General features: G+C 45.6%; 44 protein-coding genes and 1 pseudogene (1 of these 45 running past the window's edge). 22 read left to right on the forward strand and 23 right to left on the reverse strand.

Annotated features, from left to right (window positions below):
- The 9 genes and pseudogenes from J3492_RS05845 to J3492_RS05885 all read right to left on the reverse strand — a co-directional run.
- A pseudogene (locus tag J3492_RS05845) lies at positions 1-329 on the reverse strand (transposase family protein); the annotation flags it as partial.
- Positions 330-337: 8 nt separating this feature from the next.
- Positions 338-778, reverse strand: a complete 441-nt coding sequence (locus J3492_RS05850; protein ID WP_207990864.1) for a transposase family protein — start codon at positions 776-778, stop codon at positions 338-340.
- Positions 779-881: 103 nt separating this feature from the next.
- The gene (locus tag J3492_RS05855) at positions 882-2,510 is read right to left on the reverse strand and encodes a BCCT family transporter (RefSeq protein ID WP_207990866.1); all 1,629 of its coding nucleotides are present in this window, start codon (positions 2,508-2,510) and stop codon (positions 882-884) included.
- Positions 2,511-2,869: 359 nt separating this feature from the next.
- Complete coding sequence (locus J3492_RS05860) at positions 2,870-4,111, reverse strand: PQQ-dependent sugar dehydrogenase (protein WP_207990868.1); 1,242 nt, start codon at positions 4,109-4,111, stop codon at positions 2,870-2,872.
- A 136-nt stretch (positions 4,112-4,247) separates the two neighbouring features.
- Positions 4,248-6,845 carry an ATP-dependent chaperone ClpB gene (clpB, locus tag J3492_RS05865; RefSeq protein WP_207990870.1) on the reverse strand — a complete coding sequence of 866 codons (2,598 nt, stop codon included), beginning with the start codon at positions 6,843-6,845 and terminating at the stop codon, positions 4,248-4,250.
- 250 nt (positions 6,846-7,095) lie between these two features.
- A complete protein-coding gene (locus J3492_RS05870) occupies positions 7,096-9,069 on the reverse strand; it encodes an acyltransferase family protein (protein WP_207990872.1) in 1,974 nt (657 codons plus the stop codon).
- A 647-nt stretch (positions 9,070-9,716) separates the two neighbouring features.
- Complete coding sequence (locus tag J3492_RS05875) at positions 9,717-10,490, reverse strand: SDR family NAD(P)-dependent oxidoreductase (protein WP_207990874.1); 774 nt, start codon at positions 10,488-10,490, stop codon at positions 9,717-9,719.
- 96 nt (positions 10,491-10,586) lie between these two features.
- The gene (locus J3492_RS05880) at positions 10,587-12,278 is read right to left on the reverse strand and encodes an AMP-binding protein (protein WP_207990876.1); all 1,692 of its coding nucleotides are present in this window, start codon (positions 12,276-12,278) and stop codon (positions 10,587-10,589) included.
- A gap of 190 nt (positions 12,279-12,468) precedes the next feature.
- Positions 12,469-13,584, reverse strand: a complete 1,116-nt coding sequence (locus tag J3492_RS05885; RefSeq protein WP_207990878.1) for a DNA topoisomerase IB — start codon at positions 13,582-13,584, stop codon at positions 12,469-12,471.
- Between the two features lie 178 nt (positions 13,585-13,762).
- Between J3492_RS05885 and J3492_RS05890 the strand changes: the two genes are divergently transcribed.
- Positions 13,763-14,218 carry a GNAT family N-acetyltransferase gene (locus tag J3492_RS05890; RefSeq protein ID WP_207990880.1) on the forward strand — a complete coding sequence of 152 codons (456 nt, stop codon included), beginning with the start codon at positions 13,763-13,765 and terminating at the stop codon, positions 14,216-14,218.
- Between the two features lie 146 nt (positions 14,219-14,364).
- Here the strand turns inward: J3492_RS05890 and prfB are convergent.
- A protein-coding gene (prfB, locus tag J3492_RS05895) for a peptide chain release factor 2 (RefSeq protein ID WP_207990882.1) occupies positions 14,365-15,460 on the reverse strand; the annotation gives its coding sequence in 2 pieces (ribosomal slippage) (positions 14,365-15,387 and positions 15,389-15,460; 1,095 coding nt in all).
- A 255-nt stretch (positions 15,461-15,715) separates the two neighbouring features.
- Entirely contained in the window at positions 15,716-16,417 is a 702-nt protein-coding gene (locus J3492_RS05900; protein WP_207990884.1) for an HAD family hydrolase, read from the reverse strand.
- Between the two features lie 184 nt (positions 16,418-16,601).
- Here J3492_RS05900 and J3492_RS05905 point away from each other — a divergent pair, with 184 nt between their 5' ends.
- Entirely contained in the window at positions 16,602-17,039 is a 438-nt protein-coding gene (locus J3492_RS05905; protein WP_207990885.1) for a hypothetical protein, read from the forward strand.
- A gap of 24 nt (positions 17,040-17,063) precedes the next feature.
- Here the strand turns inward: J3492_RS05905 and J3492_RS05910 are convergent, their stop codons facing one another.
- Positions 17,064-17,600 (reverse strand): gamma carbonic anhydrase family protein, encoded by a 537-nt coding sequence (locus J3492_RS05910; RefSeq protein ID WP_207990886.1) that lies wholly within the window; start codon positions 17,598-17,600, stop codon positions 17,064-17,066.
- A gap of 419 nt (positions 17,601-18,019) precedes the next feature.
- On the opposite strand from J3492_RS05910, the gene carA reads away from it, so the two are divergent.
- From carA to J3492_RS05940, 6 genes are all read left to right on the forward strand, one after another.
- On the forward strand, positions 18,020-19,267 hold the full coding sequence (gene carA / locus J3492_RS05915) for a glutamine-hydrolyzing carbamoyl-phosphate synthase small subunit (RefSeq protein ID WP_207990887.1): 1,248 nt from the start codon (positions 18,020-18,022) through the stop codon (positions 19,265-19,267).
- Between the two features lie 117 nt (positions 19,268-19,384).
- Positions 19,385-22,663: a carbamoyl-phosphate synthase large subunit gene (gene carB, locus J3492_RS05920; protein ID WP_207990888.1), complete on the forward strand. Its 3,279-nt coding sequence runs from the start codon at positions 19,385-19,387 to the stop codon at positions 22,661-22,663.
- 323 nt (positions 22,664-22,986) lie between these two features.
- Entirely contained in the window at positions 22,987-23,463 is a 477-nt protein-coding gene (greA, locus tag J3492_RS05925) for a transcription elongation factor GreA (protein ID WP_207990889.1), read from the forward strand.
- 222 nt (positions 23,464-23,685) lie between these two features.
- Positions 23,686-24,954, forward strand: a complete 1,269-nt coding sequence (locus tag J3492_RS05930; protein ID WP_207990890.1) for a putative DNA modification/repair radical SAM protein — start codon at positions 23,686-23,688, stop codon at positions 24,952-24,954.
- A gap of 19 nt (positions 24,955-24,973) precedes the next feature.
- Positions 24,974-25,846 carry a TIGR03915 family putative DNA repair protein gene (locus J3492_RS05935; RefSeq protein WP_207990891.1) on the forward strand — a complete coding sequence of 291 codons (873 nt, stop codon included), beginning with the start codon at positions 24,974-24,976 and terminating at the stop codon, positions 25,844-25,846.
- Positions 25,847-25,957: 111 nt separating this feature from the next.
- Entirely contained in the window at positions 25,958-27,232 is a 1,275-nt protein-coding gene (locus tag J3492_RS05940; protein WP_207990892.1) for a glycosyltransferase, read from the forward strand.
- A 14-nt stretch (positions 27,233-27,246) separates the two neighbouring features.
- Here J3492_RS05940 and puuR read toward each other — a convergent pair whose 3' ends face one another.
- Together puuR and J3492_RS05950 are read right to left on the reverse strand one after the other, a co-directional pair.
- A complete protein-coding gene (gene puuR / locus J3492_RS05945; RefSeq protein WP_243453131.1) occupies positions 27,247-27,975 on the reverse strand; it encodes an HTH-type transcriptional regulator PuuR in 729 nt (242 codons plus the stop codon).
- Positions 27,950-28,690, reverse strand: coding sequence for a gamma-glutamyl-gamma-aminobutyrate hydrolase family protein (locus J3492_RS05950; protein WP_207990893.1), 741 nt, complete (start codon positions 28,688-28,690; stop codon positions 27,950-27,952). The genes puuR and J3492_RS05950 overlap by 26 nt, the downstream gene beginning before the upstream one ends.
- 514 nt (positions 28,691-29,204) lie before the next feature.
- On the opposite strand from J3492_RS05950, the gene J3492_RS05955 reads away from it, so the two are divergent.
- The 6 genes from J3492_RS05955 (at position 29,205) to J3492_RS05980 (ending at position 37,493) form a co-directional block, all read left to right on the forward strand.
- Complete coding sequence (locus J3492_RS05955; protein WP_207990894.1) at positions 29,205-30,548, forward strand: glutamine synthetase family protein; 1,344 nt, start codon at positions 29,205-29,207, stop codon at positions 30,546-30,548.
- 1 nt (position 30,549) lies between these two features.
- A complete protein-coding gene (locus J3492_RS05960; RefSeq protein ID WP_243453132.1) occupies positions 30,550-31,908 on the forward strand; it encodes an NAD(P)/FAD-dependent oxidoreductase in 1,359 nt (452 codons plus the stop codon).
- A gap of 217 nt (positions 31,909-32,125) precedes the next feature.
- Positions 32,126-33,619: a Na+/H+ antiporter NhaC family protein gene (locus J3492_RS05965; protein ID WP_207990895.1), complete on the forward strand. Its 1,494-nt coding sequence runs from the start codon at positions 32,126-32,128 to the stop codon at positions 33,617-33,619.
- Positions 33,620-33,766: 147 nt separating this feature from the next.
- The gene (gene aguB, locus J3492_RS05970) at positions 33,767-34,636 is read left to right on the forward strand and encodes an N-carbamoylputrescine amidase (protein WP_243453133.1); all 870 of its coding nucleotides are present in this window, start codon (positions 33,767-33,769) and stop codon (positions 34,634-34,636) included.
- Between the two features lie 275 nt (positions 34,637-34,911).
- A complete protein-coding gene (gene aguA / locus J3492_RS05975) occupies positions 34,912-36,063 on the forward strand; it encodes an agmatine deiminase (protein WP_243453134.1) in 1,152 nt (383 codons plus the stop codon).
- 56 nt (positions 36,064-36,119) lie between these two features.
- A complete protein-coding gene (locus J3492_RS05980) occupies positions 36,120-37,493 on the forward strand; it encodes an NAD-dependent succinate-semialdehyde dehydrogenase (protein WP_207990896.1) in 1,374 nt (457 codons plus the stop codon).
- A 156-nt stretch (positions 37,494-37,649) separates the two neighbouring features.
- Here the strand turns inward: J3492_RS05980 and J3492_RS05985 are convergent, their stop codons facing one another.
- From J3492_RS05985 to J3492_RS05995, 3 genes are all read right to left on the reverse strand, one after another.
- Entirely contained in the window at positions 37,650-39,107 is a 1,458-nt protein-coding gene (locus J3492_RS05985) for an APC family permease (protein ID WP_207990897.1), read from the reverse strand.
- A gap of 449 nt (positions 39,108-39,556) precedes the next feature.
- On the reverse strand, positions 39,557-40,819 hold the full coding sequence (gene gabT / locus J3492_RS05990) for a 4-aminobutyrate--2-oxoglutarate transaminase (protein WP_207990898.1): 1,263 nt from the start codon (positions 40,817-40,819) through the stop codon (positions 39,557-39,559).
- Between the two features lie 127 nt (positions 40,820-40,946).
- A complete protein-coding gene (locus tag J3492_RS05995; protein ID WP_207990899.1) occupies positions 40,947-42,401 on the reverse strand; it encodes an NAD-dependent succinate-semialdehyde dehydrogenase in 1,455 nt (484 codons plus the stop codon).
- Between the two features lie 347 nt (positions 42,402-42,748).
- On the opposite strand from J3492_RS05995, the gene J3492_RS06000 reads away from it, so the two are divergent.
- On the forward strand, positions 42,749-43,519 hold the full coding sequence (locus tag J3492_RS06000) for an IclR family transcriptional regulator (protein ID WP_207990900.1): 771 nt from the start codon (positions 42,749-42,751) through the stop codon (positions 43,517-43,519).
- 142 nt (positions 43,520-43,661) lie between these two features.
- Here the strand turns inward: J3492_RS06000 and J3492_RS06005 are convergent, their stop codons facing one another.
- Both J3492_RS06005 and J3492_RS06010 read right to left on the reverse strand, forming a co-directional pair.
- Positions 43,662-44,861 carry a CaiB/BaiF CoA transferase family protein gene (locus J3492_RS06005; protein ID WP_243453135.1) on the reverse strand — a complete coding sequence of 400 codons (1,200 nt, stop codon included), beginning with the start codon at positions 44,859-44,861 and terminating at the stop codon, positions 43,662-43,664.
- A gap of 218 nt (positions 44,862-45,079) precedes the next feature.
- Positions 45,080-46,264, reverse strand: a complete 1,185-nt coding sequence (locus J3492_RS06010) for an acyl-CoA dehydrogenase (RefSeq protein WP_207990902.1) — start codon at positions 46,262-46,264, stop codon at positions 45,080-45,082.
- Positions 46,265-46,484: 220 nt separating this feature from the next.
- Between J3492_RS06010 and J3492_RS06015 the strand changes: the two genes are divergently transcribed.
- From J3492_RS06015 to J3492_RS06045, 7 genes are all read left to right on the forward strand, one after another.
- On the forward strand, positions 46,485-47,312 hold the full coding sequence (locus tag J3492_RS06015; protein WP_207990903.1) for an IclR family transcriptional regulator: 828 nt from the start codon (positions 46,485-46,487) through the stop codon (positions 47,310-47,312).
- A 225-nt stretch (positions 47,313-47,537) separates the two neighbouring features.
- Entirely contained in the window at positions 47,538-48,770 is a 1,233-nt protein-coding gene (locus J3492_RS06020; RefSeq protein WP_207990904.1) for an RtcB family protein, read from the forward strand.
- A gap of 154 nt (positions 48,771-48,924) precedes the next feature.
- Positions 48,925-50,730, forward strand: a complete 1,806-nt coding sequence (locus J3492_RS06025; protein WP_207990905.1) for an FMN-binding glutamate synthase family protein — start codon at positions 48,925-48,927, stop codon at positions 50,728-50,730.
- Positions 50,730-51,602, forward strand: coding sequence for a phosphodiester glycosidase family protein (locus J3492_RS06030; RefSeq protein WP_207990906.1), 873 nt, complete (start codon positions 50,730-50,732; stop codon positions 51,600-51,602). The genes J3492_RS06025 and J3492_RS06030 overlap by 1 nt, the downstream gene beginning before the upstream one ends.
- 87 nt (positions 51,603-51,689) lie before the next feature.
- On the forward strand, positions 51,690-52,781 hold the full coding sequence (ychF, locus tag J3492_RS06035; protein ID WP_207990907.1) for a redox-regulated ATPase YchF: 1,092 nt from the start codon (positions 51,690-51,692) through the stop codon (positions 52,779-52,781).
- Between the two features lie 131 nt (positions 52,782-52,912).
- The gene (locus tag J3492_RS06040; protein WP_207990908.1) at positions 52,913-54,322 is read left to right on the forward strand and encodes a deoxyguanosinetriphosphate triphosphohydrolase; all 1,410 of its coding nucleotides are present in this window, start codon (positions 52,913-52,915) and stop codon (positions 54,320-54,322) included.
- A 102-nt stretch (positions 54,323-54,424) separates the two neighbouring features.
- A complete protein-coding gene (locus J3492_RS06045) occupies positions 54,425-55,105 on the forward strand; it encodes a TetR family transcriptional regulator (protein ID WP_207990909.1) in 681 nt (226 codons plus the stop codon).
- A gap of 23 nt (positions 55,106-55,128) precedes the next feature.
- Here the strand turns inward: J3492_RS06045 and gspK are convergent, their stop codons facing one another.
- The 4 genes from gspK to J3492_RS06065 form a co-directional block, all read right to left on the reverse strand.
- Positions 55,129-56,247 carry a type II secretion system minor pseudopilin GspK gene (gspK, locus tag J3492_RS06050; protein ID WP_207990910.1) on the reverse strand — a complete coding sequence of 373 codons (1,119 nt, stop codon included), beginning with the start codon at positions 56,245-56,247 and terminating at the stop codon, positions 55,129-55,131.
- 77 nt (positions 56,248-56,324) lie between these two features.
- The gene (locus J3492_RS06055) at positions 56,325-57,113 is read right to left on the reverse strand and encodes a prepilin-type N-terminal cleavage/methylation domain-containing protein (protein ID WP_207990911.1); all 789 of its coding nucleotides are present in this window, start codon (positions 57,111-57,113) and stop codon (positions 56,325-56,327) included.
- Entirely contained in the window at positions 57,110-57,595 is a 486-nt protein-coding gene (gene gspI / locus J3492_RS06060; RefSeq protein ID WP_207990912.1) for a type II secretion system minor pseudopilin GspI, read from the reverse strand. The genes J3492_RS06055 and gspI overlap by 4 nt, the downstream gene beginning before the upstream one ends.
- Positions 57,596-57,617: 22 nt before the next feature.
- Positions 57,618-57,671, reverse strand: partial view of a prepilin-type N-terminal cleavage/methylation domain-containing protein gene (locus tag J3492_RS06065; protein WP_207990913.1) — the end only. The gene runs 717 nt beyond the window's last position; only the last 54 of its 771 coding nucleotides appear in the window; its start codon lies beyond the right edge, outside the window; it ends in the stop codon at positions 57,618-57,620.

Raw genomic sequence — 57,671 nt, forward strand, 5'->3', positions numbered from 1 at the left:
TAGCGCTGACGACGGTTGCGATATTTATGAGCCACGATTTTAAACAACTTGATTAAGCCTATTTTGTGTTCAACCACAATACGGAACTTTGCCAGATACTGATTGGCTTGTTTGCATATCTCCAATAACTGACCACCACGAGGTTTCTTAAATGGTGTGAAAGTTTGGTTATGTCGCTTTGCTAACCCTTGATAACCACTGTCTGCTAGATAGTTAGTGTTCTCAGGTAACCAATCAGGACAAGTATCTTTATACAGCTTAAAATCGTGGATGGACCCTTTACAGGTTTGCACATCAAGTATCAAACCGGTTTGCCAATGAACGATAACCTGCGCTTTTAAGGTGTGTTGTTTTTTCTTGCCGCTGTAGTAGTCTCTTTGGTTTTTTTTGGACGCTCAATTGGGGTTTCGGTGGCATCGACAATGACGACTGACCAATTGATGTCCTCATCGACACGACTAGGCAGCTTTTTGGGCAATTCAAACTTGCCAGAGTTAATCAGTGTGTCTTCTACTTTACGAATGATACGGCTAGCAGAAGACTCATGAATACCAAAGTCCATACTGATATGATAAAGCGTGCGGTATTCACGCCAATAAGTCAGGGCTAGTAGTATCTGCTCCTTAAGACTGAGCACACTTGGTCTACCTGATTTGGTCTTAGATGCTTCATGCTTTTGCATGGCCTCAAGCATGTCATAAAAAGTGGCTTTATGAATGCCAGTGTAGCGTTTAAAACCAGCGTCACTTTGTTTGAGTAGCTTATCTATGTTTGGCATATCTATTAAGTAAGTAGAGTTCAATAATATACGTTGTGTCTGACAACTACTTTTGCAAGAGGTCTATTTATTACTTTATTTAAAATCCACTTAAAAAAAGACTTTAATCACCTTGAACGACATCAGGTGGGCCTTCAAGCAGCTCTTCATCCGCAAACTCATTGGCCGTATTATGCTCAACCGATTCATCAGTAATAAATCGTTGTTCGGCACGATACAGTATCAGCTCATCACGATTGAATCCTCGTATCATGGCATACAACATGATAAATACCACCATGGCAAAAGGGAAACCGGCGACGATAGCGGCAGCCTGTAACGCTCCTAAGCCACCAGCTGCCAATAAAATCGCAGCCACAAGACCTTGCATCACCGCCCAAAATAAGCGTTGAATCTTAGGTGGATTGGTCTCACCACCAGAGGTCAACATATCAATAACAAAGCTGGCTGAGTCTGATGAAGTCACAAACCACAGTACAATCATGATAACAATCAGCATCGTCGTGGCTTTGGTCAATGGATAAAACTCCATCAGCTTAAAAATGGCGCTACCATAATCGTTTTGTACCACTTCGATAAATCCAGGATTACCGATCAGCTCCATGTCAACTGCGACACCACCAAAGGTTGTGAACCAGAAAAACAAAATAATCATCGGAATAAATAGCACGCCGAGCAAAAACTCACGAATGGTACGACCACGAGAGATACGGGCAATGAATACCCCGACAAATGGTGACCAGCTGATCCACCATGCCCAGTAAAATATCGTCCACGAAGACTGCCAATCACTTTTACTATAAGCCTCACTCCAAAAGCTCAGCTGCACGATGTTTTGTAGATAGTTACCGGTATTTTCGACCAAACTGTCCATGATATACTGCGTGGGGCCCATAATAAAAGCAAACCCTAACAACACAAAGGTCAATACGATGTTGGTATCACTTAGGCGTTTGATACCTTTATCCAAGCCCATCAACAATGAGCCACAGGCAAGCATGGTAATAAAGGCAATTAAGATCACCTGCATGGTGACAGAGTTAGGTAGGCCAAATAATCCCTCAAGTCCAGAGTTAATCTGCAAGACACCAAAGCCTAATGTGGTGACCACACCAAACATAGTGCCAAAGACTGCTAGAGTATCGACCGTATGCCCCCACTTACCATAGATTTTCTGACCCAATATCGGATAGAGACTCGAGCGAATCGATAGTGGTAAGCCACGGCGAAAGTGGAAGTAGGCCAAGGACAAGGCTACGATAGCGTAAATGGCCCAAGCGTGAATCCCATAATGTAAAAACGAGATGTTCATCGCTTGCTTGGCCGCCTCTACTGTCTCGGCCTCACCCAATGGCGGCGCCATAAAGTGATAGACGGGCTCTGCGGTGCCCCAGTACATGATACCGATACCGATACCTGCCGAAAAAAGCATACCTATCCAAGATGGTAGGCTGTATTGCGGTGTTTCAGTTTGATGACCTAGGCGGATATCACCATACTTACTAAAAATTAAATACAAACACAACACCACGGCCACGTTCATCAGAATGATAAACATCCAGCCAAATCGGTTGGTAATAAAACCTTGTGCACTAGTGAATATAGTATCTGCCAACTCTTGAAACAGAGCACCAAATATAATAAACCCCACGATCAAGATCGCTGAAGCAATAAACACCGGTTTATTGACTCGCGGAAAAGGCCCTAATCGGCCTATTTTTAGTTCACTCATCTTAGTTATCCAATACTTTAGAGTGAATTACCTTAACAAGATGTTACTCAATTATCAAACTCAACACCCATATTCGTTATTTTTGATACAAAAAAATAGCCCTAGAATCTCAGAGCCATTTTTGATTGAACACCATTTATCTAAAACAACCTCCTAACGGTATCCTCTACAGACAGCCGTTGATCTCAGGTTACGACATAAAGTGAAACGGCTACAGACCTCTGTATAATGGATTCAACTTAAAAGTATTATGGCGTTACTGGTATAAATTTTGCGCCGCCTCTGTAGATACAGCACGCAAGAGAAATGCTATATCAGCCACACTTTAAAAGTTGTGACAGCTTTGTTTTTAGCCGTGATTATTTAGGCTGTAATTGTAATAACTGAGCACCCTCCCCATCTTCTACTAACCATACCTGTCCATCGACGGCCAAAACACTGCGTATCCGCTCGCCCATATCATAACGATATCGCTCATGAGTTGCGTCGTCAGCCAAATCTACCACTATCAAGGCTGTTGATGACAAACCACTGATTAGGGCGTTGCCCTGCCAAGCGGGGAAATCATCATAACGACCTGATGAGTAGACGCTCATCGATGATGGCGAGATGACCGGTGTCCAAGTGATATAAGGCGCTGCAAATTCAGGTCGTGTGTCGTGGTCAGGAATATCAGTCCCAGAGTAGTTTCGACCATTTGACACCAGTGGCCACCCATAGTTTTTACCTTTTTCAATTAAGTTAAGCTCATCACCGCCTCTTGGCCCCATCTCATGCGCCCACAACATACCTGACTGATCAAACACCATGCCCAAGACATTACGATGCCCTAGTGTCCAAAACTGAGCTGCCATACTGTCAATGCTGGTATCGCCTACAAACGGATTGTCATTTGGGATTGAACCATCGAGGTTCAGTCGGATGATTTTGCCCAAGTTGACTGTCATGTCTTGAGCAGGGTCTTTTTTTTGTCTGTCACCTGAACTGATATACAGATACTGATCATCGGGGGAGAGCAGCAGTCGATGGCTATAGTGACCTTGGCCACGTACCTTTGGAACTTGCTCCCAGATGGGCATCACCGCTTGCAAGCTTGGTGCATCAGTATCTAGCCCCATTAATGTGGCTCTAATGACTTTTGCCCCCAACTTACCCTTGTCGCTGCCTGTACCTGCTTCAGCATAGCTAAGATATATGTGCTTGGACGTAGCAAAATCTGGTGCAAGAACAATGTCACCCAAACCGCCTTGCCCACCATAAGCGACTTTTGGCACACCTGTCACTGCTGTCTTAGTACCGGTACTCGTATCGACGACAAACAGCTCGCCAGTCTTTTGTGTCACTAAGAGCTTGGGGGGTGCATTATTAGCCGTTGGTAATGCCGTCATTGCCCAAGGCTCATCGAAGGTCGCAATCATCTTGGTACTAAAAGCAGGCTTTTCATTGCTTGCTGCCAAGTCTCTTGCGGCAGCTTGCCCTTCCTTATGTTCTGTGAGATCGGCATCGGTATTGACGGCTGCAGGATTGGAGCACGCAGAGGCACTAAACAATAGCATTAGTACAGTAATAGGTATGTTGATACGTTTGATACACATTATCATGACACGACTCCTTTAGCTTCACTACTTTACAATATAGCAAGCATTTGTCAGGCTCTGGTACTGATTGTGTTTAAAAAAACCCCTGACCTACAATTGTAGGTCAGGGGTTGGTTTATAGTCAGCTGAGTTGGTTTCCTTAGCTCATTCTAAGCTTATCAAAAATCAGCTTATCATCAGCACCGACATCGACCTTGATGATGTCCCCTGCAACAAAGTCGCCAGCCAGCAGCTTGAGAGATAATGGGTTTTCGATCTCTTGCTGAATGGCACGCTTGAGTGGGCGTGCACCATACACAGGATCATAGCCCACAGCGACTAGTTTATTCATCGCATCTGCTGATAGTTCGATATCCATCTCACGTTCTTGTAGACGCTGACGTAAGCGCTGCAACTGAATGTCAGCAATGCCTGCCATCTGCGACATACCCAGTGGATGGAATACCACGATTTCATCAATACGGTTGACGAACTCTGGGCGGAAGTGCTGCCCAACCGATTCCATAACCTCAGTTTTTATATCCTCGTAACTTTCACCGACCATTTCTTGAATCTTGTGTGAGCCTAAGTTACTGGTCATAATGATGACGGTGTTTTTGAAGTCTACCACGCGGCCCTGTGAGTCTGTCAGGCGCCCATCGTCTAACACTTGCAGCAAGATATTAAACACATCAGGATGCGCTTTTTCGACTTCATCAAACAACACTACGCTATATGGCTTACGGCGTACTGCCTCCGTTAAAGTACCACCCTCTTCATAACCGACATAGCCTGGAGGCGCACCGACCAAACGACTGACGCTGTGCTTTTCCATGTATTCACTCATGTCAATACGCACCATGGCATCTTCACTATCAAACAAGAAGTTGGCGAGTGATTTGGTCAGCTCTGTCTTACCGACCCCTGTAGGCCCAAGAAACAAGAAAGAGCCTGAAGGACGATTGGGATCTGAGAGACCTGCACGGCTACGACGCACAGCGTTGGCAACAGACTCAACGGCTTCATCTTGACCGATAACTCGCTCATGGAGCTTGTCTTCCATCGCCAGCATCTTGTCACGCTCGCCTTGCATCATCTTGCTGACAGGAATACCCGTAGCAGCAGCGACCACTTCGGCGATCTCGTTATCAGTGACTTTGGTACGCAGTAGCTTACCACCTATCGCATCATCTGCTTGTTCTTCTTGCTCAGCCAAATCAGACTCAGCAATACGGCGCTCAAGCTGCGGAATGGTTTCGTACTGCAACTTACTCATGGTCTCATAGTCGCCTTCACGGCTGGCTTTGTCATAAGCGATACGGGCTTTGTCCAGCTCATCCTTTAGCTGCTGACTGCCTTTGACCAATGCTTTTTCTGCCTGCCAAATCTCGTTGAGGTCAGCATATTCTTTTTCTAGCGCTTCGATTTGCTCATCAAGCACTTTGCGTTCCGCTTGCGCTCCGGCATCTTCTTCATTTTTAAGCACTTCACGCTGCATCTTTAGCTGAATCAGACGGCTATCAAGCTTACCTAGCGCTTCAGGCTTGCTGTCCATCTCCATCCGTAGACGGCTCGCCGCTTCATCGACAAGATCTATCGCCTTATCTGGCAGCTTGCGATCAGTAATATAACGATGGCTCATACGGGCGGCGGCAATAATGGCACTGTCCTGTATATCGACACCGTGATGCAGCTCATAGCGCTCTTTTAGACCACGCAAGATAGCAATGGTGTCTTCAACGGTTGGCTCATCGACCAATACTTTTTGGAAGCGGCGCTCAAGGGCGGCGTCCTTTTCGATATATTGACGATACTCATCAAGCGTCGTTGCGCCGACACAGTGTAGCTCACCACGAGCTAGGGCTGGCTTGAGCATATTACCAGCGTCCATTGAGCCCTCAGACTTGCCTGCACCGACCATTGTATGTAGCTCATCGATAAACAAGATGACATTACCCTCTTGCTTCGCCAGATCACTCAGGACCCCTTTGAGTCGCTCTTCAAACTCACCACGGAACTTAGCGCCTGCAATCAAAGCCCCTAAATCCAATGACAGTACCTCTTTACGGCGTAGACCTTCTGGCACATCACCGTTGACGATTTTTTGTGCTAGGCCTTCGACGATGGCTGTCTTACCGACACCTGGCTCACCGATAAGTACGGGGTTGTTTTTGGTACGGCGAGACAGTACTTGAATGGTGCGACGAATCTCTTCATCACGGCCAATCACTGGATCCAGCTTACCCATCTCCGCCTGTTCGGTCAGATTGATGGTGTATTTATTTAACGCATCACGCTGATCTTCAGCATTTTGATTGTCCACTGTCTCACTGCCTCTTAGTTGCTCAATCACAGTTTTTAATTTATCAGCAGTCACACCCGCACTTTCAAATATTTTTTTGGTGTCCCCTTGCTCAGCGAGTACTAAAATGACCCACTCAGTAGCGATAAACTCATCACCTGCTTTTTGTGCTTGCCGATCAGCAAGGTTTAAGACTTTTACTGAGTTTGGATTTAGATTGACCTCACCTGTCGGCTCTGCAATCGTCGCTTGGTTGTCTAGTGCTTTTGCCACACCGTTTTTTAAGGCCGGAATAGACGCCCCTGCTTGTTGACAGATAGCCAAGTTAGACTCATCTTGTAGCAGTACAGCCAGCAGATGTACAGGGTCTATACCTGTATGATCACGACCCAATGCCAAGCTTTGCGCTTCTTGAATCGCAGATTGTAGTTTTTGAGTAAACTTCTCAAATCTCATATTTTTTCCTTATATTTCAAGTATCAAGCAGCGCTTTTATTGTAGATATTGCCTCTTAGCGCTTACTCTTTGTTGCTATCTATATAGGGTATGCTCAGTCGCTTTTCAAGATTTATTTTCTTGTTGTCAATGATGGCTACTGACTCACGAGTCTAGAGTAGCGTACGTAATAAATTAATCAGACTAGAGTCTGTTGAACGTGCAAACGTCATACTACTGACAACTACTTATTAACATATGATTTTGATATTTAATCAAGAGCTAACAGCACCGCTTTTAACTTCTCTTCAAAATTATCTTTTATAAAATGTGCATATTCAATACTGATGTGCTCGGCATCACGGTACATGATTTTTCCAGAAAAAGTCGTTGGACACTTTTCGGCTGTACAGAACATATCTGACATATCGATACTGGTAATAATATCTTGATATTCAGTAGCTGGATCAGTGGGTAATAAAATATCGCTACGATCTATAGTACAAGCGCCTGTCTCAGCAGAGTTTCTATTTCTGTGTATGCAGTCCGGCACATCAAAGTCAAAGCGTGGGTTGTCTCTAATGCCGATAACTTTGATGCCATTAGCATCAATCTGCCTCCAGCTATCAATATAAGTCTCAGGGATAAACTCTCCTTTGTCCAAGTCGGTTCTGGTCGAGTTGGTAATGACTGCGTAAGGATTGATGGCAACAATCTCTTTGAGCGCGCTTTCATTCCATTTGTAGCAAGAGTCGTTCGAGTCCTCGACAGGCCCTAGTGGACAAGCCGCTTTAGTCATGTTGATGACTTTAAAGTTATTGTTTTTTCCTATCTCGTCTAGCGCGGTGATCCATTGTACCGCATGCGAGCCGCCTGCTAGGACAATCTGTTTGTCGGCATTCGGATCGCCAAACTCACAAGTAGTCACCTCCTCGCCATCCATAGATTGGTTACAGCCGTCAGCATAGGCAGCAGGTACCCTCTTTTTGATGGTAAGCAGTCTATCACGCTCAGGGATAAAGCGTTGATCTTCTAAATAGAGGCGCTCGCCTGCAAAAGGCTCAGTAGGTGCCGCAGCTAACATCTCCATCGCTTTTGCGGTGGTAGAAACCACCTCATATCTAAAGGCAAAAGCGGCAGCGACCACGGGTAAAAAGAATAAAGCACCTATCGAGAAGTTCAGTATTACCTTTTCTCTAGGGATTTTTCTAAAGGGTGCTTCGATAAGCTTGCTGGTGAAATAAGCCAGAATAGTAGAGACAATCATGATGGCAAAGCCTGGTAGCAAGCCTACCGTATCATGACCAAAGTATTCTTTGTAAAATACCAATATCGGCCAGTGCCACAGATAAATGGTAAAAGAGATACCACCTAAAAACACTAAGAATTTATTCGACAAAAAGTTATTGACGACCCCTTTGCCCCCGATACCCGATACAATGATAGCCACTGCCCCAAGTACAGGTATCAAGGATATTGGCCCTGAAAAGTTTGCGCCTCTGGGTATTAGGATTGCGCCGCCAATAATCAAAGCTATACCAACTATGCCTATTATTTGTCTGTGCCTAATTCTTTTGACATTGGCGATGACCAAATAAGAGAGCGAGCCAAAAAAGAACTCCCAAATTCTCGATAAAGGATTAAAGTAGCTCATCGCCGCATCACTTTGAACCAATACAGTAGCGTAGATAAAAGACGCTAAGATAATAGCGCCAACGCCTAAAAACAGTGGGGCAGAATTTTGCCTTTTTTTGGTCAAATAGGCTAAAGGGATCAAAACCAATGGGAAAACCACATAGAACTGCATCTGAATGGAGAGCGCCCAGAACTGCTGCACAGGGCTCGGTGGGGTGCCCGTCGCCAGATAATCAACCGAAAGCCTAATCAGCTGGATATTTTCAAGATGTAAAGCGCTGGCTATGATCTCATGTAACACACTGTAAATCTGCACAGGAGAAGTAATAAAATAGCTTGCGACCAAGGTGGCTGCCAACACCAAATAAGCAGAAGGCGCTATCCTTTTGATAACGCCGCCCCAAAAAGGAAAAGGGCTGACAGTGCCTTTTGTAAAATAACCTTTCAATACAATAGAGGCCATCAAAAACCCAGAGATGACAAAAAACACATCGACACCACCGGAGACTTTATTGAACCAGATATGAAATACCATAATAATAATGGCACCTATGGCTCTCAACCCTTGGATATCATTCCTGTATTCTTGACGGGTATACTTTTCAAACAAAATTTATCCTTATCGGCTTGGCTTAACCGAACAAATACAACTACAAGCAGCTTCCATATAAAAATAAAGAAACAGCTTGTTATTTGTGGATGCTTATCTAAAGCTTACTGACTACAGAATCATTTCATTACACAGAATAGAATGCAGAACTACTTGAGCAAGCATTATATTCTTAATATAGAATATAATTGTACTATACTTGCTAATAGTAAACTATAGTATAGTTTTTTATATTTTATTTTACGACTGATATAGTCCATGCATTCTAAAAATATTACAGTGCTACTGGGATGAGTTTTGCGCAGTCCCTAGAATGACGAAGTCGCACAGTAAACACGAAAACTTTATACCAGTAGCAGCACGTTATAATAGCTATACCCTTTTTATTTAGGGTTCACCATATATAAGCAGCACTAATAAAGGTACCGATAATCAGTACCAGACACAGTCCTATTACGATAAGTAGCCAATTGCAGTTTTACTCGACTCAATACGCAAAAAAACATAGGCTTCGATCCTTATAACCCACATACGACAGCAGAGAGTTATAAAACATCAAAACACTATGTCTATTTTTCTATTTTGTGCAAGCTTTATGAATTGAGCTTATAATCTTTTCATATCAAACTTATTGAAGCCGTTAAACCCTAGACCATACGAATCGCACCATCTAAGCGTATAACCTCACCGTTTAAATAGGCATTATCGATAATATGAGTGACCAGTTTAGCAAACTCCTTTGGGTCGCCCATACGCTTAGGATAAGGAACACTCGCTTCTAACTGTCCACGAGCTTCTTCAGGAATACTATCCATCATAGGTGTGGCAAAGACACCAGGCGCAATAGTCATCACTCGAATACCATGGCGACTCAGCTCACGTGCTAATGGTAGCGTGAGGCCCACGACCCCAGCTTTAGATGAGCCGTAGCTGCCTTGCCCGACTTGTCCATCAAATGCAGCAATAGATGCGGTATTAATAATGATACCATTATCTACATTTTTCTGGCTTGCATTTGTTATGCGCTTAGCGATGCTAGCCGCCACCAGCCGTGCTACATTAAACGAGCCAACCAGATTGATGTTGACGCCGCGGCTAAAAGTGTCTAGATCTGCAGGGTTATTCTCTCTATCTAGCAGCTTTTGTACGACCACAATCCCTGCACAGTTGATTGACCCTTGCAGACCTCCAAACTCCTTTTCGGCCACATCAATAGCAGCCTGTACCTCATCGCCACTGGTAACATCACAGCGCACAAAGCGTACATTGTCGCCCATTTCTTTTGCCAATGCCTCACCCGCCGCTGCATTAAGGTCAGCGATGACAACGTTGCCACCTTGACCAACAATCGCACGAACGACCGCCTCACCAAGCCCTGAGGCTCCGCCCGTTACCAAAAAACTGTGTCTCTCAATTTGCATAACTTTTCCTTAATGCTTAGATTTTTAATTATTGGGTTTTTAATTATTAAGTTGTTAATTATTGGCTCATTAAAGCCTAAAATCACTTAAGTATCCTTACTCAGCGCTCAAACTCCGTAACAAAAAGCGTTGGATTTTACCGCTTGGTGTTTTTGGTAATGTAGCGACAAACTCAATCTCACGTGGAAAAGCATGTTTTGCGAGACGTTCACGTACCAAGTCTTTAATCTGCTGCGCAATGTCGTCACTGCCTTCGATGCCCTCTTTAAGTACCACAAAGGATTTAATATTATGCCCACGTATCTCATCGGGCACACCAACAGCTGCTGATTCTGCAACTGCTGCATGCTCTAATACCGTGTTTTCAACATCCGTTGGCCCTACCCGATAACCGGCAGTGGTGATGATGTCGTCATCACGCCCTGAGAACCAATAAGTACCATCACTGTGACGCTCGACGACGTCACCGGTCAGGTAATAATCACCGGCAAAAGCATCTTTTTCGTTCCAGCTATAGCCCTGAAAGTAAAACGCTGGCGACTGACTGACCACTACAGCCAGCTGTCCTTGCTCACCATCGGGTAGTACCTGCATGTCATCATCCAACACCACGAGGGTATGCCCTGGCAGCGCCATGCCCATTGAGCCGACTGGGCATTTATGCTCTAGAGCATGGTGCTCACAGCAGGTCATGCCCGTCTCTGTCTGTCCGTACTGATCACAAACACGGCAGCCCAAATGACTCTCAACCCAGCTTACCACTTCAGTATTTAAGGTCTCACCTGCTGAATTGGCACAGCGTAATGACAGCTTTGAAGGGCTGTTGGCAGTGATCTCTTCAAAGACACCACTGGACTTCATCATCCGAAAAGCGGTCGGCGAAGACGCTAAGTTGGTAATCTTATGGCGCACCATAAAATCAAGTGTATTGGCAGCATCAAAGCCGGCTTCATTAAAATAAGTAGTGATACCCATCAGTAGAGGCCCTGTGATTGCATAATATAAACCATAAGCCCAGCCCGGATCGGCCATATTCCAATAGTTATCATCTGTACGCAAATCAATAGCATAGCGCATATACAGATAAAACGTCGGTAATGCGGCGAGTGGCACACTCACACCTTTGGACTTACCGACTGTCCCTGAGGTAAACATTTGCAAAAATGGCGCATTACTGTCTAACAACACTGGGCTATATTCTTGAGATTGCAGTGCTTTTTTGTTGCTGTAATTGTCATCACCCCAGCTTTTAGCGTCTGCTTCACTGCCTATAAACACCATTTTGGTCTGTTGAGCTAAGTCCTCAAACTTATCACGGCTTGCTTGATTGGTAAAAACCACTTTAGTGTTGGCCTTATCCATTCGATACTTAATAGAGTCATAGCCAAAAGCAGTAAATAGTGGCTGATAAACGGCACCAATTCGCCAAGTTGCCAATACGATGGTGAGGAGCTCAGGGGTACGTGGCAGCATGGTCGCCACTTGGTCGCCTGCCTCTACGCCATAAGACTGCAGTAGGTTTGCAACCTGTGCGCTGGATTTATCCAGTTCACGAAAGCTCATACGTGTGATATTACCAGCCGTGTCCTCATGAACCAGAGCAGTATGATCGCCACGACCATCACGTACGTGACGTCCACAGCAAGCCATATAAGCGTTTAATCGATCGTCCATATGGGCACCAAATATTTCTTGCAATAACGCTTTCTTGTCAAAATTATTGTAATAATCAGCGTAGCTTATTGTGGTGCTTTTGGATGAGTTAGGGTTTGAAGATGAGAGAGTCATGAGCTAATCCTTTAGCAATAACGGGTGAATGATAAAGCAGCAAAAACAGCCCTATCCTATAAGCTGTTTGCTCGTATTGTTGGTATTTATCAAATATCCTATGTGCTAGTTGTAACGCATTTTTATATTTATTTCAATACATAGCGTATCATTTATATTATTTAACTGACTCTTATTTATTTAATAATACTTACATTGAAGGCCTTAACAATCGCAGCAGCGCTTTTTCCTCTATGCTTTGGTATGTTTTAGTACGGCCTCGACGGGCATCTTTATAACGCTCAAAAAACCGTCCTGATAAAAACTGTTCGATAATGGTAGGGTGAATATACGAGGCACGGCAAACAGCAGGGGTGTTACCCAACTCTTCTGCGACGTTTTTTACCATAGCTGTGATGAGCTTTTGACGCGCATCGCTCTCATGTTGACTGGCTAATATTTGCTTGCCTGCTGGCGTCTGCAGCTCATCGTACAGATAACTGGCTGCCAACACACTCCCCATCCATGTACGAAAGTCTTTGGCGCTATATGTCTGGCTTTTATCAGCATCGCCGCAAGTATGCATCCGGATATAGTCGTTGATATCTGCGCTATCGACGACTTGCTTATCGCCATCGCCATCTAAATATTTAAAAACCTGATAACCGGGCAACTCGCTACAGGATTGTACGATATCTATTAAACGCTCATCCTGTAGCTCAATATGGTGCTCCTTGGCGCTTTTTCCGATGAAATCAAATGCCAACCCATTATCGGTTTCGCTGACGTGCTTGCTACGTAATGTACTCAGCCCATAGCTTTTATTGAGCTTGGCATAACGACTGTTACCGACTCGAATCAAAGTGGTTTCTAGTAGTTTGACCACTGCCGCTAAAACATTGTCACGTGACAATGGCTCTGACTCCAAGTCTTTTTCAACTTGCCCCCGTAGATTGGGTAATGCCTCAGCAAACCCAATCATGGCTATAAACTTGGCATGATCCCGGACACGATTCCATTCTGGATGGTACAAGTATTGTTTACGGGACTTATCATCCCGCCCCGTCGATTGCAGGTGGCCTTTTTCGTCCTGACATATCCAAACCTCTGTCCATAGTGGCGGAATTACGAGCGCATCAAAACGCTTGCGTAATGCCTTATCTTTTACCGTCTTGCCAGTAGCATCACGGTAAGTAAAGCCGCGCCCCCAACGTCTGCGTGTAAAACCAGGCTCATCATCACTGACGTAGCGCAGATTGGCACGCTGGGCAAGCCGCTCATAGTCATGGCGTAGATCATCTATCGGTTGCTCAGTGGTTTTTGCCATAAACTATTTTGCCTTTATTATTGTTTGTTAAGGTTTTAAAAATTTAGAATTCTTAGCATAGATAAACTTGGCTGACTTTGCTGTTTATTTGGCACATATCATGTGTAAAGGTGTGTAAAATAGAGCCATAGTTCTATTTATATTTGAAATACAAATCACCCTTTAGGGCATCTAACCTATGACTACAAACACCGACATTAAAATCACACCATTAGATAAAGGCAATTACGATACTTGGTTGGCACTATGGCAACATTATCTGCAATTTTATGGAACCACTTTACCTCAAAATACTATAGAGGCAACATGGCAAAATTTGCATAACGATGACGTACCTATCTACGGCTTTGGCGCTTGGCTAGACAATACATTAGTAGGATTCACTCACGTGGTGCTACATCCAAACACTTGGAATACTACTGAATGTTGTTACTTAGAAGATTTGTATGTGAGTGAAAATATACGCAGGCAAGGGGTGGGACGAGCGCTTATTGAAAAGGTTTATGAGTTCGCTGCTAAAAAGCAGTGCAATCGCGTTTATTGGGTGACGCAAGAAGATAATACAGCGGCTCGAAAACTTTATGATACGCTAGCGACCAAGACAGATATGGTGCAATATCGAAAGAGTTTATAATTTAGAGTAACAGCTAATTAAAATAAAACCATTAAAAAAACGCCAAGCGTCAAACGCTTGGCATGGTCTAAGTAGTCTTTTAAAAAAGTTAAATAGCTTAAAATGATATTTTATAACAATGTTTTATAGCGATATTTTATGATGATTTACAGTCCTGCTTTTAGACTGGCCTCAATAAACGGATCTAGGTCACCATCCAGTACGGCACTGGTATTTGAGGTTTCAACGCCAGTACGTAAATCCTTGATACGTGAGTCATCGAGCACATACGAGCGAATTTGGCTGCCCCAACCGATATCAGACTTATTGTCTTCGACCGCTTGCTGTTTCTCCATGCGTTTTTGCATTTCAAGCTCATACAGCTTAGCACGCAGCATCTTCATCGCCGTGGCTTTGTTGCCGTGTTGGCTACGCTCATTTTGGCACGCCACCACCACGCCTGTCGGCTCATGAGTGATACGGACTGCAGAGTCCGTTGTATTGACGTGCTGGCCACCGGCGCCAGAAGAGCGATAGGTATCGATACGCAGATCGGCTGGATTGATATCAATCTCGACATCATCATCAATCTCAGGCGACACAAACACGGCAGCAAACGATGTGTGGCGACCATGGTTGCTATCAAAAGGAGACTTACGCACTAGGCGATGGACACCAATTTCGGTGCGCAACCAACCAAAAGCATAATCACCTTTAATCGCAATCGTTGCTGATTTGATGCCAGCGACGCCACCAGATGACACTTCAATCACTTCGACCTTAAACCCGTGCGACTCTGCCCAGCGTGTATACATACGCAGCAGCATCTCTGCCCAGTCTTGCGCCTCGGTACCACCGCTGCCTGACTGAATGTCCAAAAAGCAATTATTGGCATCCATCTCACCGCTAAACATACGGCGAAACTCCAAGTCCGCCACCCTCTCTTCAGCACTGTCCAGCTCTGCTTGTACATCAGCCAGCAGGGCTTCATCTTCTGCTTCGACGGCCAAGTCTAGCATCGCCGCAGCGTCTTCTAACGTCGTTTCGAGCGAGACAACCACATCGATGACACCATCAAGTTGGCTTTTTTCTTTATTAATCTTGGTCGCCCGCTCAGGATCATTCCACAGCTCAGGATTCTCTAGCTCTAAATTGACTTCTTCTAAGCGTTCTTGCTTACTATCGAAGTCAAAGATACCTCCTGAGGTCCTGTCCACGCTCGGATAAATCTTTGATTTTCTCTTGATACGGATTGATTTCCATAAGTATTCCTAAAGTAATAAATGTCTGGCTAATATAGTTAATCCTAAATAAAACTGGCATGCTTTATGTCACGTGCTGCTAGTATCAATTTCTCTTGCGTGCTGTGCCTACGCCAACAGAGGCTGCGAAAAATTAATCCTAGCAGCACTGTACTTATTTTAGAGTGTGTTAATCCTACTGCGCTATTTTAAAGGAGATTGACGCTAAAGAGTTGGCCAATTATCACTACATTTGCGTCAAATTATTTTAAACCGTTTAAATCGACCAGTCTTCAACCGCCCAGCGATGCGCTAAAGCATGCGCATGCAGTGCATCATCAGGTGAGACACAAACTGCCACATCTGCCCATTCAAGTAACGGAATATCATTTTTTGAATCTGAGTAAGCATAAGTTTTATTAAAGATAACATCTTGGGCCTTCTGTTTCTCGACCCACTTATTCAAATGGTAGATTTTACCTTCTTTAAAGTTTGGCTTATCGGTGAGCTTACCGGTATAGCGGGCGTCTTTTATCTCAAGCGGCGTCGATAAGACGTTGGCTTCCTCGACCCCAAAACGCTTGGCGATAGCGGAGACCACGAAGTCATTGGTTGCTGAGATAATAACCACCTCGTGACCTTGTTCAATATGCTGGCACAGCACCTCCATCGCTTTTGGACGAATATGGGGCTCAATCTCAGATTTGATATAATCCTCACGTAATTGATGCAGTCTATCCATAGGCAAGCTGCTCAAAAATTCGGCCACAAACTCATTATACTCGGTGGCATCCAGCGTCCCTTCGATATAGTCATTATAAAACTTCTGATTGGCGGTACGATATTCGGCCTCATCGACCAGATCATGCTTGACGATATACTCGCCCCACAGATAATCGCTATCGACATCTAGAAGTGTATGATCTAAATCAAATAATGCCAGTTCTTTTTGCTCCATTTGTTGTTGTGTTGCCTGCATAATGAGACCTTAACTTTAATCATTGATGAATATAAATTATGTTGGATTTGGTTTTAAATTTGGCTTTAATATAAAAGCAATCTCATGTTTAAACGATCGCCATACTGCTTAACAACCGAAACTGTGCTAGCTTAACACAGGTACGCCGATCTTTAGAGTGCTGAATAAAAAAGTAAAAAACACCATGAAACCACCCGCTGACAAAACTTTTAAAAAAAACCGTCGCCCTGCGCGCTCAATCAAAGAGATTAGAAGACGCCAGTTGGGAGAGGCTTATCTGTCGCCTCTAGATCGTTTGGTCTACGCCCTACTAAGCGGCTTGATGTACGGCTTTGTCGGTTTAGTGATAGATATAGCAATCGTCATTATTCGATCGATATTAGATATCGGTCATGGCGAGATGCTATGGTTATTTGCGCCTTTTTTGTTGTTGCTAGGCGCATTAATTGGTCTAATCTTTGGTAAAAATGTGGGTGCAGATAGTGTCAATGCGTTAAATAGCGACCCTATGGAACACCCTTATATCGATGCTTACACGGTGCGCCATGATATATTTCGTGGTATCGTCATCGGGGTTATCCTCTTTGGACTGATATGGCTGACGATGTTGCTGGTGATTTGAGGATGTTGGTCACGGGCGATGCTTTTAATCAGGCATAGCGATTTCTTTTAGGCCGCTTTTAAATTTCTGGCAACGGTCGCTATAATGTAGCGCTGATGCTTTTAGCATTGCTGCTTGCTCATCAGTCAAGGTTTTGACCACTTTGGCCGGTGCGCCCATAACCAGTGAGTTGTCAGGTATCTCTTTACCTTCAGTCACCAAAGCCTTAGCACCGATGATACAGTTTTTACCAATTTTGGCGTTATTGAGCACCACAGCGCCAATACCAATCAAGCTGTTGTCACCGATCTCGCAACCGTGCAGCATCGCCAGATGCCCGATCGTCACATAATTACCGATATTGACTTCAATCCCAGCATCGGTATGAATGACGCTGTTTTCTTGTACATTACTATAGTCCCCGATATGGATACGCTCGTTATCCCCTCGAATGACCGCACCAAACCAGACACTGGCTTGATGACCCAAATACACATCGCCTATCACTCGTGCACTGTCAGCCACCCAGCCGTTGAAAGGTACTGCAAACTCAGGTGCTTTATCCAAATATTGATAAATCATAACAACTCCTTGTTCTATTGCTTATTATACGCATATTAGGTTTAATGAACGACACCCATTGTGACAAAGCCAACTGCTAAAATCTAGACGTTTTTAATTGGCTACCTTTAACGTGCAGTTGTGCGGCTATCAAAAAATCGTCTGGCTATCTGCGTTTATATTGTATATAATGCGCAAAATCTGTGCCTAAGCGAGCGGACATGATGCAAGTTACCTATTCACTACCCAGTGGGTTTTGTAGTTTCCATCGATAATGTCTTCTCGCTTTTTTGTGGGCGTTTTTTGCCTTAAGCGCTTGATATAACTGCGTTTGAGGTGACTGAGACTGGGCTGTTTTTATCACGCAATAGTCAGTCTTTATAGGTAAATACCTGTAGCAATCACAGCACAGCACTCACCAATAACAGCGGAGGCAACCCTTGAATTCATCGGCAAATATACAAGCAATTTTGGCACTAGCAGACGGTACGATCTTTCGCGGTGTGAGTATCGGTAGCCTTGGCCATCGTGTTGGTGAGGTGGTGTTTAATACAGCCATGACAGGCTACCAAGAGATTCTAACCGACCCAAGTTATGCCCGTCAGCTGGTCACCCTAACTTACCCTCATATCGGCAATACTGGTACCAATAGCGAAGACACCGAATCTGGCAACAGCCATAAAATCTGGGCTGAGGGTTTAATCATTCGTGATGCGACCATGTGCACGTCCAGTTTCCGTAACGCTGAACCACTCACTGACTATCTAAAACGCCACGATACTGTCGCTATCGCAGAGATTGACACCCGCCAGCTCACTCGTTTGTTACGAGATAAGGGCAATCAAAACGGTTGTATCATGACTGCTTCAAATGGCGAGACCATTAGCAGCGCAGACGAGCAACAAGCCATTACATTGGCACAAGAATTCGCTGGTATCAAAGGTATGGACTTGGCAAAAGAGTGCTGTACACCAACGACATTTGAATGGACTGAGGGCACGTGGGAGCTGTCAGATACCCTACTCAACCGTGAGGTCTCTGGTAGTCATGACAGTGACACGGGTGGCTTCTTTAAGCAGCTCGGTACTCATATCGACAAAAAATTCAATGTTGTGGCTTATGATTTTGGTGTAAAAACCAACCTACTGCGTTTGTTGGTCGATCGTGGCTGCCATGTCACAGTGGTGCCTGCGCAAACGCCGATTGCAGATGTATTGGCCATGAACCCAGACGGTATCTTTTTATCCAATGGCCCTGGCGATCCATCAGCCTGCGACTATGCCATCGATAACGTCCGTCATATCATTGAGCAAACCGACATTCCAGCCTTTGGTATTTGCTTAGGGCATCAAATCATTGCCCTTGCTAGTGGCGCAAAAACCTTAAAGATGAAAACCGGTCATCACGGTGCCAACCATCCAGTACAAGATCTGGACTCTGGTAAAGTCATGATCACCAGTCAAAACCATGGCTTTGCGGTCGACGAGGACTCGCTACCTAAACACATAACATCTACCCATCGCTCATTATTTGATGGCACCAACCAAGGGCTTGAATTGGCAGATAAACCTGTGTTTAGTTTTCAAGGACACCCTGAAGCCAGCCCAGGGCCACATGAGTCTGCGGCATTGTTCGATAAGTTTGCAGAAATGATGGCAGCCGCTCAAGCAGAAACCATAGAATCATAAGTAAATACAAATACGATGCTTGAATCACTGATAGTGATTCAAGCAACACCATTCGCAACAAAACTGATTTAAAGACAGACTTATTAAAATATCATTCAAACGAAGGTAGCCCTAACTATGCCAAAACGTACCGACATAAAAAGCATTCTTATCATTGGCGCAGGCCCCATCGTCATCGGCCAAGCATGTGAGTTTGACTACTCAGGCGCGCAGGCGTGTAAAGCGCTAAAAGAAGAAGGCTACCGTGTCATCTTAGTCAACTCAAACCCTGCGACCATCATGACGGACCCTGTCATGGCCGATGCCACCTATATCGAGCCGATTACTTGGCAGACAGTCGAGCAAATCATTGCCAAAGAGCGTCCTGACGCTATTTTGCCGACGATGGGTGGCCAGACGGCGCTGAACTGTGCACTAGATTTGGATAAGCACGGCATCCTAACCAAATACAACTGCGAGCTGATTGGTGCCACCAAAGACGCAATTGAGATGGCAGAAGACCGTGAGCTGTTTGACCAAGCCATGAAGCGTATCGGCCTTGAATGTCCACGTGCCGAAACTGCTGAGACCATGGAAGAAGCTTTTGCCACTCAAGAAAAAATGGGCTATCCCTGCATCATTCGTCCGTCATTTACCATGGGCGGCTCAGGCGGCGGTATCGCTTATAACCGTGACGAGTTTATCGAAATCTGTGAACGCGGATTTGACTTATCACCGAATCACCAACTGTTGATCGATGAGTCACTTATCGGCTGGAAAGAGTATGAGATGGAAGTGGTGCGTGACAAAAACGACAACTGCATCATCATCTGCGCCATTGAAAACTTCGATCCCATGGGCGTACACACAGGCGACTCCATCACCGTCGCCCCTGCGCAGACTTTGACCGATAAAGAATATCAAATCATGCGTAACGCATCACTGGCGGTACTGCGTGAGATTGGCGTCGAAACTGGCGGCTCAAACGTCCAGTTCGGCATCAACCCAGATACGGGCCGCATGGTCGTCATTGAGATGAACCCACGGGTATCACGCTCATCAGCATTGGCCTCAAAAGCCACGGGATTCCCGATTGCCAAAATCGCGGCCAAACTGGCGGTTGGTTATACCCTAGATGAATTGCAAAATGACATCACAGGTGGCAAAACGCCAGCCAGCTTTGAGCCTGCGCTTGATTACGTGGTTACTAAGATACCAAGATTTAACTTCGAAAAATTCCCGCAAGCAGACAACATCCTATCAACACAGATGAAGTCAGTCGGTGAAGTCATGGCCATCGGCCGTAACTTCCAAGAATCCATGCAAAAAGCGCTACGTGGTATGGAAACAGGCTCAGACGGCTTTGATGAGCAAATCGACTTTAATGCCATCAAAGACGGCAAGCTTAGCACCGATAAAGCCCGTAGCGAGATTGTCAATCATTTGACTATTCCAACGCCAGAGCGTATTTATTACGTCGCTGATGCCTTCCGCATCGGTATGAGCGTCGATGACGTCTTTAATTACACCAAAATTGACCCCTGGTTTTTGGTACAAATCGAAGATATCGTCAACACCGAGGCTGAGGTCAAAGCCTTAGGCTTTGGCGGTATCACCGAACAAAACCTACGTGGCTTTAAGCGCAAAGGCTTATCAGATTTACGTCTGGCCAAACTGCTTGGCGTGTCGCAAAAACAGCTGCGCAAAAAACGTTGGGATCTAGGTGTGTATCCTGTTTATAAGCGTGTCGATACCTGTGCGGCAGAGTTTGCCACCAGCACCGCTTATATGTACTCAACCTATGACAGCGAATGCGAAGCCAACCCAACCGACAAGAAAAAAATCATGGTCATCGGTGGTGGTCCTAACCGTATTGGCCAAGGTATTGAGTTTGACTATTGTTGTGTCCATGCTGCCCTAGCGATGCGTGCAGACGGCTACGAGACCATTATGGTCAACTGTAATCCTGAGACGGTTTCGACCGATTATGACACCTCAGATCGTCTTTACTTTGAGCCCATCACCCTAGAGGATGTGCTTGAAATCGTCCGTATCGAAAACCCGGATGGCGTCATCGTGCAGTTCGGTGGTCAAACCCCACTAAAACTGGCTCGTGCTTTAGAGTCTGCTGGGGTAAAAATCATTGGTACTAGTCCTGACGCCATTGACCGTGCTGAAGACCGTGAACGTTTCCAACATATGATTCAGCAGCTTGATCTTGTACAGCCGTCCAATGCGCTTGCGACCAGCTTAGAGGATGGACTGATCAAAGCCAAAGATGTTGGCTACCCGCTAGTCGTTCGCCCCTCTTATGTACTCGGTGGCCGTGCGATGGAAATCGTCTATAACGAAGCAGAGCTCAAACACTACTTACGCACCGCTGTACAAGCGTCTAATGAAGCACCTGTGCTCCTTGATCGCTTCTTAGACGATGCTGTCGAAGTCGATGTCGACTGTGTCTGTGACGGTACTGATGTAGTCATCGGTGGTATCATGCAGCATATCGAGCAAGCTGGCGTTCACTCTGGCGACTCAGCATGCTCACTACCGCCGTACTCATTATCAGATGAGCTTTGCGATAAAATGCGTGCGCAAACAGTCGCTATGGCAAAAGAGCTTGGCGTAGTAGGTCTGATGAACGTCCAGTTTGCAGTCAAAGGCGACACCGTTTATATCCTTGAGGTCAACCCACGTGCCGCTCGTACCGTGCCGTTTGTCTCTAAGTGTATCGGCACGTCGCTGGCACAAGTGGCAGCACGCTGTATGGCTGGCACGTCATTAAAAGATCAAGGCTTTACTACCGAGATTGTGCCCTCATTTTATGCGGTCAAAGAAGCGGTCTTCCCCTTTGCCAAATTCCCAGGCGTTGATCCTATCTTGAGCCCTGAGATGAAATCAACGGGCGAGGTAATGGGTGTTGGCAAAACCTTTGGTGAGGCCTTCTATAAAGCCGTTATCGGTAGTAATGAGCGTCTGCCAGGTCTGCCGACTGCAGGCGAGACCAAAACCGTCTTTATCTCAGTGCGTGATAGCGACAAAGAGCAAGTAGCGCCTATCGCTCGCCAACTCTTAGACTTTGGTTTTGAGATCGTTGCTACTACTGGCACCCAAAAAGTACTGAGTGATAATGGCATCGAGTGCAAACAAATCAACAAGGTTACTGAAGGTCGCCCACACATCGTTGATGCCTTGAAAAACGGCAAAATCGACCTTATTATCAATACCACTGAAGGCAAACAGGCACAAGAGGATTCGTTTTCTATCCGTCGTAGTGCCCTGCAAGGCAAGGTGTTTTATGTCACTACCTTAGGTGCAGCGGATGCGGTTTGTAAATCTTATGCCATTGACCTACCGTTTGATGTGTATAAGTTACAAGATTTGCATCAGCAAGCAAAGGTGGTTGACGCGGCTGAATAAATTCAGTAGATTAAGTATCATTGTAATGACAGCGTAAGCTATGGTTTTTTGAAATCGTACTCATAGCCTTAATATTATGATCACTTAAAAAGCATCACTTAAAAAAGCAGTTATTTTAAAAAGCATAGTGGCCTACTCGCGACTATGCTTTTTATTACGTAAACTTATTGTCAGATGCTGAATAAACCAATACATTATTGAAAATTTAAAGATTTCACAGCGCCAATTTACCTTTTTTATATTTCAAACCCATTGCAACAACACAGACACCATCTCACTATTTACTAGGAGATGGTGTGGTGTTATTGGTTTAAGGAAAAAATATGCAACGTTATCCCATGACTCCACAAGGACATGCGGCTCTTGAAGCCGAATTAAAGCAACTAAAAACCATCGAACGACCACGTATTACTGCTGCTATCGCTGACGCTCGTGAACATGGCGACCTAAAAGAAAACGCCGAGTATCACGCTGCTCGTGAGCAGCAGGGATTCTGTGAGGCTCGTATCCGTGATATTGAAGCCAAGCTTAGCGCCGCTCAGGTTATTGATCCGTCGACCTTACCAAAAGAAGGGCGTGTGGTATTTGGCGTGACTGTCGTCATCGAAAATATGGACACTGAAGAAGAAACCCGTTATCAGATCGTTGGTGATGACGAAGCGGACTTTAAAGTGGGCAAAATTTCAGTCAACTCGCCCATCGCTCGTGGTCTTATCGGTAAATCAGAAGGTGATGAAGCCCGTATCGAAACACCAAAGGGTGTGGTGGAATATGAGGTAATGGAAGTCATTTACGACTAGGGTCTGTAGAGTACTTACCAAGACTTTCTATCAGTCGTTAAACCAACGCTTTCGCTACTATCCTCGTATATGCCCCAAGTATTTCACAATACTTGGGGCGTTTTTGTATTCATAGTACGACAGTAGTTGTCGTGTATCATGCTATTTTTATTAGCGAATACAATAACTTAAGCATAATTTTGATAAGATAGTCTTTCATTAATTCATTGGTAATTACCACTTATGGCAACCATCAATTATGAACGACTACAAGGCAAGCTCAATATTTTGGCCGATGCGGCGAAGTATGATGTCTCCTGCTCCTCTTCCGCTGGCACTCGCAAAAACCAAGGCGGCGGTCTCGGCGATGCCTCAGCGACCGGTATCTGTCATAGCTATACCGAAGATGGTCGCTGTGTCAGCTTGCTCAAAATCCTACTGACCAATCATTGTATTTATGACTGTGCGTACTGTACCTCACGTAAAAGTAACGACACCCCGCGTGCTGCCTTTACGGTTGAGGAAGTGGTTGATTTGACCATGCAATTTTATCGCCGTAACTATATCGAAGGGCTATTTTTGAGCTCAGGTATTTTTAAGAGTGGCGACTACACCATGGAGCGCTTAGTTGAAGTGGCAAAGATATTGCGTACTCGTGAGCGTTTTAATGGTTATATTCATCTGAAGACTATTCCTGGGGCGTCAAAAGAGCTGCTATTAGAAGCGGGACTCTATGCCGATCGCTTGAGCGTCAATATTGAAATTCCAACTAAGTCAGGGCTTGCACTACTGGCTCCTGAGAAGTCGCACGACGAGTTAAAAGCGCCGATGGAAACGGTGAAAGAAGAGATTATCACCATCCGTGAGAGCCGTAAAAGCCATAAAAAAGCGCCAAAATTCACCCCAGCGGGTCAGACCAGTCAAATGATCGTCGGCGCAAGTAATGAGACCGATCTGCAGGTGATTCAACTCTCAAGTCACTTTTATAAAACCTATGATCTCAAGCGGGTGTATTACTCCGGGTATGTGCCGATGCTCTCTGATAATCGTCTGCCCGTTATCGGCACGCCAGTACCCATGGTGCGTGAAAACCGACTGTACCAAGCCGACTGGCTCATGCGTTTTTATGGCTTTAGTGCTGATGAAATCGTGGAGCCGGAGTCGCCATTTTTGGACTTAGACTGCGACCCAAAGCTCGCTTGGGCGATTCGTCATCGTGAGCATTTCCCCGTCAATATTCAAACGGCCAGTTACGAGATGATCGTGCGTATCCCTGGTATTGGTACCAAAACGGCTAAAAAGATAATAAAAGCACGTAAGTTCAACCAATTGACGCTTTATCATCTCAAAAAAATGGGCGCTGCCGTCAATCGGGCCAAATACTTCATTGCCACCACAGGCAAAAACGAGCATTTAGCACATCTCACTCGTGATAACTTTCGTCAATATGTGCTGGCACAAACGCAGACAAAATTTAAAGACCAGCGTCATGGTCAGTTGGCATTATTTTAAACACGTCATAAGGACTACCATGTCACAGCTTCAGCTCCAAAGTATGTTTGATGTCAATCGATCCACACCTAGTATCATTACGCATGAAGCCAGTTTTGAGGGTTGGCTGAGCGCTGTTTTTTATGTGTATGCCAATCGATTACAAAGTGATGAAGCACTGCAGCTGACTGCACGAGATCGCTACGTGCCATCATTAATAGATCAAGCTATCAATGTAGACACTGATACCGACCATGCTGACAGAGTGATGATTAAATTAACGCAACTATTGGGGCGCTCTGGCATGCGTCAGTTACTTTGGGGATTTTTGTCCGAAAAAGATAACATCGGTACGACTTTATTTCAGGTGGTCAAGTATGCCATCAATTTTCCTAATCGTGACATTATGCAAGATTTGGGAGATTTGAACGTACTTGAACTGGTACAGACAGTGAAGTCTGTCGGCCGTGAGAAGCATCGGATGGAAGCCTTTGTGCGCTTTGAGCATACCACTGATGATATTTATTTTGCTCGTATTGCGCCTGACTTTAATGTGTTGCCGCTCATTGGTGAGCACTTTCGTCAGCGCTATCAAGATCAGTACTGGGCGATTTACGACTTGGTCCGTGGATTTGGTATATATTATGATAAAAGTAACAGCACGCCCAAACGCCCTGCTGCATTGCAAACCATTACTGACTTAGATGAGACCGTGATACGCAATCCTGCTAGCATTCATAGCAAGGATGAGCAGCGTTATCAAAAGTTTTGGCAAGGCTACTTTACCAACGTTAATATTAAAGACCGTAAAAACCCACGCTTACACAAACAATATCTGCCGCAGCGCTACTGGAAGTACTTGAGTGAAAAACAAGTACTGCCTAATGCTGAGCATCTGCATAAACGACGTTAAAGCTGATTTGTGTCTTCTGATTTTACAATCAATCAAGCCAGACGGTTGAGTTTTAGTGGCTTTTGACTGACAATAGCAGCTTGATGTTATTAATCGGTGATCAACGCTCTTATGAAAGTTATGCGCTTACTGTCGTCTTTAAAGCATGATGAATCCGAACGTGGTATTTTTCATCTTGGACGGGCACTGGTCAAAAACGGACATACCTCCATTATCGTCTCTAGTGCCAATGACGATGATGACTTGGTCAAGCGTTTAGAGCGTGATGGCAATATATATCATCAACTGCACATGTATAAAAAGTCGTGGTTGTCATTGCTACAAGTGGCGCCCCTGCGTCATCTCATTGAGCAGCATAGCCCTGATATTATCCATGTGCATTCACGCACACCTGCTTGGGTGCTGCACTTAGCCTTACGTCGTACTCGAGTCAAGCCTCGGCCTAAGCTGGTATCGACCATGTATGGCTTTTATTCTATAAATAAGTACTCCCAAGCCCTGCTCGATGTCGATACTGTCATCACAGTTTCTGATAGCGTAATGAACTACCTGAAAAAAAACATACATCGTATGGATGTTGGCGCCAACGTCATTAAACGTATTTATCGCGGCGTCGATACTCGGCGCTACCCTTATCGGCACAACCCTTCAGTATACTGGCTTAGACGTACGTTTGCAGAGTATCCCGAGCTTGAGCATAAAAAATGGTTGGTGTTTCCCACTATTATAGGCAATGAGTATGGTCAAGAATGGCTGATCGACATCTTAGGCAACTTACAAGAACAATATCCTAATATCCATGCCATCATCATGGATGAAGACCTACGCTATGGTGATGTGGCGCATGAGGATTTTCGCCAACGCACCAATACTTTAGGACTCTCCGAGCGTATCACCTATGTTGGGCAAAAACGCAACGATATGCGTGAGTGGCTGTCTGCGGCAAACATCGTACTGGCACTGGCAAATCAGCCCGAGTCTATCGGTATCACCGCCCTGCAAGCGATTCACTTGGGCACGCCAGTGGTTGGCTGGGATCAAGCCGCATTTAGTGAAATACTACAACCGCTTTACCCCCAAGGCCTGGTCAAAAAATACAACGCCAAAGCTTTGTGTAAAGTGGTCAAAAGCCAGCTAGAAAGTGTCACTCGTCCTGAAATGACTGATAAATTCACCATACGTGAGATGATCACAGAAACACTAAAAGTCTATGAAGCCTTGTATGCAGAGGCACAAGCAGAGCAGCAAGCTCAAGCAGATGCAGAAGCCATACGCAGAGTTAAGAAGCACCTCAAAGCTACAGACAAGCGCACCGAACCAGTTAATCTTAAGAAAAAAACATTCAAACTGCCCAGCCTAAAAAAACAAAAACCGCCCAAAAAATAAAGTCTTTCGCCCTCTCAATAAGTGGTCGGCGTATGAGCACTGACAATACGAGTGATGCTATCTGTAGGGTTTATAAACGTATGCGGATGACTGGTATCGATCACATAGCTGTCACCTTTGCTCAATAGGTAGGTACTATCCTCGATTCGTATGACGATCTTGCCTTCTATCACCGTGCCAATCTCTTCACCTTCATGGGTAATCTTCTCTTCTGTAGCGCTATTGGGCTGATAAGTCTCTATCAAAAACCCTAGGTTTTTTGTCGTGCTACAGTTATATACCTGCTTTAGGGACACTCTACTGTTAGGCTCACTCAGCTCCAATAAATCTTGCGGTGTCACCACCACTCTTGGTTTGCGCTCTTTCCATTCATCACTAAAAAATGTCGTTAGATCAGAGTCTAAAACTTGCAATATGGCTTTTAAAGTATTGATGGCGGGACTGACTTTGTTGCGCTCAATAGAGCTGATCGCTGTGTTGGTCAGCCCTGCCATTCTTGCCAGCTTACGTTGGGAGTAGCCTTTATCCAGACGCATTTGATTGATTTTTTTGCCGATATCTTCTTCTGCCAGCTCGGCCTTCTTAGATATGGGTGCCGAGTCGGCTATCGTCTCACTCCCTTCGTCGCTACTGACCTCTGCCCCCTCAAGACAACGGTTATCAGGGTCTTGAGAGTCGGTATGGTCAGAGGCATCAGCATCGGTAGTAACCATGTCTTTATTGTGCTTGGTTTTGGCTGGCATAATGAATGAATTCCGTAAATAGAAATTTGGACAAATCATCTTGAGCATAATTCAACTCAGGATGCCATTGTACACCAATCATAAACGGATGTTCTAGCAGGCTTATGCCCTCTACTAGCCCATCAGGTGCAAGCGCTTCAACAAATAAACGCTTGCCGACCTGATTGATGGCTTGCTTATGTAGAGAATTCACATGCCATTTATCGCCAAACGCCTTTAATCGCCCACCAGCTTGGATGATGACGTCATGTACTGGCTGATATTGGACTTCAAGTGGTTGGCTGGCGTCTTCTAAGTGTGGCTCATAAAACCCCTCAACTTCACGCCAATCTGGATATAACGTCCCTTCAAAATACACGTTCATCTCTTGCAGGCCCCGACAGATGGCCAACAAAGGTACGCCCTGCTTATCAGCATATGCCAATAACTTAAAGCTTAATTCATCACGGCCCAAATCCTCTTTTTCTTCGATATGCGCTGCGCCATAACGTGTTGGCGCTACATTGCTATAGCTGCCCGTCAATAAAATACCATCGACAGCAGCAACTAATGCTTCAAAGTTCCCTTCTGCAGCAGCAGTATTTGGCAGCAATATTGGATTACCACCATAAAAATGTACCGCATCGATATATTTTTGATATACCGCTTGACCCGATTGTCCATCAATCATTTTGTGACAAGCGACAATGGCAATAATAGGTTTACGATTTTGCATATTATTCTTCCTTGAATGTTACAACCACGGTTAAAAACTTGGCTAACAGCATGATAGCAGATGAGATAAGTGTCTATATCAAGCTAAAATCTATCATAACGCCTGAGTAAATGTAAACTATAAAACCCAACATAATCTTAAATGACTTAAAATGACTTATTTAAGTTTCGAAATGTTATTTAAAATTGTAATTGACATATAAAGATTTCACTTATATATTAAATGTCATTAGCAACATAAAAGAAACAACTTATATGGCAATAAAGTTGGTTTTTTATTAAATAAAGTCTAATCAAGCTGTGGCTGTTAAGACTAAAAAACCTGCTATATACCTTTAAATGACGTCACAAACAATCAAGGAAGCTGTGTCAGTGACGTCATTGTAAATCCTGGTTTTTTTAAACCAGCTAACATTTATCACAGATAATGCAGCTTAAGTTTGTAACCCTCACTTTATAAGTTAAAAAACTGACAGCCTAAAACCAATAGTCTAAAACCGATAGGAAGCGTAGACATGACGACAACCAATGGAATGGTCGAATCTGAAAACAACACCGAGTATGTATATATTGCAGCAGGTGATATCAATGGCTTATTTCGCGGTAAGCGTATCCCATTTAGTCAAATGACCAAGGCACAAAACGGCGATGTGCGCTTGCCTTTATCGATTTTGGGTGTCGATATTTGGGGGGCGGATGTTATCGAGTCCTCACAAAGTAATGGCGATATTGATGCTATCGCTCGTCCGACTGGCCGAGCACCATATCCACTTCTCAATACCAGCTCACCTTCATCCCTGCTGCCTGTTTGGCTCTATACTGAAGACAACAAACCTTATTATGGTGATGCCAGACACGTACTGGACCATATCAGCAAACAATTCAAAGCGATGGGGCTGACGCCTGTCATGGCAACCGAGCTAGAGTTTTATTTGGTGGACTATACTGAGGGCGAGACTCCTAGACCCCCTATTCGTCCCAAAAGCGGACTGCGACTGAATAAGACCTCTATTTTAAGTATCAATGATCTATTGCAGTTTGACGAGTTTTTGGATGAAATCTACGAACAGTGTCATAAGCTTGATATTCCAGTCGATGCGGCTTTGGCCGAAAACGGCTGCGGTCAATTTGAGATCAACCTACTACACGTCGACGACCCCTTAAAAGCTGCGGACGATGCGATCTTATTTAAGCAAGTCGTTAAGTCTGTAGCAGCTCGCCGCAAGCTAACGGCGACTTTTATGGCCAAGCCTTTTGGCACTCAATCAGGCAATGGCTTTCATGTGCACTGTAGTTTATTAGACAAAGATGGTAACAACATCTTTGATGATGGCACAGAAGCAGGGTCTGATGCCTTACGTCACGCTGTCGCAGGACTACTGGCGACCATGTCGGACTGCTCTTTGCTCTTTGCACCTCACGTTAACTCTTATCGCAGATTTACCCCTGGCACACTGGCGCCAAACAATATCTCTTGGGGTTATGAGAACCGTACGGCTGCTGTCCGTATCCCTGGTGGAGATCATAAAGCACGTCGTATCGAGCACCGTGTATCTGGTGCAGATGCCAACCCCTATCTGGTCTGTAGCGCTGTACTATCAGGCATGCTGTATGGCATCAAAAACAAACTAGAAGCGCCAGAACCAATCAACAGCATTACTTATGACGAGACAGATCTAAAGACCCTACCTTTAGATTGGCTGTCTGCCATACGTGAATTTGAGAACAGTGACTTGATGAGCTCACTATTTCCAAGCGAGATGATTGAGCTGCTTATTGCTGTCAAAAAACAAGAAGCCAAGCGCTTTGCCTTACAAGTGACCAATCTTGAGTACCTCACCTATTTACAGGATGTTTGATATGTCAAATAGCAATGCTACATCACCTACAAACCCAAACCGTCAGTCCAATAATAAGCGTAATATTCCGCACTATTCAGACCAAGGACAATATCCTGATAGCTATTATGCTGCTAGTCGCAACCCTAAGCCTGATCGACCTACTCTCGAAAATGACATTCAAACTGAGATTTGTGTGGTAGGGGGTGGCTATAGTGGCTTATCGGCAGCCCTGCATCTGATTGAGACAGATCACGAGGTTGTGGTACTAGAAGGGGCACAAATTGGTTGGGGTGCATCAGGCCGCAATGGTGGTCAGATCGTGAATGGCCTCAATGCCAGCTTACAAAAAATCAAGAAGTCTTACGGTCAAGACAATGCAGACTTCGTCGGTCAGCTGGTTACCCGTGGTGGTAAGATCATTCGCCGCTTTATTAGCGACTATAATATTGATTGCGACCTGAAAGAAAAAAACATCTTTGCAGCCCTGAATAAAGGTCAATTACGTGACCTACAAGAAACCCATGCCCTATGGGAAAGTCACGGTATGCATGATCGAGAGATGCTGGACAAAGCTGGCATTCAAGAGCACGTCAAAACCGATGCCTATGTCGGCGGCGTGATAGATCATTCGGGTGGGCACTTTCACCCACTCAATCTAGCACTTGGTGAAGCAGCGGCTGTCGAACAAGGCGGTGGCACTATTTATGAAAACACTTTAGTCGTCGATATCGAATATGCTGATGATGCCATCAAAGTAATTACTGAGTTCGGTAGTGTCACTTGTAAGCAAGCTGTCATCTGTGGTAATGCCTATCTGAACAAGGTCATCCCCAAGCTTACCGATCGGGTGATGCCAGTATCTACTCAGATTATCGCTACTGAGCCCTTGGGTGAGCTGGCAGATCAGCTGCTTCCGACCGATGTCTGTGTCGAGGACGTGCGCTATATTCTTGATTACTATCGTCTTTCTGCAGACAAACGCATGTTGTTTGGCGGCGGCACTGTCTATGGTGGCCAAGACCCAGCAGATATCACTGCTAAAATTCGTCCCAATATGAACAAGATTTTCCCAGAGCTGCGTGACGTCAAGATTGACTATGCGTGGAGTGGTAATTTTGCCTTGTCTTTTTCTCGTGTACCGCAAATGGGCAAACTCCATGACAGAGTATACTTCGCTCATGGTTATAGTGGGCATGGTGTGACAGGTTCACATTTATTTGGACAAATAATCGCCAATGCTATTAATGGCAATACTGCCGAGTTTGATACTTTTGCAAAAATTCCATGGATTCCTTTCCCAGGAGGCCGAGCTTTACGGGTGCCCTATTCTATGATGGGGTCATGGTGGTATGCATTAAAAGATCGTACCGGAATGTAGCTGGCTACTGGCTGCGTCGCTTTATTTAGTCAATACGACATGACTAGATACAAACTTATTGGAGAAAACTTTACTTTGAGGATAGGCGTAAGATGACGCCTTCACAACAATGGATTGTTGTATTAAGCGCCTGCTAGGCAGCTCAATGGTTACTGCCTAGCAAGCCATAATCTAAAAAAGCCTGATTTCTAAAAATAGTACTACAAGGAATGTAACTATGAATATGAAACTCACTGATGCTGTCAAAGGTCAGTATGACAACAAGCGAGTATTTCTAACCCTAATAGTCGGCGTAGCGATCTATTTTTCCTTTACTTGGTTATCCTTAAGTCGTGCTGACAGTGAGTCTTGGGGTGCTTGGTCATTACTACCCACCTTACTGGTCTTGGTCACTGCTGTTATTTCCAGAAGACCGTTTGAGTCCATGATAGCCGGCTGTGTTGCCGGCTTAGTCATGCTCAACCCCTTTGATCTTATCTCTCCTTTTGCAGATAACATGTCCATGGTTTTGGGCAATGAGACCATTATCTGGATTGTCTTAGTTTGTGGTCTGATGGGCGGCCTTATTCAGCTCCTTGAGATCAGTGGCTGTTTAGACGGTTTTAGTGAATGGCTACAAAACATTATTAAGTCACGGCGCCAGTCATTATTAGCCACTTTTGGATTGGGTGTGATTGTCTTTATTGATGATTATCTCAATTGTCTGGCGGTATCTACTTCGGTAAAAAAGCTCACTGATGTCTATCAGGTCTCACGTGAAAAACTTGCCTATATCGTTGATTCAACCGCTGCACCCATGTGTATTCTGGTGCCGATCTCTACGTGGGCCGTTTATTTTGCTGGCTTATTAGAAGAAAATGGCGTCGCAGGTGATGGTGAAGGCATAGGCTTATATATCACTGCTATTCCTTTTATGGCTTACGCTTGGTTTGCACTGCTTATCGTGTTTTTGGTGGCTTATGGCATCTTGGGTGACTGGGGTCCAATGAAAAAAGCGGAAGCACGTGCCAAAGCAGGTCACCCTGTGCCTGAGGCGTTTGTAGAAGAGCAACTGATATCAAATGTCAAAGCCAAGCGTAAACTGTCATTTAAAGCCAATATTCTAAACTTTGCCTTTCCTATGATCCTACTGATTATCTCGACGGTTTATTTTGAGGTTGATCTGCTACGTGGCGCACTACTCACGTGTTTTGTGACTGTTATTTTGTACTGGGCACAAGGTATCTTGGGCTTTGAGACCCAAGTAGAAGCCATTTTCAAAGGCTTTAAAGTGATGTTATATCCACTCTCAACGGTAGTTGGCGGGTTTTTCCTAAAAGCAATCAATGATGAGCTAGGTATGACGTCTTATGTTATCGAAACCATCACCCCTCATATGACAGTGATGATCTTCCCTGCAGTCATTTTTGCGGTTATGGCATTTTTGACCTTTGCAACGTCATCAAGTTGGGGGCTGTATGTTCTGGCTATGCCGATTGTATTTCCAATCTCATTAGCTCTAGGCGTCAGTACGCCACTTATGATCGGCGCTTTGCTGTCCGCTTCTTCATTTGGTAGTCATGCGTGTTTCTTTAGTGACTCGTCATTACTGGCGGCGCAAGGTGCGGGCTGCTCCCCTATGCAACATGCCTTTACCCAGTTCCCCTACGCATTGTTGGGGGCTGCGCTGTCCGTTGTGGCGTTCTTAGGACTCGGCTTTATGATGGCTTAAGGCAAGCTGCGCTCTACGATTGCGTATGAATGATGGGTAGTTACCGCTTGGTAATTACCCATCATTAACAATAATCAATACAACCCCCTATTCTTCCCATTCAAGTTTACTTGATACCTCTTATCCATATCTAAAAGGAGTTAGATAATGCGAAATGTCACTATTGCGACCACTCAGATGACGTGTGGCTGGAACAAAACACAAAATATCGACAACGCAACCGACCTGATTACTCAAGCGGCTCAAGCAGGGGCCAATATTATCTTGCTACAAGAGCTGTTTGAAACGCCTTATTTTTGCCAAGTTCATGATTTTGATTATTTTAAGCTTGCCACTACAGTAGCAGACAATGCGGCCATTACTCATTTCAAAGCGCTCGCCAAAGCGCTTGAGGTTGTAATCCCTATCAGCTTTTATGAAAAGTCAGGCAATACGTTTTTTAACAGCGTGACTGTGATTGATGCTGATGGTGAGATATTGGGTACTTATCGTAAAACCCATATCCCTGATGGCATTCCTTATGCTGAAAAATTTTACTTTACCCCAGGAGACACGGGATTTAAGGTTTGGGATACTAAATACGCCAAGATAGGTGTGGGTATCTGCTGGGATCAGTGGTTCCCTGAGTGCGCGCGCAGTATGGCGTTGATGGGTGCAGAGATACTGTTTTATCCGACTGCTATTGGTGATGAGCCAACATTAGGCATCGACTCAAAAGCGCATTGGCAGCGCTGTATGCAAGGCCATGCAGCCGCCAACCTAATGCCCGTCGTGGCTGCTAATCGTATTGGCACAGAGACCATCACCCATCAGGGCCATGATAGTTCAGTGAAGTTCTATGGCGGCTCTTTTATCACCGATGGTCGCGGCGAAATTATGACAGAAGCTTCAGCAGATAAGCATGAGTTTATAAGTGCTACTTTTGACTTAGATCAGCTTGCTATAGAGCGTCGTCAATGGGGTGTCTTTCGTGATCGTCGCCCATTCATGTATGGCACCTTACTGACGCATGGCTGATATACAGCTAAGTCCTAAATACTACTTATGCATACTATTGTTTAGTAAACCCGACTCTCAGCTTAGTACGCAATATCGCAGCCAACATATGACCAATCCACTATAAAGTAAATAAAGTGCTACTGGAATGAATTTTGCGCTGCCTCTGGAGTGACAAAGTCGCACAGCAAGCAAGGAAAATCTATACCAGTAGCACACTATAATAGCTGCACTCTTTTTATTTAGGATTCACTATACTTAAATAGTTGAGAGTGAGGTTTAATAAGGTTATTTTTATGATGCTATCAGATGAACAAAACCCACTAGAAACATCTAAAAACTTAATCACCAACTCAACACCGGCAGATGACGGCTTTTATATGCCAGCAGAGTTTGCACCGATAGAAAAAATCTGGATGATATGGCCCTATCGGACTGATAACTGGCGACAAAATGCCATACCTGCCAAGCACACCTATGCTGCAGTAGCGACGACGATAAGTCGCTTTTGTAAGGTTGCAGTATTGGTGACACCTGATGACTATCAAGCTTGCCGTGATAGCTTGCATGACACTATAGAAGTCACCGCTATGCCGAGCAATGATGCATGGGCACGTGACATTGTGCCGACGTTTTTGATTAATGATAGCGGCGAGCTACGTGCTTGTGATTGGACGTTTAATGCTTGGGGCGGAGACTATGACGGTCTTTACTCGCCTTGGAATGACGATGACAAACTGGCTGAGCGTTTGTGCGAGCATTTAGGTATCAAGCGCTACCGTACAGATGGCTTTGTCATGGAAGGAGGGGCTTTTCATGTCGACGGTGAGGGCACAGTACTAACCACACGTATGTGTCTACTCAGCCCTGGACGTAATCCACATCTTGACGAGAATCAAATTGAAGATACGCTAAAAGCCTATCTCAATGCCAAAAAGGTACTGTGGATTGATTATGGTATTGACCCTGATGAAACGACTGGTCATATTGATGATCTCGCTTGCTTTGCACGTCCCGGTGAAGTGGTTTGCTTATACACTAATGATCCTGAGCATCCCTTTTTCGCTGCGACTCAAAACGCTTATCAGCAGCTCTTAAATATGACAGATGCAAAAGGGAGACGTCTGACCGTCCACAAGCTCTGCTGTACTAAGTATCCAGTGACCTTACCTGATAACTATGACATCGTGCAATCAAATGATACCAAGGCTCGCCTTCCTGGAGACATTTGTATCGCCTCTTACGCTAATTTTTTGATTTGTAATGACGCTATCATCGTGCCACAGTACGATGATATAAATGATGATTTAGCGATCAAGCAGCTTGAAAAAGTCTTCCCTAAACATCAAGTAGTTGGGGTGCGTACCAAAGAGATTGTCTTTGGCGGTGGCAATATTCATTGCATCACTCAGCAACAACCAGCAGTGAAAAAACTCACTACTGTATGAAACCATAGAGCCTATTAAGCCCAATCAAAAACGGATTTTGAACCCAAGGATTATTTATGAGCGATTATCAAGTTACTAACCCAGCTACTGGCGAAGTAGAAGCGACCTACCCCACCGCCACTGAACAAGACATCCAGCAAACCATCGAGCAAGCAGAGTCAGCCTATCAAGACTGGCGTCAGGTAGCACTGAGTGAGCGTAGTGCGATACTACACAAGATTGCTGATATCTATCTTGAGCGCAAAGATGAGCTGGCACGTATTATGACTGCAGAGATGGGTAAGCCCGTTGCAGAAGGCAAAGGCGAGATTGGTCTGGTTGCTGAGATTTTTCGCTATTATGCGGACAATGCTGAGGAGCTACTGGCACCTGACAAAATCGATGTTGACTCAGGGTCTGCATCAGTTCACAAGCTTCCAGTTGGCGTCTTGCTAGGCATCATGCCATGGAACTACCCCCATTACCAAGTCGCTCGCTTTGTTGCGCCAAACTTTATGGCAGGTAACACCATCATCCTAAAGCATGCGCCGCAGTGCCCTAAAACCGCTGAGATTATCGTTGAGCTCTTCCAAGCAGCCGGACTGCCTGACGGTGTCTATAATAATATCTTTGCGACCAATGAGCAGTCAGCGACCATCATCAATGACGCTAGAGTTCAAGGCGTGTCACTGACAGGCTCAGAGCGTGCTGGACAAGCTGTCGCAAAAGTAGCCGGCGATGCCCTCAAAAAGGTCGTTTTAGAGCTGGGTGGCTCTGATGCTTTTATCGTCACTGAAGATGCAGATATCGACCTGGCTATTAAAGGGGCGATCTCAGGTCGTTTTGGTAACACAGGACAAGCCTGTAATGCAGCCAAACGTCTGATTATCGTTGAGTCTGTTTATGACAAGTTCGTCGCAGGTTTCACTGATGCGGTACGTTCGATGACTTTAGCTGATCCATTAGATGAAAACACAAGAATAGGACCTATGTCATCGACAGCAGCGGCACAAGGTTTGCAGCAGCAACTTGATAGCGCAATACAAGCTGGCGCTACTGTCTTGGTAGAGGGTGGTAGACTCAAAGACAAGCCTGGCGCTTGGTTTGCACCTGCCGTACTGGCTGATGTCGATGATTCAATGGATGTCTATCGTGAAGAGCTATTCGGCCCTGTGGCTGTTGTTTATAAGGCTCGTGATGTGGATCATGCGGTTAAGATTGCCAACGACGTGCCTTATGGTCTTGGTGCATCGATTCAAACTCAAAGTGCAGAGTTAGCAACAGAAATTGCCAACAAGCTAGAAGTTGGTATGGTCACTATTAACGCTCCGTCTGGCTCAGAGGCCAATACGCCATTTGGTGGCGTTAAATGCTCAGGGTTTGGACGTGAGCTTGGTACTCTTGGCATCACTGAGTTTTTAAACCATAAACTCATTCGCGATATGTCTTAATTGCACTGGGATACTTTCTTTTAAAGTATCCGTTGTGCAACCTCTGTAAATACAGCATGCGAGCAAAACTTATACCAGTAGCACGTCTGGATTTGTACTTTAATCAATAAAGCCTAACGAATCGTTAGGCTTTATTTGTTAGCAAACCCTTTAGACCTAAGGCTTATATGGATTATCTTTTACCCATTGCTGATTGACGACCTTAAGCTCCTCTAACTCTTCTCCCATGACTTTCTTGCTCATACCCGGGTTTTTCATGGATTCGTAAGCAAAAAACAAGATTCCTAATACCGTCCAACCAAGGAAGATTGACCACTCAAGGCCGCTCAGTGCCGCTGGCATACCAGGTAAATACAACACAAATAAACCCAAACCAAGTATGATAGCTATCACCCCAACGATCTTGCCTTGCGGTATTCTAAAAGGACGTACCATCTCAGGCTCACGATAGCGCAGTACTAAGAATGATACGGCAACTAAAGTATAGGCAATGACCACCCCAAACCCGCCAGCAGTGACGATCCAAACCAACATTTTACGACCAAATAACGGGGCAATTGTTGCCAGTCCACCAATGAATAAAATAGCATTGATCGGGGTTTTGTGCTTAGGATGCAGCTTACCTAAAAACGCTGGTAACATGTGCGTTTTGGACATGGCGTATAGCAGACGACTACCTCCAATCAAAAAGGCATTCCAGCTCGACATGATACCAAGTACCCCACCGATAACCAATAAGACACCTGCCCACTTGCCTTGCCATGCACTTTCCATCGCATCAGCAGTGGCCAAAGTAGAGGTTTCCGCCAGCGCTATAGGCAACGTCACCCCCACACTCCAGATAACGCCCACATACCATATCACAGCAACGATTAGGGCGATAATCAGAAACTTACCGATATTGGGACGGGTAAGGTCTATCTCTTCAGCCGCTTGCGGTATCACGTCAAAGCCGACAAACATAAAGGGCACCATGACAATGACCCCTGTAATAGCAGCAGCTGTAGTAGAAAAGTTATCACCAATAAATGCTGGTGACAGCTCAGTATTGGTAGCCTCAGGATTAAATAACACTGCACCGATAAACAATAAGGTCCCGACGAATAAAATTCCAGCAACAGCTGTTTTTTGGAACCATGCGCTGACTTCCATGCCTCGTGTATTGAGCCAAGTGACTAAGATGGAGCCTGCCATACCGACTGCCGCCCAAGTGGCGTAAACCTCGTATCCTGCAACCGTCCATAACAACCCTTGATTATAGTTGGGTATCAAGTACTCAACCACCGTTGGCAATGCTACTGCTTCAAAAGCCACCACCGACAAGTAGCCGAATAGCATGCTCCATGAGCAGATAAAGGAGGCATTCACTCCCAGTGCGCGGTGGGTATAAGTATGCTCACCACCGGTAATGGGCATGGATGCGATCAGCTCAGCATAAGTGACACCAATCATGACTACAACCATACCGCCTATAAAGAACGCCGTCATAGCGCCCCAAGTACCAGCCGTTGCCACCCAGCCACCAGCCAATACTACCCAGCCCCAGCCTACCATTGCACCAAACGCTAAGGCGATAATATCGACAACCCCTAGCGACTTTTTCATTACAGACATAACGCTCTCCTTGTCCTTGTTTCATCCATGTTAATCCTCTCTTCAGATTAAGCTGGTCTTTACTCACTTTAGTTTCTACGATGGTTTTTGACTGCTTAACATGCTTTTTATATCGCACTCATATCTGTACTTTTGTCCCCACCGTATAGTGTTTTACGTTACTATCAACATGTGTTAACCAAAACTGATATCACATAGAGTAAACCGATAAACGTCTTTATACCACTTATATTGAACATTAATTCAGTAATTTATGCTCATGGCTCTAAAATATAAAACCCAAAACCCCACCTTAGCCTCGTAATATTTTTACAGAGGTATCAAACGCTACAAAAAAAACGGCGCCCTGTGATACAAGGCGCCGTTGTCTATTATTCACTTAAGGCGAGTGGCATAAAAGCAGCCTTGCTGTTAGATAATAACTTTTAATAAAAGCGATATTTAAAAAGCTAAGCCGTTAAAATGCCTTCGATGATATCAAGACCTTCTTGTAGCACCTCATCTTGAACCGTCAATGGCACCATCACACGAATGGCATTACCATACATACCGCAAGAGGCAAGCAGCAGGCCTTGCTCAAACGCTTTCGCTTTGAGGTTCGCAGTCGCCTCTGTGTCAGGCTTACCTTCGCTATCGATGAGCTCAAACGCTAACATCGCACCCTTATGGCGAATGTGACCAATACTGCTTAGATTTAGACCTTTTAAAAACGAGGCAATCTTGTCACCAATCTCAGTACTACGCTCAAGTAGGTTTTCTTCTTCAATCACTTCCATTACTGCTAGTGCAGCCACACAAGCCATTGGGTTTCCAGAATAAGTACCGCCCAAACCGCCAACTTGTGGCGCATCCATGATTTCAGCACGGCCGATTACTGCAGAGATTGGATAGCCCCCTGCCAAACTCTTAGCACTGGTCATTAAGTCTGGCTCAACCCCCAACTGCTCACTGGCAAATAAAGTACCTGTACGAGCAAAGCCACACTGTACTTCATCAAAAATAAGGACGATGCCATGCTCATCACAGATGGCACGCAACGCCTTAGCAAATGAGGGGGTCACTTGATGGAAACCACCCTCGCCTTGTACAGGCTCGATGATCATCGCTGCCACTTCACTTGGATCGATATCCGCTTGGAAGATCATCTCCAGACTGTGCAGGGCTTGCTCTTCGGTGACATTGAGCTCTTCAGCAGGGAACAGTGCATGAAAAACAGGACCCGGCATAGGGCCGAAGTTCTTTTTGTAAGGAATCACTTTGCCAGTCAGGCTCATGCACATCAAGGTGCGACCATGCCAACCACCTACGAAAGAGATGACACCAGGACGGCCTGTCTTTGCACGTGCAATCTTGATGCAGTTTTCGACTGCTTCAGCGCCAGTGGTCAAGAAAAACGCTTTTTTATCACCGCTGATGGGCGCTTTTTCACACAGTTTTTCTGCAAGATCTACGTAGCATTCGTAGTTGATCATTTGTGCAGCAGTATGGGTGAACTTATCAAGCTGCTCATGCACACGCTGTGTAATCTTTGGGTGGCTGTGGCCGGTGTTCAATACTGAAATACCGCCAACAAAGTCGATATAACGATTGCCTTCTACGTCCCAAACTTCTGAGTTTTTTGCTTTGTCTGCGAAGATAGGAAAGGCAACACCAAGTCCTGTTGGTAAGACGGCTTTGCGACGCTCGAGTAATGATGAATTGTTAGTAGTCATAAGGATGTCCTTTTCTCTTTTTAACATAAGTGCCAGCTATGACGTGGCGGTTTATCTAATAAGTACTAGACGATTAGGGTATTGGGTGTATTTCATTAAAAATAAAACTGTATGCCGAGCATAAATACTAGCTGATGTCTGAGCACCAGTACTTGGTCACGACATACTCTTCGATACCGTACTTTGAGCCTTCACGACCAAATCCTGATTGCTTGACACCGCCAAACGGCGCAACCTCTGTAGAGATCAAGCCGGTGTTGTGACCTATGATGCCATACTCAAGGCCTTCAGAAACGCGCCATGAGCGTGCATAATCGCCACTATAGAAGTAAGCAGCTAAGCCATAGATGGTATCATTGGCTCGGCGAATGACGTCCGCTTCGTCTTTAAAGGTAAATATGGTCGCAATAGGGCCAAATATTTCTTCATGAGCAATATCCATATCGCTGCTAATATCAGTAATGACAGTTGGGTTATATGTCAGTGCTGATGCGTCATTGGTGCTACCACCAGCCACCAGATTGGCGCCTTTATCCAGCGCATCTTTTAATAAATCTTGCACTTTTTCTAGGGCTTTTTGGTTGATAAGTGGACCGATATCGACCCCTTCTTCTAAGCCATTACCCACATTTAATTCAGCCACCTTTTTGACAAAGACCTCTAAAAAAGCGTCTTTGATACTGTCTTGCACATAGACTCGATTGGCACAAACACAGGTCTGGCCTGCATTACGGTATTTAGAAGCGATTAAACCTTCAGCCGCTTTTTCGAGGTCGGCATCATCAAAGACGATAAATGGCGCATTGCCGCCGAGCTCTAATGACAGCTTTTTAATGGTCGGTGCACATTGAGCCATCAAAGTACGGCCCACTTCTGTAGAGCCTGTGAATGACAGTTTTTGAATGCGAGCATCGCCCGTGAGGATGTCGCCAATGACCGATGATTTGCCAGTCACCACTTGGATAACACCTGCAGGGATACCCGCCTCTTCGGCCAGTGCAGCCAATGCTAAGGCAGAAAAAGGCGTCTCGGTCGCAGGCTTGATAATCATCGTACAGCCTGCCGCCAGCGCTGGAGCCGCTTTACGGGTAATCATGGCTGATGGGAAGTTCCAAGGCGTGATGGCGGCACAAACACCAACTGGCTGCTTCAGAATGACGTGACGCAGTTGTGATTTGTTGGCCGGGATAACATCACCGTAGACGCGCTTACCCTCTTCGGCAAACCAGCGGATAAAGCTATTGGCATAAGCAATCTCACCACGCGACTCACCCAAAGGCTTGCCTTGCTCAGCCGTCATGATGATAGCAAGATCTTCTTTATTGGCATCGATGAGGTCAGCCCATTTTTGCAATAGACCAGCACGCTCTTGGGCAGTGGTAGCGGCCCAAGATGCCTGTACTTCATGGGCATAGGCGACAGCGTCATCGACGTCCTGTTTGGTCAGACTGGGTACCGTACCAATAACATCGCCATTAAACGGGTTACTCACGTCAATGGTCACACCATCACTGGCAGCATGCCAGCCATCTTTGATAAAGCATTGCTGTTTGATGAGATCTTGATTTGATAGCTTTAGCATATCAACACTCCTTGTCGGTAAGCTGCTCGTCGGTAAGCTTGATAATAGTTATAAGAGTCTTAGGAATTAATAAGAAAGTCAGCAAATAAGGTAGATTTAATCGTTTATAAGTGGTCATTAATCACAGGCATCTCCGTCATTATTATCAACAACGTTAATAAAACCAGCCATTCATAAACCACTATTGATAATCACCACCCTGTTCAATATAATGAACACTAATTCCATATAAGAAACATCATTATAGGAATGATGTGCTACTATTTGCAACCTTTATTATGGATTTATTTGTGTTTTGGTGCTTTATTTTGCACTTTACGTTTTTCATCCTTCTTTGTAGGTAAATTATGACTGCGACTACCGTACCCGCTTTGGACAAAACCTTCCAAATTTTAGACTTGATTACTGCATCAGCGCAGCCATTAACAGCCGCCCAGATCGCCAAAACACTAGAGCTACCACGCAGCTCGACCCATAACATCTTGCAAAGCCTATTGGCAAAGCATGTTATTTACAAAGACAATGAAGGACGGTTTCATTTGGGCTCATACTTACTGTACTGGGCGGGTGAATATGAGCGTCAGCAAGGGGTGATACAGTTATTTAAAGATCTGATTTTGCAATACCCTGTCCTGCTTCAGCATACGGTGACTTTATCGAAGTTGGATTTGGGCGAGGTGGTGTTTTTGGCCTGTCATGAAGCCCCTGCGCCACTTGGCTTCACGTTCCGTGCCGGTGTGCGGGTGCCTGCCGTGTTTTCTGCCACAGGCAAAGCCATGCTCTCTACTTTGTCTAACCACACCATCGAATCCTTGTACGAAGGTGAGTTTCCTGAGCCTATCACCTCTAATGGCGTCAACAGTTTTGCAGACTTGGCTGATGAACTAAGTGCAATTCATGATAGCCGTATCTCGCTCGATGACGGACAGCTGCGTGATGGCATGTATTGCTTAGGCACTTATATACGTAACGCTTCAGGCAATGCGATTGCAGGCATGGCAGTTAGTTTTTTGCAGGCAGAATACGAGTCTAAATATGATGAAGTCAGTACCGCTCTTATCGAGCTTGCAGAACAGATCGAGCAGCGTTTGGGCTTTATTACCGTACAGTCTGCTTAGCATCATTGACAAGCCGTTCAATTCAAACACTGCAAATCAAACGGCTTACGAATGCTTAGGGTATATTGACTGTATCGCCAACGTCACATTTAGACCAAGCCACCCTAAGATCAGTCGAAACATAAATCAGTGCAAGCTTAAATCAAACAATGCCATCCGCCTTTAGTTTGGCAATCGTTGCACTATCATAACCAAGATCAGACAAGGTGCTGTCGGTATGCTCACTGAGACGTGGCGGCGGCGTACGATAAGTCACAGGTGACGCAGATAGCTTGATCGGACTGCCCAGTGCTTTTACCGGGCTACCTTGCGCCGCAAAATCAACCACCATCTCACGAGCGACCGCTTGTGGCATGGCCAGCGCTTCACTGATGTTATGAATAGCGCCGCAAGGGATACCCGCCTCATGCAATACCGCCAACCAATGCGCCCGTGGGTATTCAGCAAACTTCTCTACCAGCCTATCGCACAACAGCTGACGATGAGCCACCCGTGCTGGGTTGGTCGCAAAACGCTCATCTGTATGCCAATCCGTATCCATAAGCTGACAGAGCTTCGCAAACTGGCTGTCATTGCCGCAGGCCAATATAAAATGCTGATCCCCTGCGCCAGCAAATACTTGATAAGGCACGATATTAGGATGTTGATTGCCCAGTCTTGGCGGTACTTGACCTGATGCCAAGTGATTCATACCGACATTTGCTAGCATGGCCAAGGCACTGTCAAGCAGTGCCACATCGACATGCTGACCCAGACCTGTGCTTTGCCGTGCAATCAGCGCTGCTTGGATGCCAATGGTGAGCTGCAATCCTGCAAACAAGTCCACCACTGCGACACCAACCTTGTGCGGCTCGCCATCACTTGGGCCAGTGATACTCATCAATCCTGACAGGCCTTGAATAATATAGTCATAACCTGGTAATGCTGCGTCTGGTCCTGTCTGACCAAAACCGGTTAAAGAGGCATAGATAAGACGGGGATTGTCTTGTTTTAGGCTCTCGTAATCCAAGCCGTACTTTTTTAGACCACCGACCTTAAAGTTTTCTACCACGATGTCGCTTTCAGCGGCCAGTTTTTTGATAATATCTTGCCCTGTAGCAGTCGTAATATCGACCGTCAGTGATTTTTTATTGCGATTGATGGTGGCATAGTACGCAGAAGTGTCGTCACTAAAGGCAGGCGGCGCCCAATGCCGTGTCTCATCGCCAATACTCGGGCGCTCGACCTTGATGACTTCGGCTCCCAAGTCTGCAAGTATTTGCGTAGATGAAGGCCCCGCCAACACTCTTGATAAATCAAGCACCTTAATACCCTGTAATGCTCCTTTTGGTATGTCAGTCATAGTCATCCCTTATTGTCTCACTCACTTTGTATTGCTATAAGAAGTATTGAATAAAAAATTGTCATTCATCATTTAGCTGTAGCAGCATAGATGAGGAATCACAATTAAAAAACGTACGCTACTACCTATAAAGCGCTAAACAATAGCCCAAACAGTAACGTACGTTAGTGATCTAACTGTTTCTTAGTCGAACAACTGACTTAAGTTGTTGACCGGTATCAATAAAACGCTTGAATGCCCGTCTGTGCCCGACCCAAGATAAGCGCATGAATATCATGCGTACCTTCATAAGTATTGACCGCCTCTAGATTCATCACATGACGAATGATATGGAACTCATCTGAGATACCATTACCACCATGCATATCACGAGAAACACGGGCAATATCAAGTGCCTTACCGCAGTTATTACGCTTGATCAGTGAGATCATCTCCGGCGCGGCATTGTCTTCATCCATTAAACGTCCAACACGTAGTGCTGCTTGTAGGCCAAGGGCAATTTCAGTCTGCATATTGGCAAGTTTTAGCTGCACAAGCTGCGTCGCTGCCAGTGGACGACCAAACTGCTTACGATCAAGCGTGTACTGACGAGCGCCTTTCCAACAAAACTCAGCGGCACCCATTGCGCCCCATGCGATACCGTAGCGGGCTTTATTTAAGCAGCCAAACGGACCTTTTAGACCACGAATATCTGGGAAAGCGTTGGCTTCAGGGACAAACACCTTGTCCATAACAATCTCACCGGTGATCGAAGCACGCAAAGAAAACTTACCTTCAATTTTTGGCGCCGATAAGCCCTTCATGCCTTTATCAAGGATAAAGCCACGAATTTGCTCTTCGTCGTCTTTGGCCCAGACCACGAACACATCGGCGATAGGACTGTTGGTGATCCACATCTTGGTACCGGTCAGCTCATAACCACCATCGACACTACGAGCACGAGTCGACATCGATGCGGGATCTGAGCCTGAATCTGGCTCAGTCAAACCAAAGCAGCCGACATATTCGCCTGATGCCAGCTTAGGCAAGTATTTTTCTCTTTGCTCTTCCGTACCATAAGCATGAATGGGGTGCATGACCAGACTCGACTGCACACTCATCGCTGAACGATAGCCTGAGTCTACTGCCTCAATCTCTTTGGCAATCAAACCATAAGCCACACTTGATAGACCCGCACAGTCATAGCCATCGATCGTCACACCAAGCAAGCCCATTTCGCCCATCTGACGCATGATGTTGCGATCAAAGTTTTCGTTGCGGTTGGCTTCAATAATGCCAGGCATCAGCTCTTTTTGAAAAAACTGACGAGCGCTATCACTAACCATACGCTCTTCATCAGTAATCTGGTCACGTAATAAAAACGGGTCTTCCCAATCAAAACTTGGGACAGTGTAATTTGACATATCGTACTCCTTGGCATCGGTCTCCCTGACCGACAGATGGTGGTTGAGTAGGCTCAATGATTTGAGCCATATCAATTTATTACCGTTACTAATTATCGCAGTATGAACTGCTCATTGACTTATTAGTTCCGCTGTGCAAAACTTAGTTTCACAATATACATCTATTTAAGCAAAATTTATCCAAGCTGTAAACCTTTATCCACCATTATGGTCATAAAAAATGAAAAAACAGTCATCAAGAGTAGCGCCACTGTTAGAGCGCATGCAAGCAACACTGACCAAAAGTAAAGAGAATGACGACAGACAATTTGTCAACGCTCTTGGGCGTGGGCTGACCTTACTTGCTGCTTTTGAACACAGTGATGAGCTGAGTCATCAGCAGCTGTGTCAAATGAGTGGCTTGCCAAAGGCGACCGTCACCCGTCTGATTTATACCCTAACCACCCTTGGTTTTTTGCGCATAACGACACACGGCTTGTATCAATTGGGCAGTAATGCGGTACGTCTAAGCACCATCGCTTGGAGTCGTCATGATGTGGTCGCATTTGCTGAGCCGCTGCTACGACAGTTTGCTGATCAAAACGAAGTGTCAGTGAACTTAGCCACCGAAGTCGAAGGTGAGATGCGGTATTTGGCGTGTTGTCGCAGCCCTGCCCGCTTATCCGTCAATTTGCAAGCTGGCTCAGCCGTTCCTATCGCCCGAACAGCCATAGGTCGAGCGTTTTATGCTGCCAGCGCACCCCATCGGCAAAAGGTGATTGATACCAATTTGCAAACACATCTATCTACTGCTGACTATCAACAAGCGAAGCGCTCATTGACGCAAGCGGCAACCTATTATCAGACCCATGGTTATACGCTATCAGATGGTGAATTCTCGCCCGATATTTTGGCGGTGGCAGTTGGGGTATTTGATGTGGCGACGGGGCAATACGCCTACTCACTTAATGCCAGTGTACCAAGTGCCAATTGGCAGGCGGAGGATTATGCGGCGATGATTGTGCCAAAACTACAAGCGCTGGCTGAGCGGATTGGCCATGGCGACTGAATGCTTGGCAGCACAGATAATCGCTGATAACGCTACCCTCGATTTTTCATGACTTATGCATTGATTATAACCATAAAAATACCCTTTAATATCAAATATTTATGGCTATTATGATATAATGTCAGTTTTTGGTATGTTTAGCGCTCTATAACCTCACACTATAAAACGATAGCGACTAACCCATTGCCAAAAGCACATATCTTGTTGAAAAATTAGGAATCCATTATGCAACCGACCACTCATAACATCATACAAGACGGCGGCGCTCCCATCAGACTTTGGACCAAGGGCGTTCCTGTCGATCCAAAAGCCCATGACCAGCTGATAAAGGCCTCGCAAATGCCATTTATCTATAAATGGCTGGCAGTAATGCCCGATGTGCATGTTGGCATGGGCGCCACTATCGGTACGGTACTGCCGACCAAAGAGGCCATTATCCCAGCAGCCGTCGGCGTCGATATCGGCTGCGGTATGATGGCAGTACAAACCACCTTAACTGCTGATGATCTACCTGACAATCTGCGTGGTCTACGCAGTGAGCTTGAAAGAGCCATTCCGCATGGACGTAGCAAGACGCGCGGGCGGGGTTCACGCCGCGATGTCGGCGCCTGGTCAAACCCTGATAGCAGGGTAAAAGACGGCTGGGCAACGTTGGTCGATGATTTTAACTATATCACTCAAAAACACCCTAAGCTTAAAAACACCAATAACCTCAATCACTTAGGGACGCTGGGCACAGGCAACCATTTTGTAGAAGTGTGTTTGGACGAGACCAATCAGGTGTGGATTATGCTGCACTCTGGCTCGCGCGGGGTCGGCAATGCCATCGGTCGATACTTTATTGAGCTGGCACGTGAAGATATGCGCAAGTGGTTTATCAACTTACCAGATAAGGACTTGGCCTATCTTGCCGAAGGTACAGCGCATTTTGACGATTATTGGTTTGCGGTGGGCTGGGCACAGCGTTTTGCTTTTAAAAATCGTGAAGTCATGATGGAAAATGCCATCAAAGCGCTACGCAGCGTCATCAGCAAGCCGTTTAATGCCAAAATGAAAGCAGTAAACTGCCATCACAACTACGTAGAAAAAGAAGAGCACTACGGTGAAGAGGTCTTTGTGACTCGTAAGGGTGCGGTGCGTGCCCGGGTCGGTGAATACGGCATTATTCCTGGCTCAATGGGGGCCAAATCCTTTATCGTGCGTGGCAAAGGTAATGCAGAGTCATTTCATTCTTGCTCGCATGGCGCAGGCCGTATCATGTCACGTACTGAGGCCAAAAAAACCTTTACGGTAGATGACCAAGTCGCGCAAACAGTCGGTGTGGAATGCCGAAAAGATGCTGCGGTCATCGATGAGATTCCAGCAGCGTACAAAAATATCGATGATGTGATGCAGGCACAACGTGATCTAGTAGAAGTGGTCCATACCCTGCGGCAGGTGGTTTGTGTCAAAGGATAAGCAATACGAGCGATTATGTGGTCATCCGCTACTTTAAGTTATTCATACCTAATGACCACCAACTATCTTATAATAGTCATGTGTTCACTTTTGCCTTATCATGCGTTTAATTTTTACGTTTAATCATTTTTACGTTTAACTATTGAGTGTTGCTATGCCTGAATCCCGTACCAATTTAAACCCTAAACCTGAAGACAGCTCTCCGTATCTTACCGGTGTCATGCTGCGTTACAGTACCTTTGCCGCAGTGGTACTGCTCTTTTTTGCAGGACTGCTATTAATCAACTGGTGGCTGATTATTATCGGTGGTTTAGGGGTCGCCTTAGGTATCTATGACTTAGCCCAGTCTAGGCACTCGATTTTGAGAAACTACCCTATCGCAGGTCATATCCGTTATGTGCTTGAGGATTTCCGTCCTGAGATTCGTCAGTATTTATTAGAAGATGATAAAGAACAAGTACCCTTCTCACGCCAACAGCGAGCGCTGGTCTACCAACGTGCCAAAAACGTCAGCGATACCAATGCGTTTGGTACTTTAGACAATCTATATACCCAAGGCAAAGAGTGGTTTTTGCAATCCTCTGTCAGTCATCCGCTAAAAAACAAAGACTTCCGTATCGTCGTCGGTGGCGAGCGGTGCAAGCAGCCCCATGATATGTCGGTATTTAACATCTCAGCGATGAGCTTCGGTAGCTTATCAGCCAATGCTATTTTGGCGCTCAATCATGGCGCCAAAATGGGCGGCTTCACGCATGACACAGGTGAAGGAGCGATCAGCCCTTATCATCGTAAGTTTGGCGGTGATTTGATTTGGGAGCTTGGCACCGGTTATTTCGGTTGCCGTAATGATGATGGCAGCTTTGACCCTGTCTCTTTCGCTGAAAAAGCGGTCGATCCGCAAGTAAAAATGATTGAAATCAAACTTTCACAAGGGGCCAAACCCGGTCAAGGCGGAGTACTTCCAAGCGAAAAAATAACTGAAGAGATTGCTCTCACTCGTGAGGTACCCATGGGTCAGGACTGTGTCTCGCCGTCCTCACACTCAGCCTTTAGCACACCCCGTGAGCTGGTGACATTTTGGCAGCAGCTGCGTGAGCTGTCAGGTGGCAAACCTGTCGGCTTTAAACTCTGTATTGGTCAGCCTTGGCAGTTTATGGCAATCGTCAAAGCCATGATAGAAATGGATAACTATCCTGACTTTATTGTGATTGATGGTGCCGAAGGCGGTACGGGCGCAGCACCTGTCGAGTTTATGGACAGTGTCGGCATGCCGATGGTGGATGGGTTTTTGTTGGTGCACAATACTTTAGTGGGCGCAGGAATCCGTGACAAGATTAAGCTTGGCGTCAGTGGCAAGATTGTCTCAGGTTTTGATATTGCTCGGCTCATTGCGCTGGGTGCAGACTGGTGTAACTCAGCTCGTGGCTTTATGTTTGCCGTTGGCTGTATCCAATCACGCTCATGCCACACCAATACCTGCCCAACCGGTGTTGCTACCCAAGACCCTTATCGCCAAAAAGCGCTTGATGTCCCAAGTAAAGCGCAGCGAGTAGCAAACTATCACAGAAACACCCTCAGCTCACTGGCAAGTATCGTCGCTGCTGTCGGTCTACAGCACCCAAGCCAGCTGCAGCCGTATCATATCGCCAGACGTCTGGACGATGGACAAATCAAACTACTGTCGAAGTTCTTTTACTTTACAGACAAAGGAGCTCTGCTCGATAATAGTGCTCGCTCCGACGTCTTTAACCAGATGTGGGTCATGGCAAATCCAGATAGCTTCCTAGCGGACAATGACGCCTTGATTGCTTACAACAAAGACTCACGAGATATGGGCAAAGAAACCAATGCGCCAACTGAACAAACGGTTGATGGCCCATATTTTGATGACATTGATGGTGGTCAATTGATTGGCAATGTCAACAATACCTTTCGTGACTTTCAGCCGAATGATCAGTGATGAGTAAGACAGGCGCAACACTCGCACGGCTATGGGTATTTAAAAACAAAGCCCCTAAGCTACGTTCCACGCCTTTACTGGCAGGTTTTTTTGCGCTTAGCATAAGTGCCTGCCAGCCGGCGGCTACAGATGCGCATAGCACTACAAATAGCAGTTGGTCGTGCCAAACGCAGGACCAACCCTTTAGCTATAGCGCCTGTCAGATAGCGACCAAAACCGTCACTCAATCAGCAGACTCGCCCTACTCGTTACAGCTTTTTTGGCAGCAGGCTGAGCGCTCACAGCCTCTACTTACGTTCGACACGCTGATCGATACCTTGCCCGCTGAGCAGCATCTCATCTTTGCGATGAACGCTGGCATGTATAACGAGGCGTATGCGCCGATAGGCTATACCGTCATTGCAGGGGAAGAGCGGCGTGCCTTAAATACCAAAGAAGGTGGCGGTAACTTTCATTTGTTGCCCAATGGCGTGCTGTGGTGGGATAAGGCTGGTAAGATACACATCACCGAAAGCAAGGCGCTAAAAAATCAGCTCAAAACAGGTCAGGCACAGCCTTGGTATGCGACACAGTCAGGACCGATGTTGGTCATTGATGGAGACATCCACCCACAGTTTAACCCAGACAGCCGCTCATTAAAGCAGCGTAATGGTGTGGGTATCTGTGCAGATGGCAGCATACAGTTTGTCAATAGTGATGAGCCTGTGAGCTTTTATGACTTTGCCACGTTGTTTAAAAATGACTTAGGTTGTGCTAACGCCTTGTTTTTAGATGGTGGTATTGCCTCAGCACTTTATGCGCCTAATATAGACAAGCACGACAAAAAACAAATGGGCGTGATGATTGGGGTAATTGAGACGAAGGATAATTAAGACATCCAAGCACCCCTTATCTACCAAACTTTGCTACAATACGCCCAATTTTGTAGTCATATTTTATTTAATTATTGAGAGATCACTATGGGTTTTAACTGCGGCATCGTCGGCTTACCAAATGTGGGTAAATCCACTTTATTTAACGCCCTAACCAAAGCAGGTATTGCGGCCGAAAACTTTCCTTTTTGTACCAAAGATCCCAATACAGGTATCGTACCTGTTCCTGATCCACGCCTAAAAGCATTGGCCGACATCGTCAAGCCTGAACGTGTACTGCCGACCACTATGGAGTTTGTCGATATCGCTGGGCTAGTTGCTGGCGCCTCACAAGGTGAAGGCATGGGCAACCAGTTCTTAGCTAATATTCGTGAAACTGATGCCATTGCTCATGTGGTACGCTGCTTTGATGATGACAACGTGGTACATGTCGATGGTCGTGTCAGCCCTATCGATGATATTGAGACCATCAATACTGAGTTGGCACTGGCCGACTTAGAGGCAGTTGAGCGGGCAATCACCAACCTCTCCAAAAAAGCCAAAGGCGGCGATAAAGACGCCACTGCAATGCTTGAGGTATTCAAAAAAATCGAGCCTCTACTGGCTGATGGCAAAGCTGCCCGTGCTGCCAGCTTAGATGACGACGAAAAGAAACTCATCAGAAGCTATGGTTTGATTACTTTAAAGCCTACCATGTATATCGCCAACGTCAGTGAAGACGGTTTTGAAAACAACCCCTACCTTGACGCTGTTCGTGACTATGCGACTGGTGAAGACTCTATCGTCATTGCGCTCTGCAATCAAATCGAGTCTGAAATCGCTCAGCTTGATGAAGCAGACAAAAAAGACTTCTTAGAAGACATGGGTATGGATGAAGCGGGTCTTGATCAAGTCATTCGTGGGGGTTATGACTTACTCGATATGCAAACCTACTTTACCGCTGGCGTGAAAGAGGTACGTGCATGGACAGTAAAAGTCGGTGCCACGGCCCCTGAAGCGGCAGGTGTGATTCATACTGACTTTGAACGTGGCTTTATCCGTGCTGAAGTCATCAGCTATGAAGATTTTATAGAGTACAATGGCGAAAAAGGCGCTGCTGCCGCTGGTAAATCACGCCTAGAAGGCAAAACCTACATCGTACAAGATGGTGATGTGATGCACTTTAGATTCAACGTATAAACACGTTGACCACTGTATAGCATGTAGACTTATCAAGCCTTGGTGTATGACTACCAAAAGCCAGCCGTGATGCTGGCTTTTTTAGCGATACGAGACTCGTAGTCAAAATAATCGATAAGGAAATATAGTTTATGACCACTCAATTTGATAAGCCCAAACGTGCCAGTGAACATTGGGGACGACTACTCAATGCCCAGCGCTTGGGGAGTAATAAACTACCACCCACTCAAGATAGTGCTCGCACCTCGTTTCATAAGGACTATGATCGTTTGGTGTTTTCGCACTCGTTTCGTCAGCTCAATCAAAAAACCCAAGTACACCCCCTCACCAATCAGTTGGGTATTCGCACCCGTTTGACTCACTCGTTAGAAGTGTCCTGTATAGGGCGCTCGCTTGGCATGATGGCTGCAGAAAAGCTCCACAACAAGCTAGATGATGGACTGCCTGCCAATGTCACGCCGGCAGATGTTGGTGTCATCGTACAAGCCGCTTGTCTGGCGCACGATATAGGCAACCCACCCTTTGGTCATGCAGGTGAGTATGCCATTCGAGACTGGTTTGGTCACCCTGAGCGTCAGCCCTTCTTACAACAATTAAGTGCCAGTGCGCGTTTGGATCTATTGGCCTTTGAGGGCAATGCGCAAGGGTTTAGATTACTGGTGCGCAATGAGCACCATCCGGATAAGGGCGGAATGCGTTTGACCTGTGCCACCTTAGGTACCTTTATGAAGTATCCTTGGTTGGCCACGCATAGCAATACTGCTGATAGCATCAAGTCAGTTGATCAGGTACAAAAATTCGGCTGTTTTTACAGTGAGGCGCAGCAGCTTGAAGCGTTGGCAGCTTGTTTGTGTCTGCCACCCTCACAGCAGCACGATGGCTTTTCTCGCCACCCCTTGGCCTATTTATTGGAAGCAGCAGACGATATTTGTTATGCCCTAATAGATCTAGAAGATGGCATCCATCTCAACATGCTCAGTTATACAGAAGTGGCTGCTATATTTTATCAGTTGATTGGTGAGCGACCAGACAGCATCACCCTGCCAGCACAAATGTCGACCCGCCAACAGCTGGCAGCCCTGCGGGCTCGGGCTATGATGCGCTTGGTCAATGCTGTCACTGACGCTTTTGTGGCAAACAGCGACGATTTGCTGGCAGGCACCCTCACTGGCAGTTTGTTTGCGCACTGTGATCCAGCGATAAAGAGCGGCATCAACCAAGCCAAAGCGTTGGCCCGTGAAAAAATCTTTAATCATCCCAGTAAAGTGCGTATGGAACTGATGGCCAATCAGTGTCTGCATCGCTTGCTAGATGCCTTTATGCCGCTGGCATGGACAGCTCAGAGCGGTGCAGCACAATCATTTGAGCAGCAGCGCCTACTGAGTTTAATACAACCCTCTCTTGATGAGCATCGCCGGTTTTTGACAGAAGATATGTATCACAACAGCCTTAATATTTTAGACTTCATTACTGGCATGAATGATCATGAGGCTTATCGATTGGCGCAAGAATTGCAAGGACACTTAGGAACCATTATCTAAGGCTTATTAACTGTCAAAACATCCTACATGCCTTAGAATTTAATTCGTATTTTTGTATTAAAATGAGTATGATAAACCTCTATCGGATAAGATTAAAACACTATGAGCAGTCGCGAAAAAAAGAAACTTCAAACCCGGCACGCCTTTTTTAGTGCCGTATTAGATTTGTGTATGACTGGGCAGTCTTTTAGCTCTATCAGCTTACGGCAGGTCACCCGTGAAGTGGGCGTCGTACCAACAGCTTTTTACCGTCATTTTGACGATATGGAGTCTCTAGGCGAAGCGCTGGTGGTTGAAGAGCTTGGTAGTACGCTTGCCATCTTGCGTGACGGCTTACAAATTGGCCGCAAACGCAGTTTTGATCGCCAAATTGCCAAAAGTATTCAGCTTTTTTTGCATACTGTCAGTGCGCAGCCCCAATATTGGCAGTTTTTGGTCAGCGAGCGTTTCGGTGGCTCAGAGTCAGTGCGCAAAGCCATTAGTAACTTAGTCAAAATGCATGGAAAGATTTTGGGAGAGGATTTGGCGCTACAGCCTGCCTTTGCGCATATCAATGATTATGATCGCAGACTATTGGCTGAAGCTGGGGTGAATTTGTTTTTTTCTTGGATTATTGATTGGTTAGAGCTGACTTACTCTGAGCAGCATGATGATGAGGCGGACTCAGCAGAGATTGAAGCAAAAAAACAGCTGATGCTACATAACTGTACCCGTCAAGCGCAGATGCTGTTTTATGGCGCTTACAACTGGAAGTCGAGCGAAGAGACACACTTGAGTGATTAAGACGCTTTTAGATCGAACCTAACTTAAAAAACAGGACGAAATGCCCATAAGCGCTGCGACACTATTTTTATCGTTTTAGGCTGATTCGCCTCCTCATTGGCGGTGCTATTGGCACTACTCATGCCATTATTATCGGCGTTGCTGCCGTTATTATTGTCACTACTGCTTATATCAGGCACTTTACTTATTAGTACCGTCGCAAACTTCTGCCGTGGCGCTGTATCATGGTCATGGCTATTATCACTGGCCGTAATTAATGCCATAAACGCTTGGCTTTCTACTGCCAATAGCGGCTTCAGCGCTTGACGCTGTTCAGTATTCAAGATGCTTAACGGTGGTACCTGCCACAATTCATCGATGGTAGTCAAACCTTGCTGCTCGCGCAGTTTTATCAGCGTTTGCATTTGCTCTGGGGTCGCTTCCTCTATTAGTGCTGCGAGTAACACTGGACTTGCCGTATTGACGTTGATGGGCAAAAAATAAGGCACTGCGGTTATATAGGGCCTTAAGGCCGCAAGCACCTCGGCACTCACACCCTGTACATCTTGTAGCTGCTCGATACTGACCAACGGTTGATTGGGTATCGTCTGAATGCTGTTATCGTTTTGCTGACGGTAGACCATATCTTCGTCGCCGCCATCGCCATAGACTTCGTTATCGGCATCTTGCCAATCCAGCACAGCAACAGCAATTTCAGGCTCTAGATTCAGCTGTGTTAGTAGCCTTTGAAATACGGCTAGGGCGACGGTATCAACCTTGCCATTATAATATAGGTTATTGATATTAAAACGGCTGGCCTCATCCCGCAGCTCGGCAGTGACACTGTGGTTATCTAGGGCATAAGGCGGGAGCGGCTGCGCCCAAATGTCTTGGATACTATCCGTATCATTGAGCTGACTATCAGCTCGTATCACGGTCAACGCCAACTGTTGACCTGCCTGAATACCTTGCAACAGCTGATTTTGATCAAACAATAACGCATGACGGCGTATGGCTGTTTTTTGACTGGCCAGCATCGCTCCTGCGACGATGGTAATACTGACTACCAATAATAATATGGTCAGCAGAGCCACACCTCGCTGAGAGCCTGACGGTAGATTTTTTGACGGTTTTAAGCTCGATGCAGACGGTAGTGACGTCATCAAAAGCACCTTTTATTATTGATCTGTTACCAGTTTTTAAGACTATTATTATGGCGGCTATTTTCAGAGTCGCTGCGTTATGAATTGCTATTCTTAGAGCTGGTATGAGGTACAGCTTGCGGACTAAGCGCCCACTGCCACGTGATTGGTAAGCCTTGATAGGTAAAGCTGACACCAATCCCCTTTGGGAGCAGTTGCGGCAAAGCAATCTGCTCCTGATTGCTGTTATTGGTGTTTATGACATTGTCTTTTTTGCCCTGCAGATTGTCCTTATTAGGAAAGGTGCTACTCTCTTCAGGCAAATAGGCTCGCCAAGCACCTGGCGTTACCTCATCTAGCAGTACCGTATCTAAGCTGACACTCTCAGGCCCTCCTGCGATATCATGATAATGCCGACGAATAAGACGCTCGTCTGCAAAGATATAGTCTACACGTTGCAAGGTAGGACTGGTTTGATAGCGTGGATCGGGATCAGCAAAACGCACAAAACTAACTTGCTCGTTATTTAAACTCATAAACGGCGCAGCAGCAACTTGACCTGTTCGTTGGTTATCACTGCTATTGTCATTGTTTTTGACGTTACTGTTTTCGGTATTATTGGTGTTTAAGCTTGGGGCAGCCGTCATCTCCATCTCTGTCACGACATTTTGAGTCGGTGGCGCTTGATAAGCAATCATCTGTCCCATGTCGTGTTGTAGCTGTAGATAAGCGTACTGCAGCTGAGCTAAATTATTAGCATGCACCTGCGCCCGTTCATGGGCACGGTTAACGCTATCAAACACTTGCCAGCCTGCAACAGCAAGCATGGCAAATATCGCCATCGCCACCATCAGCTCAAGTAGGGTAAAACCGATCTGCTGCCTCACAGATTACCCCCCGACTGTCCTGTGCTATGTTGGCCAACCTCTTGAGCCAAGCCACTTAAGTCAAGGCTAGCAATATCCTGCTGCTCATTGCTGATAAGCACGTTTATATCCGTTACTGCTGAGCGTGGCTGGCCTTCGACAATAGGCGCAACACTGATATTGACTGTTTTTGATGCTGGGGTGATGCTGTCTGAGACCGTCATAATCACTTGCCACTCACCACCTTGCGCCTTGACAGTTTGCGTGCGATTGGCCGTAAGCCAAGTCTGTTGTATGCGCAGCTCAGCCGCTGCATTTTGCGCCACGAAGTGCGCAAGCGTTTGCGTACGCAGCACATCTACCGAGCGCAGATAAGCGCTGCTGGCACGGCTGGCAGCCACTGCAACCACTGCCAAAATCGCCAGTGCCACCATCACTTCTATCAAGGTAAACCCACTTTCGCTCTTAGATGGCAGCGCAGTATCGCTGGTAAGACTCATCATCAAGGTACACCTATCCTATGTGCTAATGCCCTGTCTTAATACTGCCATCAGGCATGATAGTAATGACTTCTCCAAC

It is taken from the genome of Psychrobacter coccoides (assembly GCF_017498085.1).
In the GTDB taxonomy this organism is placed as follows: domain Bacteria; phylum Pseudomonadota; class Gammaproteobacteria; order Pseudomonadales; family Moraxellaceae; genus Psychrobacter; species Psychrobacter coccoides.

Excerpts from the sequence above, each read along its gene's own strand:
- J3492_RS06015 (WP_207990903.1), top strand. The coding sequence starts at position 46,485 with ATGAAAAAACAGTCATCAAGAGTAGCGCCACTGTTAGAGCGCATGCAA.
- J3492_RS05955 (WP_207990894.1), top strand. The coding sequence starts at position 29,205 with ATGACGACAACCAATGGAATGGTCGAATCTGAAAACAACACCGAGTAT.
- aguA (WP_243453134.1), top strand. The coding sequence starts at position 34,912 with ATGATGCTATCAGATGAACAAAACCCACTAGAAACATCTAAAAACTTA.
- J3492_RS05905 (WP_207990885.1), top strand. The coding sequence starts at position 16,602 with ATGAAACCACCCGCTGACAAAACTTTTAAAAAAAACCGTCGCCCTGCG.
- J3492_RS05965 (WP_207990895.1), top strand. The coding sequence starts at position 32,126 with ATGAATATGAAACTCACTGATGCTGTCAAAGGTCAGTATGACAACAAG.
- J3492_RS05930 (WP_207990890.1), top strand. The coding sequence starts at position 23,686 with ATGGCAACCATCAATTATGAACGACTACAAGGCAAGCTCAATATTTTG.
- J3492_RS06005 (WP_243453135.1), bottom strand. The coding sequence starts at position 44,861 with ATGACTGACATACCAAAAGGAGCATTACAGGGTATTAAGGTGCTTGAT.
- carB (WP_207990888.1), top strand. The coding sequence starts at position 19,385 with ATGCCAAAACGTACCGACATAAAAAGCATTCTTATCATTGGCGCAGGC.
- J3492_RS05935 (WP_207990891.1), top strand. The coding sequence starts at position 24,974 with ATGTCACAGCTTCAGCTCCAAAGTATGTTTGATGTCAATCGATCCACA.
- J3492_RS06040 (WP_207990908.1), top strand. The coding sequence starts at position 52,913 with ATGACCACTCAATTTGATAAGCCCAAACGTGCCAGTGAACATTGGGGA.
- J3492_RS05960 (WP_243453132.1), top strand. The coding sequence starts at position 30,550 with ATGTCAAATAGCAATGCTACATCACCTACAAACCCAAACCGTCAGTCC.
- J3492_RS06025 (WP_207990905.1), top strand. The coding sequence starts at position 48,925 with ATGCCTGAATCCCGTACCAATTTAAACCCTAAACCTGAAGACAGCTCT.
- J3492_RS05855 (WP_207990866.1), bottom strand. The coding sequence starts at position 2,510 with ATGAGTGAACTAAAAATAGGCCGATTAGGGCCTTTTCCGCGAGTCAAT.
- greA (WP_207990889.1), top strand. The coding sequence starts at position 22,987 with ATGCAACGTTATCCCATGACTCCACAAGGACATGCGGCTCTTGAAGCC.
- J3492_RS05900 (WP_207990884.1), bottom strand. The coding sequence starts at position 16,417 with ATGCAGGCAACACAACAACAAATGGAGCAAAAAGAACTGGCATTATTT.
- J3492_RS05860 (WP_207990868.1), bottom strand. The coding sequence starts at position 4,111 with ATGATAATGTGTATCAAACGTATCAACATACCTATTACTGTACTAATG.
- J3492_RS05875 (WP_207990874.1), bottom strand. The coding sequence starts at position 10,490 with ATGCAAATTGAGAGACACAGTTTTTTGGTAACGGGCGGAGCCTCAGGG.
- gabT (WP_207990898.1), bottom strand. The coding sequence starts at position 40,819 with ATGACTACTAACAATTCATCATTACTCGAGCGTCGCAAAGCCGTCTTA.
- J3492_RS05890 (WP_207990880.1), top strand. The coding sequence starts at position 13,763 with ATGACTACAAACACCGACATTAAAATCACACCATTAGATAAAGGCAAT.
- J3492_RS05950 (WP_207990893.1), bottom strand. The coding sequence starts at position 28,690 with ATGCAAAATCGTAAACCTATTATTGCCATTGTCGCTTGTCACAAAATG.
- gspK (WP_207990910.1), bottom strand. The coding sequence starts at position 56,247 with ATGACGTCACTACCGTCTGCATCGAGCTTAAAACCGTCAAAAAATCTA.
- aguB (WP_243453133.1), top strand. The coding sequence starts at position 33,767 with ATGCGAAATGTCACTATTGCGACCACTCAGATGACGTGTGGCTGGAAC.
- J3492_RS06020 (WP_207990904.1), top strand. The coding sequence starts at position 47,538 with ATGCAACCGACCACTCATAACATCATACAAGACGGCGGCGCTCCCATC.
- clpB (WP_207990870.1), bottom strand. The coding sequence starts at position 6,845 with ATGAGATTTGAGAAGTTTACTCAAAAACTACAATCTGCGATTCAAGAA.
- puuR (WP_243453131.1), bottom strand. The coding sequence starts at position 27,975 with ATGCCAGCCAAAACCAAGCACAATAAAGACATGGTTACTACCGATGCT.
- J3492_RS05885 (WP_207990878.1), bottom strand. The coding sequence starts at position 13,584 with ATGGCAAAAACCACTGAGCAACCGATAGATGATCTACGCCATGACTAT.
- J3492_RS05880 (WP_207990876.1), bottom strand. The coding sequence starts at position 12,278 with ATGACTCTCTCATCTTCAAACCCTAACTCATCCAAAAGCACCACAATA.
- J3492_RS05980 (WP_207990896.1), top strand. The coding sequence starts at position 36,120 with ATGAGCGATTATCAAGTTACTAACCCAGCTACTGGCGAAGTAGAAGCG.
- J3492_RS05910 (WP_207990886.1), bottom strand. The coding sequence starts at position 17,600 with ATGATTTATCAATATTTGGATAAAGCACCTGAGTTTGCAGTACCTTTC.
- J3492_RS06000 (WP_207990900.1), top strand. The coding sequence starts at position 42,749 with ATGACTGCGACTACCGTACCCGCTTTGGACAAAACCTTCCAAATTTTA.
- gspI (WP_207990912.1), bottom strand. The coding sequence starts at position 57,595 with ATGATGAGTCTTACCAGCGATACTGCGCTGCCATCTAAGAGCGAAAGT.
- J3492_RS06045 (WP_207990909.1), top strand. The coding sequence starts at position 54,425 with ATGAGCAGTCGCGAAAAAAAGAAACTTCAAACCCGGCACGCCTTTTTT.
- J3492_RS06010 (WP_207990902.1), bottom strand. The coding sequence starts at position 46,264 with ATGTCAAATTACACTGTCCCAAGTTTTGATTGGGAAGACCCGTTTTTA.
- J3492_RS05940 (WP_207990892.1), top strand. The coding sequence starts at position 25,958 with ATGAAAGTTATGCGCTTACTGTCGTCTTTAAAGCATGATGAATCCGAA.
- J3492_RS05850 (WP_207990864.1), bottom strand. The coding sequence starts at position 778 with ATGCCAAACATAGATAAGCTACTCAAACAAAGTGACGCTGGTTTTAAA.
- ychF (WP_207990907.1), top strand. The coding sequence starts at position 51,690 with ATGGGTTTTAACTGCGGCATCGTCGGCTTACCAAATGTGGGTAAATCC.
- J3492_RS06030 (WP_207990906.1), top strand. The coding sequence starts at position 50,730 with ATGAGTAAGACAGGCGCAACACTCGCACGGCTATGGGTATTTAAAAAC.
- J3492_RS05985 (WP_207990897.1), bottom strand. The coding sequence starts at position 39,107 with ATGTCTGTAATGAAAAAGTCGCTAGGGGTTGTCGATATTATCGCCTTA.
- J3492_RS05995 (WP_207990899.1), bottom strand. The coding sequence starts at position 42,401 with ATGCTAAAGCTATCAAATCAAGATCTCATCAAACAGCAATGCTTTATC.